This is a genomic window from Streptomyces fradiae (assembly GCF_041270065.1).
Lineage (GTDB): Bacteria > Actinomycetota > Actinomycetes > Streptomycetales > Streptomycetaceae > Streptomyces.
The window spans coordinates 3,874,997-3,930,569 of record NZ_CP065958.1 but is presented as its reverse complement, the minus strand read 5'-3'; the positions used below and the strand labels follow the sequence as shown (position 1 = coordinate 3,930,569).

The window sequence follows — 55,573 nt, the reverse complement described above, 5'->3', positions numbered from 1 at the left end:
CCCTCCGCGTGCACCGCGGCCAGACCGGACAGCAGCTGGTCGAGCAGGACGCACACGAACCGGGGCGGCAGCGCGCCGTAGTCCCCGATCACGTGCGCCAGCGAGCCGCCCGCCACCAGGTCCATCGTGAAGAGGACCTTGTCGTCGTCCGCGGCCCAGCTGGCCGGGGCGAGGACGTGCGGGTGGTCGATGCGCAGCGCCTGCTCGCGCACGAAGCGGAGCAGTGCGTGGGCGTCGCTCTGCTGGAGCACCTTGGCCGCCACGTAACGGCGGCGCCGGTGGTCCCAGGCACGCCAGACCGCGCCGATCCCGCCACGGCCGATCGGATCGATCAGCTCGTACCGACCCGCGAAGACCTCACCCATCGCGCTGCGCCCGCTCCCCGTACCGTCGGCGTTAGTTCTGGTGCGACTCGTAGTGGGCGACCGCGTCGGAGGTGCGCCCCGCGCCGTACACCCGGAGGAACTCTGCCAGCTCGGGGTGGACCGGCGCGAGCGAGTCGGCCGCCTCGATGATGTCGCCGGCCGCGGCCACGGAGCGCAGCAGGGACTGGATCTCGCGCACCACCCGGCGCACGGTGGGCGCGCCGCTGCTGGAGGTGGTCTGGCTGCCGGCGGTGAGCACGGAGCCGCCCTGGGACTTCTTGATCTCGTCCATCCGGTCGGTGGCCTCGGCGGCGCTGACGCTGCCGTCGGCGACCTGGCCGGCAAGCTCCTGCAGGGCCTGGACACGCTGGACGACCGCGGGATTGCCGATCTTGGCCCGCTGGCCGCTCATCAGCTGGGACAGCATGGGCGCCGAGAGCCCGAGCACGGCGGCGAGCCTGGCCTGGTTCAGCCCGAGGTCGTCGATCAGCCGACGGAAGAGCGCCCCCAACGGCTCCCCGTACCAACTGCGCTGAAGCTCCCTGGCTCTGGCCGTGGCTTCCTGCTGCGCTGTATCCATTACTACTTCTCCCCATCCCTTGGGTTCGCCACTGCGAACCCCGGTCAGCATCTTACGGAGCGTGGTCGCCCACGGGGAGTCCCAATCCTTTTGCGGGATACGGGGGGTCACCCGGTACTCTGGTCTCGTTCCGGGGCCTTAGCTCAGTTGGTAGAGCGCTGTCTTTGCATGGCAGATGTCAGGGGTTCGACTCCCCTAGGCTCCACCGGAAGAAAGCCCCTCCGACCTGCGAAAACGCGGGCCCGGAGGGGCTTTCTGGCATGCCTCCGCGCCCCGAGGGCGGGCCCGTCGCCCCGGCCGTGACCGGACCCGACCGGACGGGCGCCTCCGCGAGCCCGGTGAGGCCCGCCCCGTCCGCCTGCTCGGGACGCTCGGGTACGCGAGCCGGCTCGAGCGCCCGGTCGAAGCCGCCATTGTCGGGCCCCCATCCCTGACTTAACCTGTGGGCCTGATCACAACAGAAGGCGGTCGTCGATGTCCGGCACGGAATCCTCCGACTACACCCAGCGGCTCGCGCGGCTGGAGAGCTCGGGGATCAAACGTCTGCTGCCCACTCAGGCGCCGTACCGGTGGAATCTGAAGCGGCTGGGTCTGGGGCGGGTGCTCGACGTCGGGTGTGGGATCGGGCGGAATCTGCTGAACTGCGGGCCGGACAGTGTGGGGGTCGACCACAACGCGACCTCGGTCGAGGCGTGTCGTGAGCGGGGGCTGAAGGCGTTCACGCCGGACGAGCTGGCCGCGGCTCCGGACTGTGGTCCGGGCTCCTTCGACAGTCTGCTGTGCGCGCATGTTCTGGAGCACATGGACGAGACGCTGGGGAACTCGGTCCTGGAGCAGTATCTGCCGCTGGTGAAGCCGGGTGGGTCGGTGGTGCTGATCTGTCCGCAGGAGGCGGGCTACAAGACGGACGCCACGCATGTGCGTTTCGTCGACTTCGACGGGCTGCGCGCGCACGCCGAGAAGGCGGGTCTGGTCGTCGAGCGCAGCTACTCCTTCCCGTTCGCCCGGTCGATCGGCAAGGCCTTCCCCTACAACGAGTTCGTGCTTGTGGGGAAGAAGGCTTCCTGACGGGGGAAGTGGCCCAGTCGTACTGCCACGCAATGGACCGGGATCTCTGGGCCACCCGGCCCTAGATTCAGGGGCATGACGACGACGGAGCGCACGGAGAACACCGAGGGCGGGGAGAGCACGGCCCGTCCTGAGGGGCGGACGCGGCGGGCGCTGTTGGTCGCGCAGTTCGGCAACTCCGTGGGGGACGGGGCCTTTTATGTGACCTCGGCGCTGTACTTCTCCCGGATCGTCGGGCTGTCCGCGGCGCAGATCGGCGCCGGGCTCGCCCTCGCCTGGGGCATCGGGTCGCTGGCCGGAGTGCCGCTCGGGCACCTCGCCGACCGGCGCGGGGCGCGCGGCAGCGCCGTACTGCTCGCCCTCGCCACCTCGGTGGCCGTCGCCTCCTTCCTGCTCATCCGCGACTTCGTGCCCTTCCTGCTCGCCGCGACCCTGTACGCCACGGCGCAGAGCGGTCTCGCCGCCGCCCGGCAGGCGCTGCTCGCCGGGCTGGTCGGGCCGGCGGCCCGGGTCGGCATGCTGGCCCGGCTGCAGGCCACGCTCAACGCCGGGCTCGCCGTCGGCGCCGCGCTCGGCGGCCTCGCCATCGCCGACGGCACCCGCACCGCCTACCTCGCCGTCTTCGCCCTCGACGCGCTCGGCTTCCTCTTCTGCGCCCTGGTGCTCCGCAGCCTCCCCGCTGTCCCCGCCAGCCCGGCCGGCGCCGCCGGCGAGCCCCGGCTCGTGGTGCTGCGGGACCGCCCGTACGCGCTGCTCGCCCTGCTCAACGCCGTACTGCTGCTCCGCATGCCGCTGCTGAGCCTGGCCCTTCCGCTGTGGATCGTGGAGCGCACCACGGCCCCCGGCTGGACGGTCTCGGCCCTCTTCGTCCTCAACACCGGTGCGGTGATGTTGTTTCAGGTGCGGGCCGCGCGCTCGGTGACCGGGCTGCCGGAGGCCACCCGCGCGGTGGGCCGGTCCAGCGCCGTGATGCTCGGCTCCTGCGCGGTGTTCGCGGTGACCGCCGCCGGATTCGGCGCCTGGCCCACGGTCGCCGTCCTGGTGCTCGGCGCGGTGCTCCAGGTCGTCGCCGAGATGCGGCACTCCGCCGGCTCGTGGCAGATCGGCTTCGCGCTCGCCCCGGCCGACCGGATCGGCCAGTACCAGGGCTTCTACGGCACGGGCGTGCCGGTCGCGCGGACCCTCGGGCCGCTGCTCGTCACCACGCTGCTGATCGGCTGGGGCGTGGCCGGCTGGCTGCTCCTGGGCGCGATCTTCCTGGTCGCGGGCCTGGCCACGGGCCCCGCGGTGCGCTGGGCGGAGCGCTCCCGGAGCGCCGCCCACTGACCCGTACGAGTGGTGTTCATCGGAAGAACTGCGCGGCGGCTGCGTGCCTCCGGACATCCCGGAGTCGCGTCCCCATCATGAGCAATGTACGAAAAGCGCGCAATCCGAAATGAACCATCCGAGAACGGCCCAGAACCCCGCGAGGCACGCGAACCGCGCGGAACCCTCGGGCCCTCGGGACTCGACACCACGAAAGTGAGGGGTCATGGCCACCGCCAAGGTCAAGCAGTTCTGGACCGCCTTCGTCTCCGTCCTCGTCGCCCTGCTCGCCTCCCTCGGCCTGGCGACTCCCGCCACCGCCGCCACCGCCCAGCCGGTCCTCGCCCAGGGCGACGAGCCCGCCCCGGCCGGCGGCGCCGAGAACCGCGCGGACCGCGCGGCCGTGCCGCTGCCCGCCCAGCGAACGGCACCCCACTGGCACCTCGCGCAGGGCCGCGCCGTGCCGCCCACCATCAAGCAGCGCATCGGCGCCGAGGCGCACGGTTCCTCCCCGGCCGTCCGTCACCTGCCGGTCGACGGCGACGCGGCCGACGGCCACGGTGCGGCGTACGGCTCCGGTTCCGGCTCGGCGTACGGCTCCGGCTCGGCCGAGCTGTCCGGCCTGGCGCTGACCGGCCGGACCGCGACCGCGTAGGGCGCGGCGGGAACCTCCGCCGCGCCCCGCTCGCTCGTACGACCGCCCGTACGTCGTTCGTGCCGCAGTCCGAACGACCGCAGTCCGTACCGCAGTCCGCAGAATGCAGTCCGCAGAACGCAGCCCGTACCGGCCGGCGATCAGCGACGTTCCTCGTCGCGCTTCGCGGCCTCCTCCTCGGCCTCCTTGGCCGCCACCCCGGGATCGAGTGACGCACCGCCGTCGTCGACGGACGACAGCCCGGTCTCCTCGTCCACCTCGGTGGGAGCGGGAGGTTCGACCAGCCAGTCGGGGTTGGCCTGCTTGTCCCACCACTTCCAGGCGGCGATCGCGCCGCCGACCAGAAGGCTGAGGACCACGAGGCCCTTGGCGAGACGTCCGGCCTTCGCCTGACGCTCATGCTTCTTCATGATCTTCTCGACGTCCCTCGGCGTCACCTGACCGCGCAGCGCGGCCCAGGCGGCGGTCGAGCGCGACCCGGCCTCCTCCAGGACCGGACCGGTCGCGGCAACCGCGTGCTCGACACGCGGAACGGTGTAGTCGGCCGCCTGACGGGCGGCCTTGCGGGTCACGGCCGCACAGCGCTGCGCGGCCTCGTCGACCCGCGGCGGCACGTGCGGTGCGACCAGGGTGTCGTACTGCGTACGCGCCTGAACACGGGCCTGCGACGCGGCCTTGGAGACTTTCGGGGCGAGCCTGACGCGCGCCTCGTGTGCGTACTGAACGGCCTGGTCCCTGGCTGTCTCGGCGTACGGCGCCACCACTTCCGCGGCGTGCACGACGCTCTCCTTCGCCGAACCTGTCGCGGCGCGCACGCTGTCCATGCGGGTCACGGGATTCCTCCTCCTCGGTGGCGATGTCGGTTTTTCACCTTTCCATCCTTTTTGGAATCATGCCTGCCGTACTGCGCTCCGGCATGCGGGGCGGGCATCCGGGGCATGCGGCCATGCGAGGATGCGCACGAAACGTGTGTGGTGTGGTGTGGAGGAAGGCAGAACGTGGCCGAGCAGCTGTACGCGACTCTGAAGACCGATCTGGGCGACATCGAGATTCGGCTGCTGCCGTTCCACGCCCCGAAGACGGTCCGGAACTTCGTCGAGCTGGCGCGCGGCGAGCGCGAGTGGACGCACCCGGCGACCGGTGCGGTCTCCACGGATCCGCTCTACGACGGCACGGTCTTCCACCGGGTGATCAAGGGCTTCATGATCCAGGGCGGCGACCCGCTGGGCAACGGCACGGGCGGCCCCGGCTACGAGTTCGCCGACGAGTTCCACCCGGAGCTGTTCTTCGACAAGCCGTATCTGCTCGCGATGGCCAACGCCGGCCCCGGCACCAACGGCTCGCAGTTCTTCATCACGCTCGGCGCGACGACCTGGCTCAACCGCAAGCACACGATCTTCGGCGAGGTCGTCGGCAAGGACAGCAAGGCGGTCGTGGACGCGATCGCCGCCGTGGACACCAACCCGCGCACCGATCGGCCGGTCGCCGACGTCGTGATCGAGACGGTCGTCATCGAGAGCCGCTGAACCGGTTCCCGGTTCCCGGTTATCCGGCACCCGGGTACCCGGTCAGGAACCTTTGCGCCCCGCCCGTCCGTATGGAGGGCGGGGCGATGTGCTTGCCCCGCCGACCCGTCCTCGGAGGACCTTCATGCACTGCTATCGCCATCCGGACGTCGAGACCGGCATCCGCTGCACGCGCTGCGAGAAGCCGATCTGCCCGGAGTGCATGGTGTCCGCGTCCGTCGGCTTCCAGTGCCCCGACTGCGTGCGCAACGGCTCCGGCACGGGTCACGCGCCGCACGCCAACACGCCGCGGACGGTCGCGGGCGGCCGGGTGGTGGCGGACGGCCGGCTGGTCACCAAGATCCTGATCGCGATCAACCTGGCCCTCTTCATCGCGGTCCAGGCGGCCGGCACCCAGCTGGTCGACCAGCTGGACATGATCGGGCACGCCTACAACCCGGCGCTCGACGAGGTCGTCGGCGTCGCGGACGGCGAGTGGTACCGGCTGATCACCTCGGCGTTCCTGCACCAGGAGGCCGCGCACTTCGTCTTCAACATGCTCGGCCTGTGGGTGATCGGCGGGATCGTCGAACCCGAGCTGGGCCGGATCCGCTACATCGCGCTGTGCCTGCTGTCCGGGCTCTCCGGATCGGCCCTGGTCTATCTCCTCGCCCCGGAGAACCAGGGCGCGCTCGGCGCGTCCGGCATCGTCTTCGGACTGATCGGCGCCTGGGTGGTGCTGGCCCGGCGGCACCGCTACGACATGCGGCCGGTGCTGATCTTCGTGGCGATCTCGCTGGTCTTCACCTTCGCCCGCCCCGGGGTCTCCTGGGAGGCGCACGTCGGCGGTCTGGTCGCGGGCGCGCTGCTCACGTACGCCTTCGTGCACGCGCCGAAGGTCCGGCGGGAGTTCGTGCAGTACGGGGCCTGCGGACTGCTGCTGCTGATCGACCTGGGGATCGTGCTGGCCCGCACCGCCGCGCTCACCTGAGCGCGAAGGGCTGTGGACGAGCTCTTCGGGAAGCTTTCCCCAGAGTTATCCACAGTGGGTGGCAGCGTGGCCACAGACACCCGGGTACGACCGCGCCCCCTGGCTCTGACCTGGGCTTACGGCACAGAGGCAGGGGGCGGAGCGTTTCCGCACAGGCGTTCTCGCGGTCGTACCGGCGTCAACACCGTGAGGGTTATCCACAGATCTTCGTAAGTTATCCAGTGCTGTGCACAACACTGTGGATAACTCAGGGCAGAGCTTGACGGGCTACTTCCACTGCGTGGACACACCGAAGCCGGCGGCGATGAAGCCGAAGCCGACGACGATGTTCCAGTTGCTGATGGACTCCAGCGGCAGCCGGCCGTCGGTGACGTAGAAGACCACGATCCACACCAGACCGATCGCGAACAGCGCGAGCATCACCGGCGCGACCCAGCTGCGGTTGGTCAGCTTGATCGACGCGGCCTGCTTCGACGCGGGCGGCGGCGTGTAGTCGGCCTTCTTGCGGATCCGTGACTTCGGCACGAGGGACTCTCCTGTCGATGCGCTGCGTGACCGCGCAGTGATCAGTGGCGGGGCGGGGTGCCGGGACCGGACGGAGCGGACCGTGACCACGGATGTGTCACAGCGCACCGCAGCCGCCGCCGGGCGTCCGTTAGCGTAGTGCTTCCGCGGCACCGAAGGGGATCAGGGTACGTTGAGCAATTCCGCCGACACTCCCACGGGACCGGGCCGAAGCCTCAGGTGGCGGCCGGTCCGGGTGCTCACCGCTGCCGTCTTCGCCCTCGCCGGACTGATCTTCGTCACCAGCTTCAACACCGCCAAGGGCACCAATCTGCGCACCGACGCCTCCCTCCTCAGGCTCTCCGACCTGATCGAGGAGCGCAGCCACAAGAACGCCGGCCTCGACGAGTCCGCCGCCGCGCTGCGCCGGCGGGTCGACGCCCTCGCCGCCCGCGACGACGGCTCCACCAAGGCCCAGGACGCGAAGTTCAAGGCCCTGGAGACCGCCGCCGGCACCACCGAGACCTCCGGCCCCGGCCTCACCGTCACCCTCAACGACGCCCCGCCGAACGCCCAGGCCGCCCCCGGCTACCCCGAGCCGCAGGCCAACGACCTGGTCATCCACCAGCAGGACCTGCAGGCCGTCGTCAACGCCCTGTGGCAGGGCGGGGCCAAGGGCATCAAGGTCATGGACCAGCGGCTGATCTCCACCAGCGCCGTGCGCTGCGTCGGCAACACCCTGATCCTCCAGGGCCGCGTCTACTCGCCGCCCTACAAGATCACCGCTGTCGGTGACCGCGACAAGCTGAACAAGTCACTCGCCGACTCCCCGGCGCTGCAGAACTACCAGCTCTACGTGAAGGCCTACGGTCTCGGCTGGAAAGTCGACGAGCACAAGGCGGTGACTCTGCCCGGCTACTCGGGCACAGTGGACCTCCACTACGCGAAGCCGGTGAGCTGAAGCCCGTGAGCCGAGGCCGGTGAGCTGAGGCCGACTGCTCGGGGAGGGCCGGTGGCACTGCGCCTGGTCGTACGGACCCTCAGCGAACTGTGCATCACCGCCGGCGCCCTGATCGTGCTCTTCGTCGCCTACCTCCTGTACTGGACGGGAGTGCAGGCCGACAGTGCCACCGCGGGTCAGCTCGACACCCTCCAGCAGGAGTGGGTGGACCACCCGGTCGAACCGGCCCCCGGGCCCGCCGCGCCCGGCGCGAAGCCCGCCCCCGCCCCGTACACCGCGGGCAAGGGCTTCGCCGTCATGTACGTGCCCCGGCTCGGCCGGGACTGGGAGTGGCCGGTCCTGGAGGGCACCGCCGTCGGCACCCTCAAGAAGGGCCTCGGCCACTACGCCGGCACCGCCCGGCTCGGCGAGACCGGCAACTTCTCCGTGGCCGGCCACCGCCGCACGTACGGAGATCCGTTCAAGGACTTCCCCCGGCTGCGCAAGGGCGACGCCGTGGTCCTCACCGACGGGACGACCTGGTTCACGTACCGGATCGACCGCGAGCCCTACCGGACCGTGCCCACCGACACCGGCGTCATCGACCCCGTGCCGCGCAAGTCCGGGTTCTCCGGGCCCGGCCGCTACCTCACCCTCACCACCTGCGATCCCGAGTGGGGCAGCAGCCACCGGCTGATCGCCTGGGCCCACCTGGACGCCACCCAGCCGGTGACGGCAGGTCGTCCACAGGCTTTGGACAGCTGACCCGCGAGCGCCCCTCCGACCCGTACTCTGGTCCCCGTAACGAACGGAAAGGGGCGGCGGACGTCATGTACGGATGGATCTGGCGGCATCTGCCGGGCAACGCCTGGGTGAAGGCGCTGATCTCGGTCGTGCTGGTGCTCGCGGTCGTCTACGCCCTCTTCCAGTACGTGTTCCCCTGGGCGGAGCCGCTGCTTCCGTTCAACGATGTGACGGTGGACGGCCAGTGAGCGCGCGAATTCTCGTCGTCGACAACTACGACAGCTTCGTCTTCAACCTCGTGCAGTACCTCTACCAGCTCGGCGCCGAGTGCGAAGTGCTCCGCAACGACGAGGTGGAGCTGAGCCACGCCCAGGACGGCTTCGACGGCGTGCTGCTCTCGCCCGGGCCGGGCGCGCCCGAACAGGCCGGGGTGTGCATCGACATGGTGCGCCACTGCGCCGCGACCGGGGTGCCCGTCTTCGGCGTCTGCCTCGGCATGCAGTCCATGGCCGTGGCGTACGGCGGAGTCGTCGACCGGGCGCCCGAGCTGCTGCACGGCAAGACCTCGCCGGTCGTCCACGGCGGCAAGGGCGTCTTCGCCGGACTGCCCTCGCCGTTCACCGCGACCCGCTACCACTCGCTGGCCGCCGAGCCCGCCGCCCTGCCGGCCGAGCTCGAGGTCACCGCGCAGACCGAGGACGGCATCATCATGGGGCTGCGCCACCGTGAACTGCCCGTCGAAGGCGTGCAGTTCCACCCCGAGTCGGTGCTCACCGAGCACGGGCACCTGATGCTCGCCAACTGGCTGGAGCAGTGCGGCGACACGGGCGCGGTCGCGCGGTCGGAAGGACTCGCGCCGGTGGTGGGCAAGGCCGTCGCGTGACGGCCGGGTCGCCGTGGTTCCGGGCGGCGAACCTGCCGGAGGAACCGGAGCACGGGCCCGAGCACGGGCCGGGGCAGGCACCGGGGCAGTTGCCCCCCGACGGGTCGATACCCGGCTCCGGTCCGGTCCCGCAGCAGGCGTACGGGCCGGAGGCGTCCGGCTACGAGCCCTACGAGGCCTACGAGCAGCCCTACGAGCGGCCCTACGAGCCGATACCGGGCCCGGAGGCCTACGAGGACCACGGGGGCGCCTACGGGGCCGAGGAGCCGCTTCAGGAGCCTCAGGCGCCTCATCAGCCGCAGGCGCCCCAGCAGCCTCAGGAGACCTACTACGCGGAGCAGGGGGCGTACACCGCCACGCCCGCGTACGAGCCCGCCGACTACGCCGCTCCGGTCGCCGGGGACCCGGTCGCGGTCGACGTACCGGACGACGACCTGACCGGCCATCCGGACGACTCCGGGACGATGGCGCTGCGCACCGTCGAGGAGCCCTCGCAGGGCCCCGGGCCCGCCGCCCCCGGGCCGGGGCGCGCCGAGCGCCGCAAGGCCGCCCGGCGCAAGGGCGGACGCGGTGGCGCCGCCGCCGCGGCCGGGCCGGAGCCGGCCGCCACGGACGAGCCCGCCCGCCCGCTCTCCCGGGTCGAGGCCCGCAGGGCCGCCCGCGCCGCCAAGGAGAGCCCCGGCGTCGTCCTCAGCCGCGCGGTCGGCGAACTCTTCATCACCTTCGGCGTGGTGATGCTGCTCTTCGTCACCTACCAGCTGTGGTGGACCAACGTCCGCGCCGGCCAGGAGACCGACCAGGCCAAGCAGGACATCGAGAACTCGTTCAACCAGGGCGACAAGGACCCGGGCGCCTTCGAGCCCGGCAAGGGCTTCGCCATCATGTACATCCCGAAGCTCGACGTCGTCGTCCCCGTCGCCGAGGGCATCAGCAAGACCAAGGTCCTCGACAAGGGCATGGTCGGCCACTACGGCGAGGGCGAGCTGAAGACCGCGATGCCCGCCGACAAGCAGGGCAATTTCGCCGTCGCCGGCCACCGCAACACCCATGGCGAGCCGTTCCGTTACATCAACCAGCTGGAGCCCGGCGACCCGATCGTCGTGGAGACCCGCGACGCCTACTACACGTACGAGATGGCGAGCATCCTCCCGCAGACCTCGCCGTCCAACGTCTCGGTCATCGACCCGGTGCCGCGGGGCTCCGGCTTCAAGGGACCCGGCCGCTACATCACGCTCACCACCTGCACGCCCGAGTTCACCAGTACGTACCGCATGATCGTGTGGGGCAAGCTCGTCGAGGAACGCCCGCGCGACAAGGGAAAGCCGGACGCGCTCGTAGGCTGAACCCCACCATCGACACCACCACTTCGGAACGGGACGGCCCTGTGGCACGAGCGCGCAACCGGATCGCCGGGATCATCAGCGTCTTCGGTGAACTCCTCATCACCGCGGGCCTCGTCCTCGGTCTCTTCGTCGTCTACTCGCTGTGGTGGACCAACGTGCTCGCCGACCGGGCCGCCGGCAAGGAGGGCGACCAGGTCCGCGACCACTGGGCCGCCGACCCCGGCCCCGGCGCCCTCGACACCAAGGACGGCATCGGCTTCCTGCACGTGCCGGCCATGGGCGACGGCGAGGTCCTGGTGAAGAAGGGCACCGACAGCGACATCCTCAACGGCGGCGTCGCCGGCTACTACACCGAGCCGGTCAAGTCCGCGCTGCCGCAGGACAAGCAGGGCAACTTCACGCTCGCCGCGCACCGCGACGGCCACGGCGCCAAGTTCCACAACATCCACAAGCTCAAGGCGGGCGACGCGATCGTCTTCGAGTCCAAGGACACCTGGTACGTCTACAAGGTCTACAAGACCCTCCCGGAGACCACGAAGTACAACGTGGACGTCCTCATGCCGGTCCCCAAGGAGTCCGGCAAGGCGAAGCCGGGCCGCTACATCACCCTCACCACGTGCACCCCGATGTACACCTCGGACTTCCGCTACATCGTGTGGGGCGAGCTGACCCGCACCGAGAAGGTCGACGCCCGGCGCACGCCGCCCGCCGAACTGCGCTGAGCACCTGCGCTCGGCACAACGAAAGTGGACCCGCCCAGAAGGGCGGGTCCACTTTCGTATGTCCTGCGGTAGCGGCTACCGACGACCGGCTAGCCGAAGAAGCCGCCGTTCCCGTCGTCGTTGTTGCCGCCCACCGTGAACACGGTGACGGTGTCACCCGCGTTCACCATCGAACCGGCCGGCGGGTTGGTGCCCATGACGGTCGCGTTGCCCTTGTCCGAGCCCTGCTGGACCACGCTCAGGCCGAGGGCCTCCAGCTGCGCCTTCACCTCGCTGAACTTCTTGCCGCCGACGTCGGTCGGGATCTGGACCTGAGCCGGCTGCTGCGGGCCCTTGGAGACCTTCAGCGTGATCTGGACGTCCTTCGGCTGGTTGGTGTCGCCGTTCGGGGTCTGGCCGACGACCGTGCCCGCGGGCTGGTCGGAGTCCACGTCCTGGCGGGCGACATTGGTGAAGCCGAGCCCGGAGAGCTGCTGCACGGCCTGGTCGTAGCTGCGGTTGGTGACGTTGGGCAGCTGCGACTGCTGCTTCTTGGAGACGGTGATGGTGACCGTGGAGTTCTTCTCCGCCTTCGAGTTGCCGGTCGGGTCCTGGCTCAGGACCTTGCCCGGATCCTCGTCGGACTCCTTCTGCTCGACGACGACCTTGAAGCCCTTGGCGCGCAGGGTCTCCTCGGCGCGTGCCTGGGACTGCTCGACGACGTCCGGGACCTCGACCTGCGGCGCGCCCTCGGAGACGATCACGTTGATGGTCGCGCCGGTGTCGATCTTCGCCACGCCGTCGGCCGCCGGGTCCTGCGAGCAGATCAGGCCCTTCGGCTGGTCGCAGCGCTCGGTCCCGGCCTGGGCGACCTTCACCTGCGAGTTCGTCGCGAGGCCCTCGGCCTCCTTCAGGGACTTCCCGACGAAGGACGGGACCGGCACCTGCTGCGGCTTGTCGTTGCCCTTCATCAGCGAGTTGCCGATGAGGATCGCGCCGACCAGGACCAGGACGCCGGCGAGGACCAGCAGGATGGTCGAGGTGTTCGACTTCTTCTGGCGGTTCTGGCGGCGCCCGCCCTGGCGGTCGTCGTAGCCGTAGCCGCCGTCGTCCGGGTTCATCGGCGGCAGCATCGTGGTCTGCCCGCCCGGGTCGGCCTGGCGCAGTGCCGTCGTCGGCTGGTCGTCCGGGGCGTATCCGCCGCCGTAGCCCCCGCCGTACGCGGCGGCGCCCATCGCGGCGGTCGCGGCGACCGGCTGGCCGTCGAGGCACGCCTCGATGTCCGCGCGCATCTCGTCGGCGGACTGGTAGCGGTAGTCGGGGTCCTTGACCAGCGCCTTCAGGACGATGGCGTCCATCTCGGGCGTGATCTCGGGGTCGTAGACGCTCGGCGGCTGCGGCTCCTCGCGCACGTGCTGGTACGCGACGGCGACCGGCGAGTCGCCGATGAACGGCGGCCGCACGGTCAGCAGCTCGTAGAGCAGACATCCGGTGGAGTACAGGTCGGAGCGGGCGTCGACCTGCTCGCCCTTGGCCTGCTCCGGGGAGAGGTACTGCGCCGTGCCGATCACCGCGGCGGTCTGCGTCATGGTCATGCCCGCGTCGCCCATGGCGCGCGCGATGCCGAAGTCCATGACCTTGACCTGGCCGGTGCGGGTCAGCATGACGTTCGCCGGCTTGATGTCACGGTGCACGATGCCGGCGCGGTGCGAGTACTCCAGCGCCTGCAGGATGCCGACGGTCATCTCCAGCGTGCGCTCGGGCAGCAGCTTGCGCCCGGAGTGCAGCAGCTCACGCAGGGTCGACCCGTCGACGTACTCCATCACGATGTACGGGATGGACACGCCGTCGACGTAGTCCTCGCCGGTGTCGTAGACCGCGACGATCGCCGGATGGTTCAGCGAGGCGGCAGACTGGGCTTCGCGGCGGAACCGGGCCTGGAAGGACGGATCACGGGCGAGATCGGCCCGCAGCGTCTTCACGGCCACGGTGCGGCCGAGCCGGGTGTCGTGCGCGAGGTACACCTCGGCCATGCCACCACGGCCGAGCACCGAGCCCAGCTCGTACCGGCCGCCGAGGCGACGCGGCTCTTCCATAGCTTCTCCAGCCCTCTCCGTCTGTCCCGACCGCACCCGTGTGTGGTCCGGCGGTGTGTGCTGTTCGCGCATACGCTACCGGCCGCGGGGAACCGCTTCGTCCGCCGACCGCCACCTGATACCCGACCGGTACACGGCCGGGGCCCGGGCGTGGCGCCGGTCACCGAGCCCGGCGACCGGCCCGGCGCCGTACGTCCGGAAGATCAGCTTCTGCCCTTCAGCCCCGGCCGCCGTTCAGCTCCTGCCCTTCAGCACGGCCTTCATGACGGCCTTGGCGATCGGGGCCGCCAGGCCGCCGCCCGTGATGTCCTCGCGGTTCGTGCCCGCCGAGTCCTCGACGACCACGGCGACCGCGACCGGCGAGCCGTCCGCCGTCTTCGCGTAGGAGATGAACCAGGCGTACGGCCGCTTGGCGTTCTTCTCGCCGTGCTGCGCCGTACCGGTCTTGCCGCCGACCTTCACGCCGTCCATGTTCACGTCGGCGTTGCCGCCGGTGCCGTTGGAGACGACGTTCTCCATCATCTGCTGGAGCTTCTGGGCGGTCTCCGGGGAGACCGGGCGGCTGAGCTCCGACGGCTCGGTCTTCTCCAGGACGTCCAGGTTCGGCGCGCGCAGCTCGTCGATCATGTACGGCTTCATCAGCTTGCCGTCGTTGGCGATCGCGGCCGTGACCATCGCCATCTGCAGCGGGGTGGTCGCGGTGTTGAACTGGCCGATCGACGACAGGGCGTTTCCACCGCGGTCGGCGTTCTTGTCGAAGACCGAGGAGACGGCGCGAACCGGAACGAACTGCTCGGCGTTGAAACCGAACTTCTCGGCCGTCTCGACCATCTTGTCCTGGCCGACGTCGTCACCGAGCTTCGCGAACACCGAGTTGCAGGAGACCTCGAGCGCCTTGTTCAGGCTCGCGTTCGCGCAGCCGCTGGCGTGGTTCACCATCTCCTTGGTGGAGAGGGGGATCTTCCAGCCCTCGGGGGTGTCGGTGGGCGCGTTGATGTCGGTGACCTTGCCGCTCTCGAGCGCCGCGGCGGCGGTGACCACCTTGAACACGGAGCCGGGCGGGTAGATCTCGCGCAGCGCGCGGTTCAGCTTCGGCTTGTTCTTGTCCTTCTCCAGGGCGTTCCACGCCTCGGAGTCCTTGTTGTGGTAGCCGGCGAAGGACGCGGGGTCGTACGACGGGGTGGACGCGAGCGCCAGGATCTTGCCGGTCGACGGCTCGATCGCCACGACCGCGCCCGTCTTGGAGCCGAGGCCCTTGAACGCGGCCTTCTGCGCGGCCCCGTTCAGGGTGGTGACGACGTCGCCGCCCTTCTTCTTCTCGCCCGTGAACATCGACAGCGTGCGGTCGAAGAACAGCCGGTCGTCGTTGCCGGTGAGGATGCCGTCCTCGATCTTCTCGATCTGGCTGGCGTCGAAGGCCTGCGAGGCGTACCCCGTCACCGGCGCCCACATGGGGCCGTCGACATAGGTCCGCTTGTACGCGTAGAACTCGTCGCCCGAATCGACGGAGCCGGTGATCGGCTTGCCGTCGACGATGATGTTGCCGCGCTCGCTGGCGTAGCGCTCGATCGTCACCCGCCGGTTCTTCGGGTGGGCGTTGAGCTCGTCGGCGCGCACGTACTGGAGCCAGTTGTCGCGCACCAGCAGGGCGAGGATCAGCAGACCGCAGAAGATCGCGACCCGGCGCAGCGGCTTGTTCACGGACGGACCACCTGCGTCATCTCGGCGTCGGGGTTCGGGGCGGGGGAGGGCGCGGGGCGGCGCGCGGTGTCGCTGATCCGGATCAGCACGCCGATCAGCGCCCAGTTGGCGATCACGGACGAACCACCGTAGGCGAGGAACGGCATCGTCATACCGGTCAGCGGGATGAGGCCCATCACACCGCCGGCGACGACGAAGACCTGCAGCGCGAAGGCGCCGGACAGGCCCATCGCGAGGAGCTTGCCGAACGGGTCGCGGGCCGCCAGCGCGGTGCGCACACCGCGCTCGACGATCAGACCGTAGAACAGCAGGAAGACCATGACGCCGGCCAGACCGAGCTCCTCGCCGACGGTGGCGAAGATGAAGTCGGAGTTGGCGGCGAAGCCGATCAGGTCCGAGTTGCCCTGGCCCATGCCGGTGCCGAGGATGCCGCCGGAGCCGAACGACATCAGCACCTGCGTCATCTGGTCACAGGCCGCGGCCATGTTGGAGCCCTCGGGTGCCGTCTTCAGGCACTCGAAGGGGTCGATCCAGGCGGCCACACGGGACTTCACGTGCGAGGCGGTCGAGCCGACCACCACGGCGCCCGCGGTGGACATCAGCAGACCCATGACGACCCAGCTGGTCCGCTCCGTCGCCACGTACAGCATGATCACGAACATGCCGAAGAACAGCAGCGAGGTTCCGAGGTCGTTCTCGAAGACCAGGATGAGCAGGCTGATCGCCCAGATCGTCAGGATCGGGCCCAGGTCACGGCCACGCGGCAGGTACAGCCCCATGAAACGGCGGCTGGCCAGCGCCAGCGCGTCCCGCTTCACCATCAGATAGCCGGAGAAGAACACGGCCAGGACCAGCTTGGCGAACTCACCGGGCTGGATGGAGAAACCACCGACGTTGATCCAGATCTTGGCGCCGAACACGTCGGAACCCAGACCGGGCACGAGCGGCAGCAGCAGCAGGACGAGCGCGGCGGCCATCGAGATGTACGTGTAGCGCTGCAGGACCCGGTGGTCCTTCAGGATCAGCAGCACGCCCACGAACATCGCGATGCCGATCGCCGAGTACATCATCTGCTTCGGCGCGTCCGGGCTGAAGCTGTTGAACTGCGCCATCGACCGGGCGATCAGCCGCGGCGACTGGTCCAGGCGCCAGATCAGCACCAGACCCATGCCGTTGAGCAGCGTCGCCAGCGGCAGCAGCAGCGGGTCCGCGTACGGCGCCCACTTGCGCACCACGAGGTGCGCGACGCCCGCGAGGAGGGTGAGCCCCGCCCCGTACCCGAGCATGCCCGCCGGCACCTTCCCGTCGATCGCCAGACCGACGTTCAGGTACGCGAACACCGGGATGGCGACGGCGATCGCGAGCAGCACCAGCTCGGTGTTGCGGCGGCTCGGCGCCTCGATCGCGCCGATGGTGGTCGTGTTGGTGACAACGCTCATGGTGGTGAAAGGCCCCCTACGGGTCTGCTTACTGCTTGCCGCAGTTCGAGGCCAGCTTCTGCTCCTCAGCGGACAGGGTCGGTCCGGGGGACGGCGCGGGCGCGGTCGGCTTGGTGTTCGGCGCGGCGGTGCCCTCGGCCGTCGGCGGCTTGGCGCTCGCCTTGTCCGCGGCGTCCGCGGCGGCCTTCTGGCGCTCCTCGGTCTTCTTGCAGGCCGAGGCCTGCAGCGCCAGCTCGGAGATCTTCGTCTGCGCCTTGCCGAGGCTGCCGCCCGCGATCGTGTCCTCGACCTGCTTGCGCTGGTACGCCGGCAGGTACTTGAGTTCGATCTCGGGGTGGTCCTTCTCGACCTCCGACAGCTTCACCCAGGCCAGGTCCTGGCTGATGCCCCGGTACAGCGCCACGTGCTCCTCGTTCGAGCCCACGTAGTACTGGGTCTGCGTCCAGCGCCATCCGCCGTACAGACCGCCGCCGACCACGGCCAGCGCCAGGATCAGGAAGAAGGACCGCTTCAGCCACTTGCGGCCGGTGCGCGGCTTCACGAAGTCGTCCTCGGCGTACGAGCCGAAGGAGCCCTGCGGCGGCATCCCGCCGTAACCGTGGTCGTCGCCACTGCCGGGCGGGCCGAAACCACCGGCCGGCGGCTGCTGGTGCGGCGCGGGCCGGCCGAGACCGGCGGCGCGGCCGGCCGGCGTGTGCATGGCACCGCCGTCGTGCAGCTGCGCCTGGTTCTCGGCGACCGCGCCGACGATCACCGGGGTGTCGCTGAGATGGCCGGCGAGGGTGTCGCCGCCGTCGACGTCCAGGACGTCGGCGATGATCACCGTGATGTTGTCGGGGCCGCCGCCGCGCAGCGCGAGCTGGATCAGCTCCTGCACGGTCTCCTGCGGGCCCTGGTAGCTGGCGAGGGTCTCCTCGAGCGTCTGGTGCGACACCACGCCGGACAGTCCGTCGGAGCACACCAGATAGCGGTCGCCGGCCCGGACCTCACGGATCGACAGGTCGGGCTCGACATGGTCGCCGCTGCCGAGCGCCCGCATCAGCAGCGAACGCTGCGGATGGGTGGTCGCCTCCTCCTCGGTGATCCGGCCCTCGTCGACCAGCCGCTGCACCCAGGTGTGGTCCTGCGTGATCTGCGTCAGGACGCCGTCGCGCAGCAGATACGCGCGGGAGTCGCCGACGTGCACCAGGCCGAGGCGCTGGCCCGTCCACAGCAGGGCGGTGAGCGTGGTGCCCATGCCCTCCAGCTGCGGGTCCTCCTCGACCATCATCCGGAGCTGGTCGTTGGCGCGCTGCACCGCCGTGCCCAGCGACGTGAGGATGTCCGAGCCGGGGACGTCGTCGTCGAGCGTCACCAGGGTGGAGATCACCTCGGACGAGGCGACCTCACCGGCGGCCTGGCCGCCCATGCCGTCGGCGATCGCGAGCAGCCGCGGACCGGCGTAGCCCGAGTCCTCGTTGCCCTCGCGGATCATGCCCTTGTGCGAGCCCGCGGCGAAACGCAGTGACAAGCTCATGCCCACCTGCCCTGTCGGCGCCGTGTCGGGGTGCCGCCGGTCTCGAGCCACACTGCCCACCCTCCGGTCGGGAGCCCGTGCTCGCTCCGCGCGCGCTCATTCATGATGTAGCACTACTTCCGAAGCTCGATGACGGTCTTGCCGATGCGGATCGGCGCGCCCAGCGGAATCGGCGTGGCGGTGGTGAGGCGGGTCCGGTCGAGATACGTGCCGTTGGTGGACCCGAGGTCCTCGACGATCCACTGACCGTCCCGGTCCGGGTAGATCCGCGCGTGCCGGCTGGAGGCGTAGTCGTCGTCCAGCACGATCGTCGAGTCGTGGGCCCGGCCCAGCGTGATGGTCTGCCCCTGCAGGGCGACCGTCGTGCCGGTGAGGGTGCCCTCGGAGACGACGAGCTTGGTCGGCGCGCCGCGGCGCTGCCGGCCGGCGGGCGCGGCCTGCTGGCCGCCCCGCTGCTGCGGCGGCGCGGCGGCCTGCCGCCCGGCCTGCTGCTGCGGCCGCGCGTCCTGGCGGCGCGAGCCGCGCTGGGTGACCCGCGTGCCGAACAGGTCACTGCGGATGACCTGCACGGCCACGATGACGAACAGCCACAGAACGGCCAGGAAACCCAACCGCATGACCGTCAGGGTCAGCTCTGACATTGCCCCCGCTTCACCCTTCGGCTTGCCGGTAAACGATGGTGGTGCTGCCCACGACGATCCGCGAGCCGTCGCGGAGCGTAGCGCGGGTGGTGTGCTGCCCGTCCACCACGATGCCGTTGGTGGACCCGAGATCCGTGATCGTCGAGGGCGTTCCGGTCCGGATCTCGCAGTGCCGGCGCGAGACGCCGGGATCGTCGATCCTCACGTCCGCTTCGGTGCTGCGGCCGAGAACCAGGGTCGGGCGGGAGATCTGGTGACGCGTGCCGTTGATCTCGATCCAGCGGCGCGTCTGACCGCCGCCTCCGCCCGGTACCGGCGCGGGGCCGGCGGGACGGCCCGCGGCGGGCGCCGTCGGACGGTGCCCGGGCATCGCCGGGGCGCCCGGCGGCGGGGCCGCGGGCATCGGCGGGGCGCCGGCGGGAGGGTATCCGTAGCCACCGCGGGGCGGCTGCTGGCCGCCCTGCGGGCCGGCCGGGGGGTACCCGTATCCGCCGGGGGCGGGCGGCTGCGACGGTGCCGCGGACTGTGACGAACTCGACGCGAGGGTGCGGCTGCGCACCCGGTACAGACCGGTGTCGAGGTCCTCGGCCTTCTCCAGGTGGACCTTGATCGGCCCCATGAAGGTGTACCGCTGCTGCTTGGCGTAGTCCCTGACCAGGCCGGCGAGCTCGTCGCCGAGCTGGCCCGAGTAGGGGCTGAGGCGCTCGTAGTCCGGCGCGCTCAGCTCCACGATGAAGTCGTTGGGGACGACGGTCCGCTCGCGGTTCCAGATCGTCGCGTTGTTGTCGCACTCGCGCTGGAGCGCGCCGGCGATCTCGACGGGCTGGACCTCGGACTTGAAGACCTTGGCGAAGGTGCCGTTGACGAGACCTTCGAGTCGCTGCTCGAACCGCTTCAGGACTCCCATGGGGCACCTCCTCCTTCGTTGTCGTCCTCGTACTGCTTACTGATCGTATCCACGCGTCGGGAAATCGGCTGGTTCCCCTTCTCTGCCCTGTGGACGAGTGTCACCTCTCACAGACCTTCCGCGCGTCTTCCCCCACGGATCGTAGAGGCGGCCTGTGGACAGTGTCCCGCACCCGGCCGCGGAGCAGGAGGGCCCCGTGCATCACATCCGTCCTTCCGTCCTCTCTGTTCCCGGCTCTGTTCCCGTCTCTGTTCTCGTCTCTCCTCTGTTCCCGTCTCTCTCCTCGTCCGCAGAGGAGAGGTCGAAACCGGGGCCGGGAGAACGGATGTGAATCCACGGCCTGCGACGTGCTAATCTTCAGATGTCGCCAGGCGAACGAACCGAAAAGGTGAGGGAGCCGGGAGACCACCCAATGCGCGGGTGGCGGAATAGGCAGACGCGCTGGATTCAGGTTCCAGTGCCCGCAAGGGCGTGGGGGTTCAACTCCCCCCTCGCGCACCAGTCGAATCGGTCGGCATCGTGATCACGATGCCGACCGATTTGCGTTTGTCGGACACAGTGAGGGTGGGTGTGAGGTAGCCCACGGAGGGCAGCGCGGCTCGGGGCGCGGCTCGGGGCGCGGGGGCGCGGGGGCGCGGCTTGGGGTTGCGACGTTCGTCGGTCGGAGGAGCGACGAAAGAGGACGGTGGGCGGGGCGGGGGCGCGCCTATCGTGCGGGCGTGGACGTTCCTATGAAGATCCGGACCGTCGCGGGGTGGCTCGGGACGTGGCTCGGCGCCGGGTGGCGATGGTTCGCGGTGCCGGGGCAGTGGTCGCGGCGCAGGACCGCGGGCGAGCTGGTGCTCGCCGTCGTCATGGCACTGCTGGCCGCGGGCACCGAGGACCTCACGGGCGGCGGCACATGGCGCCTGGCCGGGGTCGCCGCGGCCTCGGCCGTGCTGTCGCTGCTGCGTCGCCGGCTGCCCGCGGCCGTCCTGGTCGGCACCTCGCTGTGCACGCCGCTCGTGCCGGGGTTCCTGGCCCTGCTGATACTCGTCGGCTGGTCCGCCGGCCGCTACATCGCGGGCGCCGGGCGGGCGCTCGCCGCGTTCACCGCCGCGTACGCGCTGAACGTCGTGGGGACGCTGCTCGACGCGTGGGATCTGCACCGGATGCTGATGCTCGCGTTCATCTCCACGCTGTACTTCCTCGGTACGACGCTGGCGCCGGGCCTCGCCCATCGGTACTGGACGCAGCGGCGGACCCTGCTGCACGCGCTGCAGGAGCGGAACGTGCAGCTGCTGCGGGAGCGGGCGATGCTCGTGGGGCAGGCCAGGATGCGGGAGCGGCAGCGGATCGCGCAGGACATGCACGACAGCCTCGGCCACCAGCTGGCGCTGATCTCCGTGCACACCGGAGCCCTTGAGGTCGACCCGCACCTGACCGACCGGCAGCGGGAGGTCGTCGGGGTGCTGCGCGGTGCCTCCATGGACGCCATGCACGAGCTGCGCGAGGTCGTCGGCATCCTCCGCGACGGGGTGGAGGCGCCCGCCGCCGGCGATCCGGGTGCCCAGGTGGTGCGGCCCGGCGACGAGACGGGGCGGGCGGCCCGGGGGACCGCCGGCATCGAGGGGCTCGTCACGGCCGCCCGCGCCGCCGGGACGGCGATCGGCCTGACCCGGCACGGCGAGGCCCGGACGCTCGCGCCGGCCGTCGACCACGCCGCGTACCGGATCGTCCAGGAGGGCCTGACGAACGCCTACAAGCACGCCCCGGGTTCCAGGATCAGCGTGGAAGTGCGGTACGAGCCGGACGCGTTCGTCGTCGAGGTCCTCAACGAGCGGACGGACGGGGCACCTTCGGACGTGGTCAGCGGAGGCCAGGGCCTCACCGGGCTGCACGAGCGGGCCCGGCTCGTCGGCGGCATCGTCCACGCCGGCCCGGCGGACGGCGGCGGCTTCCGGGTCGCCGGGGTCCTGCCGTACGGGGCGGTGGAGACCACGCCGTTCGCCGACCCCTTCGCGCCGCCCGCGGCCGACGGGCCGGTCGTCCACCACCCCGTCCCGTACGCCGCTGCGTACGGCGCCCCGTACGGCGCTCCGCACGCCGCGCCTTTCGTCGATGCGGCCGACGACTTCCGACAGCAGTCGAAGCGGGCCTCGACCGGCCACCGTGGTCCCGTCGCAGTCGGACCGTCCGGCTGGACGGTGGCCGAACGGGAGCTGGCGATGGCGATGCAGGCGGGCAGGGGCAGGAGCACGGGCAGCGGGATAGCGATCGGCTGCGGGATAGCCGTCGCGGCCCTGGTGCTGCTGCTCGTGGCCGCGGGCTTCGGCATCTACTTCCTGATGGGCTCCATGTCGGAGGGGATGATCGACCCCGGGCAGTACGACGCGGTGAAGGTCGGCGACAGCGAGAAGGCGGTACGGGACAAGCTCCCTTCGGGTGACACGATCGCCACCAGCGGTCTGCACGACAAGGGACCTCAGGAGCCCGACGGTTCGAGCTGCCTCGTGCTGATGAGCTCGGAGGTCACCGACGATCTGGAGAAGGAGCCGGTGTTCCGGTTCTGCTTCAAGGACGGCAAGCTGATCGAGAAGAAGTCGTACGAGGTCGTGCGCTAGGCACGGGCGCGCGGGGGCCGTTGGGGAGTCGGAGTGGGCGGGGCAGGAACAGGGGCAGGGACGGGGTTCAGTGCGGGCGTGGGCACGGGCTTCGGAGCCGGCCGGCGGATCAGGGTCGTCATCGCCGACGACGAACCGCTGATCAGGGCCGGGATCCGGATGATCCTCACCTCGGACCCGGAGATCGAGGTGATCGCCGAGGCGACCAACGGCCGTGAGGCCGTCGACCTCGCCCGCTCCCACGCCGCGGACGTCGTCCTGCTCGACATCCAGATGCCCGTCCTCGACGGCCTGTCCGCCCTGCCGGAGCTGCGCCGCGCCGCACCCGCGACGAAAGTCGTCGTCCTGACCACCTTCGGCGAGCGGGAGAACGTGCTGCGCGCCCTGGAGCACGGCGGTGCGGGCTTCCTGCTCAAGGACACCGCGCCGGCCGAACTCATCCGGGCGGTACGGGCGGCCGCCGCGGGCGACGCCTATCTCTCGCCGGCCGCCACCCGGCATGTCGTCGAGCGGCTGGCCTCCGGCCGGGAGACGGCCCGCGCCGAGGAGGCACGGAACCGGATCGCCGCCCTCAGCGAGCGCGAGCGCGAGGTGCTCGCCCTGCTCGGAGAGGGGCTGTCCAACGCCGACGCGGGCCGCCGGCTGCACATGAGCGAGGCCACCGTGAAGACGTATGTGAGCCGCATCCTCGCCAAGCTGGACTGCGAGAACCGGGTGCAGGCGGCGCTGCTGGCCCGCGACGCCGGCCTGTAGCGGGCGTCAGGGGCGCGCCTCGGGGGCGGGGGCGGCCGGGCGGCCCGCGTCGCCCGCCGCGTTGTAGCGGAGCAGATAGCCCGCGAAGGCGGCCAGGTCCTCGGCCGACCAGTCCTTGAGGCGCTCCTCATAGGCGGCGAGCCGACTGGCCTGCGTCGAGGCCAGGAGCCGGGTGCCCGCGTCGGTCGGGTGCAGCACCTGGACCCGGTGGTCGTCCGGGTCCGGCCGCCGCTCGACCAGACCGAGCTTCTCCAGGGCCGCGATCTGCCGGCTCACCGTCGACTTGTCCAGCAGATAGTGCGCCGCGAGGTCCGTCGCCCGGCAGCCCTGCTGGTCGTCGATGTGGGCCAGCAGCGTGTACGAGACCAGCGGCAGCTCCGGATGGAGCCGCGCCGCCGCCGCCCGGGCCCGGCGGGCGAAGGCCGTCAGCTCCCGCTGGATGGTGTCGAGGGACGTCTCCCGCGCGCCGTCGCTCATGGTGCGCTCCCTGTGCCGCGGGTGGCCCGCTGGTCGGGCCTTCCCCTTCGGTTGTATAGTACAACGGTTCTTTGGTTGTAAAAGCCAACCGTCACCCATGGAGGATTCAGGTGTCCACAGGACAGACCACCAAGGGAGCACTGCGCCACGTCCTCGGGCATCTCCTCACCCCCCTGCTGATGTGCATCGGCATGGGACTCGCCTACCTCGGCGCCTTCCACGCCCCCGAACCCCACGACCTCCGCGTCGACATCGTCGGCACCGGCCCCCAGACCCAGGTCCTCGCCCAGACCCTCCACGACAAGGGCGCCGGCGCCCTCGACGTCCGCACCGTCCCCGACCGCGCCGCCGCCACCGCAGCCCTCCGCGACCGGTCCAGCTTCGGCGCCTACCTCCCCGGCACCCCCGGCCACGCCCCCGAACTCCTCGTCGCCTCCGCCGCCTCCGACACCAGCGCCATGGCCGTCGAGAAGGTGTTCACCAAGGTCGCCGCCACCCACGACCAGCCCCTCAAGGTCACCGACGTCGCCCCCGTCGCCTCCGGCGACCCCACCGGCCAGGGCGTCTTCTTCCTCCTCGTCGCCCTCAGCATCGGCTCCTACGCCTCCGTCGCCGTCATCGGCGGCGCCGGAGCCGTCCTCCCCATGCGCATCCGGGCCCTGCTCGCCGCCGGCATGTCCCTCGTCGTCAGCCTCGTCGGCGCCGTCTTCGCCGGACCCCTCTTCCACCTCGTCGACCACGGCCTCGGCGGCGTCTGGGCCCTGTCCTGGCTGTACAGCGCGGGCATCCTGCTGACCGGCGTCGAACTGCACACCTTCCTCAAGCGCTGGACCACCCTCGGCGTGATGGTCCTCTTCGTGATGCTCAACTTCACCAGCTCCGGCGGCATCTACCGGCCCGAACTCCAGCCCGGCTTCTTCGGCTCCCTGCACGCCTTCTGGAACGGCGCCGGATTCGTCGAAGGCGTCCGCGCCCACGTCTACTTCGACGGCCACGCCCTCGGCCGCAACGTCCTCGTCCTCGCCCTCTGGTTCCTCGCCGGCGCCGCCCTCGTCGCCCTCGCCGGCCGCACCGAGAACCGCCGCCGCACCGTCGCCGCACCGGCCGCCGTGGCTGTCCCGGCGCAGATGAAGGCAGAAGCGGAAGAGGAGATGGAGGAGGGGATCGAAGAGGAGATGGAAGAGGCCGTCGGCGTCTGATCCGGCACCGCCGGAGTTGTCCACAGGCGGTTGTCCACAGGGGGAGACGGCCTCACGGCCCCGGCTGTACGGTCTTGCCCAGTCGCCCGAGCCGATGTCGACGACACGACACGGCGAGGGCTCCGCACAGCACGCGAGACACACGCGACACCTGCGACACACGCACGACGGGGGAGGACGTCCCAATGGACGACACGATGACAGCGGTACCGGTACCGCGCGAACACACCGCGGACACCCAGCCGCCCACCCGCCTCCCCCGCGTGCCCGGCTTCGCCCCGCACACCACGGCCGGAGCCGCCGCCACCGCCCGCCAGCGCGGCAAGGCCCTCCGCGACGACGTCCCCCGCTCCGCCCACGCCACCCTCACCCCCGTGCCCGGCCGCCCCGACGCCGTCCGCGCCGTCGAGGAGTCCAACCAGGGCCGCGTTCCCGAACTCGCCCCCATCCGCGTCGGCCGCATGTCCGCCAGCCCCTTCGCCTTCCTCCGCGGCTCCGCCGGCCTCATGGCCCACGACCTCACCGGCTCCCCCGTCACCGGCATCGCCGCCCAGCTCTGCGGCGACGCCCACGCCGCAAACTTCGGCCTCTACGGAGACGCCCGCGGCCGCCTCGTCATCGACCTCAACGACTTCGACGAAACCGTCGTCGGCCCCTGGGAATGGGACCTCAAGCGGCTCGCCACCTCCCTCGTCCTCGCCGGCCGCGAAGCCGGCGCCGACGAGGACACCTGCCGCGCCGCCGCCTTCGACACCGCAGGCGCCTACCGCCGCACCATGCGCCTCCTCGCCCGGCTCTCCGCCCTCGACGCCTGGAACGCCATCGCCGACGAGGAACTCGTCTCCCACACCGACGCCCGCGACCTCATAGGCACCCTCGAACGCGTCTCGGCGAAGGCCCGCAACAACACCAGCGCCCGCTTCGCCGCCCGCTCCACCGAAGCCGTGCCCGACATCGAAGGCGGCGGCCGGCGCTTCGTCGACGCCCCACCGGTGCTCCGCCGCGTCGGCGACCGCGAAGCCGCGGCCGTCGCCGCCTCCCTCGGCCCCTACCTGGCCACCGTCTCCGAGGACCGGCTCCCGCTCCTCGCCCGCTACGCGATACACGACGTCGCCTTCCGCGTCGTCGGCACCGGCAGCGTCGGCACCCGCTCCTACGTGGTGCTGCTGCTCGACCACCGCGGCGAGCCCCTCGTCCTCCAGGTCAAGGAAGCCCGCCCCTCCGCCCTGCTCCCGCACCTCCCCGCCGTCGGCTTCACCATCCCCGACACCGGACACGAAGGACGGCGCGTGGTGCTCGGACAGAAGCGGATGCAGGTCGTCAGCGACATCCTGCTCGGCTGGACCACCGTCGACGGGCGCCCCTTCCAGGTGCGCCAGTTCCGCAACCGCAAGGGCAGCGTCGACCCCGCCGCCCTCACCGCCGACCAGTTCGACGACTACGGCCGCATGACCGGCGCCCTGCTCGCCCGCGCCCACGCCCACAGCGCCGACCCGCGCCTGATAGCCGGCTACTGCGGCAAGAACGAGGAGCTCGACGAGGCCATAGCCGCCTTCGCCGTCGCCTACGCCGACCGCACCACCGCGGACCACGCCGACCTCGTCACGGCCATCCGCACCGGCCGCATGGCCGCGGAAGCGGGCGTCTGAGCCGAGGCGGCCATCGGCCGGCGCCTGCGCGGCGGCCTGCGCCGACGTGAGCCGCGGGCTGCGCGGGCTGGGGGGCTGCCCATGAGCGGGGCCACAAACGAACAACGAGGGGGGAGGGGAGGGGGAGGGAGGGGGGAGGGGCCCCAAGGAGGACCGTAGGCTGGATGGGACGAGCCGGAACGAGGACGTGGACGGGCGTGGACGGCGTGGACGTGAGCGTGGACCAGGGCAGGGCCGGCGGGTCCGAGGAGCCGGGCGAGGACGGGCGTCCCGTCAAGGAGCCGTCGGCGGACGGGCGGCCCGCGGCCGGTGCCGCGAGCGAAGCCGGGGCCGGGCACGCTGCCGCCGCCGAGACCGGCGCCGGAGCCGGCACCGGTACCGGCGCTGATGCGAGTGCCGGTGGTGCCGACGAGCGGCCCGAGGCGCGGTTGGATCGGGCGGTACGGGTGGCCGAGCAGGCGCTGATCGAGTTCGAGATCGCCGTGGAGACGTTCCGGGTCGAGGTGGAGAACTTCTCGCGGCTGCATCACCAGCGGCTCGGGCCGATGTACGCACGCCTTGACGAGCTGGACGCGCGGGTCGCGGAGGCGCGGGCGGCGCGCAGTGGGGATCCGGAGGATCTGCGGCGGGCGCAGGAGGCGCGGGCCGCGGTCATGCCGATGCCCGGGGTGGAGGAGCTGTTCCACGACTGGGTGGATTCCGACGGGCTGTCGCCGGAGGCGGCGGCGATGCTGACGGACCGGCCGGTGCAGCCGCCGAAGCGGGTGCGGCCGTCGGACGAGGTGCGCAAGCTGTACCGGGATCTGGCGCGGCAGGCGCATCCGGATCTGGCGCGGGACGAGGACGAGCGGAAGCGCCGCGAGGAGTTCATCACCCGCGTGAACGCGGCCTATGCCCGTGGTGACGAGGCGCTGCTGCGGGAGCTGTCGGCGGAGTGGGCGGCCGGTCCGGTGCCGGTGGTGCGGCTGAGCGAGAGCGAGGAGCTCTACGCGCGGCTCGAGTGGCTGGCGCAGCGCAAGGAGATGCTGTCGCTGGTGGCGCGGGAGCTGGAGGAGAGCGCGATCGGGGCGATGCTGCGGTTGGCGCCGGACGATCCGGACCGTCTCCTGGAGGAGATCGCGGAGCAGCTGTTGGCGCAGGTCGCCGAGCGTGAGGCGGAGCTTGCCTCGCTGGTGCAGTAGTTTCGGTCGTGTGCGCCCGTGGGGGCGCGGTGTCGCAGAGAGAAGGCCAGGTCCATGAATTTCGCCCCGCTGCCGTCGGTCGACGCGGCTTCCGTGCCGGCCGGTGCTCTGGTGCTCGATGTCCGTGAGGACGACGAGTGGGCGGCCGGTCATGTCGAGGGTGCGCTGCACGTGCCGATGAGTGCGTTCGTGGCGCGGTTCGGTGAGGTGACGGAGGCCGTGGAGGACGGGCGGCAGGCGTTTGTGATGTGCCGGGTGGGTGGCCGGTCGGCGCAGGTCACGCAGTATCTGGTGGGTCAAGGCATCGACGCGGTGAATGTCGACGGCGGCATGCTGGCGTGGGAGGGCGCGGGGCGTCCGATGGTGACGGACGACGGAAGCCCCGCCTACGTCCTGTAGTTTCCCGGCCGCTCCTTCGGCCGGTTCTTCCGCTCAGCCGAGGAGGTGGGTGGCGAGGAGGTCGCCGAGTTCCTCTTCGTGCTGTGCGGCGGGGCCGAGGGCGAGTTCGAGGTGTTTGGCCCAGGCGTGGTAGCGGTGCAGGGGGTAGTCGGTGTCGGCGCCGAAGCCGCCGTGGAGGTGCTGGGCGGTCTGGACGACGCGGCGGACGCCTTCCGATGCCCAGATCTTGGCGACGGCGATGTCTCCGGCGGCCGGGAGTGAGCCGGCGGTGCCCGTGGTGTCCGTGGTGTCGATGGTGAGGCGCCAGGCGGCCTGCCAGAGGGTGGCTTCCATGGCGCGCAGGTCGATGTAGCGGTCGGCGGCCTGGACGGCGACGGCCTGGAAGGTGGCCACGGGGTGGCCGAACTGTTCGCGCTTGCCGGTGTATCGGCTGGTCATGGCGAGGACTTGTTCGCCGAGGCCGAGGGCGAGGGCGCAGGTTCCGGTGGTGAGGAGGCCGTGGAGCTCTTCCCAGGCGCCTTCGGTGTCGATGACGTCGGCGGGGTCGAGGCGGACGTCGTCGAGGCGGAGTGCGGCCAGGCGTTCGCCGTGGGTGCCGTACTGGTCGGTGAGGGTGAGTCCGGGCCGGCTGCGGGGCAGCAGGGCGAGGACGGTGTGTCCGTCGGGGGTGTGGGCGGGTACGGCGATGTGGTCGGCGTGGTGGGCCCAGGGGACGTTGCCGGTGTGGCCGTCGAGGGTCCAGCCGGTGTGGTCGCGGCGTGCGGTGACGGCGAGCGGGGCCGGGTCGTGGCCGGTGCGTCCGTGGGCGGCGGCGGTGAGGACGAGTTCGCCGCGGGTGACGCGGGGGAGCAGGGCGGCCCTGGTGGCTTCGGGGGCGTGGTGCTGGAGGGTGCGGGCGACGGCGCTGGTCTCCAGGAGGGGGACGCGGGCGAGGGCGCGGGCGGATTCGCGGAGGACCAGGCAGAGGGCGATGGGGTCGAGTCCGGAGCCGCCGTGGGCGGGGTCGAGGACGAGGCCGAGGAGGTCGGTGTCGGCGAGCCGGGCCCAGAGGGGGCGGTCGAAGTCGTCGGCGACGGCGCCCGGGGTGAGGGCGGGGCTGGGGACGCTGTCGGGTGCGACGTCGGCGAAGACGGCCTTGGCCGTTTCGGCGGCGGCCTGTTGTTCTTCGGTGAAGGTGAAGTCCACGGTCCTGTCCCTTCCGGCCTTGCCCCGGGGCGGATCTGACGGACCGTCAAGATAGAACAGGTTCTACCGGAAGGGAATGGCCGGGTGTGCCCCGGTCGTGACCGGGGCACACACCCATGTGTTTCAGCGGTCGAAGTCGAGCTCGACCTCGGGGGTGGCCGGGTGGGACTGGCAGGCCAGGACATACCCGGCGTCGGTCTCCTCGGGTTCGAGGGCGAAGTTGCGGTCCATCCGCACCTCGCCGGTGACGAGGAAGGCGCGGCAGGTGCCGCAGACGCCGCCCTTGCAGGCGTACGGGGCGTCCGCCCGGGCGCGCAGCACCGTGTCGAGGAGCGTCTCGCCCTGCTGGACGGGCCAGTTGCCGGAGCGACCGTGGAGGGTGGCGGTCAGCGTGGCGTGGGCGGGGGCGTCGGCCGCGGGCGCCGGGGCGGGGGCGGAGCCGTCGTCGACGTGGAAGATCTCCTGGTGGATGCGGGTGCGGCTGACGCCGAGGCCGTGCAGGGCGCGCTCGGCGTTCTGCACCAGGCCGAAGGGGCCGCACAGGAACCAGCCGTCGATCGCGGTGACCGGCAGGAGCGCGGGCAGCAGGGCGGTGAGCCGGTCCTCGTCGAGGCGTCCGGAGGGGAGGCCGGCCTGCTGCTCCTCGCGGGAGAGCACGGTGATGAGCTGGAACCGGTCGGGGAAGCGGTCCTTGAGGTCGGCCACCTCGTCGAGGAACATCGTGGTGGACGCGGTGCGGTCGCTGCGGACCAGGCAGAACCGGGCCTCGGGTTCGCGGGCGAGCAGGGTCGCGGCCATGGAGAGGACCGGGGTGATGCCGCTGCCGCCGACGACGGCCGCGAAGTGTCCGGGGCGCGGTTCGAGGACGAAGCGGCCCATGGGTTCCATGACCTCGACGATGTCGCCGACGGCGAGTTCCTTGAGGGCGTAGGTGGAGAATTCGCCGCCGTCGACGAGGCGGATGCCGACGCGCAGCACGGGGGTCTCCCCCTGGGCGGCGGCCGGGGCGCAGATCGAGTAGGTGCGGCGGATCTCCTCGCCGGCGGGGCCGGTGCGGCGCAGCGCGAGGTGCTGGCCGGGGGCGTGGCGGTAGGCGTCGTGCAGCTCCGCCGGGACGGCGAAGGTGACGGCGACGGAGTCGTCGGTGAGCCGCTCGACCTCGCTCACGCGGAGCGGATGGAACCCGGCCCGTCCGGCGGCGCCGGTGGAGGCGGAGGTGGCCATCTACAACTCCTTGAAGTGGTCGAACGGTTCGCGGCAGGCGGTGCAGCGGCGCAGTGCCTTGCACGCGGTGGAGGAGAAGCGGCTGAGGAGTTCGGTGTCGGTGGAGCCGCAGTGGGGGCAGCGGATCGCGAGGGTGAGCGGTATCGGTCCGCCGGCCGGGCCCTGGGGGCGGGGCGGGGCGATGCCGAACTCGGCGAGTTTGCGGCGTCCTTCGTCGGTGATGTCGTCGGTCGACCAGGCGGGGCTGAGGACGGTGACGACGCTGACGTCGGGCACGCCGTGTTCGTGGAGGGCGTGTTCGATGTCGGCGGACATGGCCTCGATGGCGGGGCAGCCGGTGTAGGTCGGGGTGAGTTCGACCTCGACGCGGCCGGGGCCGTGCACGTGGACGCCGCGCAGGACGCCGAGTTCGGCGAGGCTGAGGACGGGCAGCTCGGGGTCGGGGACGGCGCCGGCGATCCGGGCCAGTTCCGCTTCGAGGGCGGTCGGGGCCGTGCCCGGTGCGGTGGTCACCATGACGCCCCCGGGTGGCTGCGGTGCAGGTGCTGCATCTCGGCGAGCATGCGGCCGAAGGACTCGGTGTGCAGGCCCTGGCGGCCGGCGCCGGCGCTCCAGGCGCCGGTGCGCGGCCCGGCGGGGACGGTGAGGCCGGCCTTGTCGAGGACGGCGGTCACGGAGTCGAGCCAGGCGCTGTCCATGGCGGCGGTGTCGGTGTCGAGGCCGTCGAGGGGCTGGAACAGTTCGCCGGTGTAGCGCCACAGCGCGTCGCAGGCGGTCTGCATGCGCCGGTGGCTCTCCTCGGTGCCGTCGCCGAGGCGCAGCGTCCAGTGCTCGGCGTGGTCCTGGTGGTAGGCGACTTCCTTGACGGCCTTGGCGGCGAGCCCGGCGAAGGGGCCGTCGCCGGCGGCCAGCTGCCCGTACAGGAGGCGCTGGTAGGTGGAGAAGTACAGCTGGCGGGCGATGGTGTGGGCGAAGTCGCCGTTGGGCTGTTCGACGAGCTGGCAGTTGCGGAAGGCGCGTTCCTCGCGGAGGTAGGCCAGTTCGTCCTCGTCGCCGACGAGGGAGAGCAGGACGCGGGCCTGGCCGAGGAGGTCGAGCGCGATGTTGGCGAGGGCGACCTCCTCTTCGAGGACGGGGGCGCCGCCCGCCCACTCCCCCAGCCGCTGGGCGAGGACGAGGGCGTCGTCGCCGAGGGCGAGGGCGGCGGCGGGCACCGACCCGGTGGGGACGGCAGCGGCGGCGGTGGGGGTGGTCGGGCCGGTCACAGGTGCTTCACCCCGTCCGGGATCTCGTAGAAGGTGGGGTGCCGGTAGGGCTTGTCCGCGGCCGGTTCGAAGAAGGGGTCCTTCTCGTCGGGCGAGGAGGCGGTGACGGCGGCGGAGGGCACGACCCAGATCGACACGCCTTCCATGCGGCGGGTGTAGAGGTCGCGCGCGTTGCGCAGGGCCATCTCGGCGTCGGGTGCGTGGAGGCTGCCGGCGTGGGTGTGGGACAGTCCGCGGCGCGAGCGCACGAACACCTCCCACAGCGGCCATCCGTCGGTGGTCATGCCCGTGCCTCCCCGTCCGTGTGCGGTCCGGCGTCGGTGCCGGTGTGGTGCGTGTCGTCCCGGCCGGTGGCCGGGCGGTGCTTCGCGGCGTAGGCCGCGGCGGCGTCCCTGACCCAGGCGCCGTCCTCGTGGGCCTGGCGGCGCTTGGTCAGCCGCTGCTCGTTGCAGGGGCCGTTGCCCTTCAGGACGTTCCAGAACTCGTCCCAGTCGATGGGGCCGAAGTCGTAGTGCCCGCGCTCCTCGTTCCACTTCAGGTCGGGGTCGGGGAGGGTGAGGCCGAGGGACTCGGCCTGCGGGGCGGCGATGTCGACGAAGCGCTGGCGCAGCTCGTCGTTGGAGTGGCGCTTGATCTTCCAGGCCATCGCCTGCGCCGAGTGGGTGGACTCGTCGTCCGGCGGGCCGAACATCATCAGCGACGGCCACCACCAGCGGTCCACCGCGTCCTGGGCCATGGCGTGCTGGGCCTCGGTGCCGCGGGAGAGGGCGAGCAGCGCCTCGTACCCCTGGCGCTGGTGGAAGGACTCCTCCTTGCACACGCGGACCATGGCCCGCGCGTACGGCCCGTAGGAGCAGCGGCACAGGGGGACCTGGTTGGTGATGGCGGCGCCGTCCACGAGCCAGCCGATGGCGCCGACGTCGGCCCAGGTCAGCGTCGGGTAGTTGAAGATCGACGAGTACTTCTGGCGGCCGCTGTGGAGCTTGTCGAGGAGCTCGTCGCGGCTGGTGCCGAGGGTCTCGGCCGCGCTGTACAGGTACAGGCCGTGGCCGGCCTCGTCCTGGACCTTGGCCATGAGGATCGCCTTGCGGCGCAGCGAGGGCGCGCGGGTGATCCAGTTGGCCTCGGGCTGCATGCCGATGATCTCGGAGTGGGCGTGCTGGGCGATCTGGCGCACCAGGCCGGCCCGGTAGGCGTCGGGCATCCAGTCGCGCGGCTCGATGCGCTCGTCGGCGGCCACGGCGGCGTCGAACACCGCTTCGAGGGCGGCCTGGCTCGCCGTCGCACCTTCCGGCGCTGTCGTCTCTGCCGTACCTGTGGTCATCGGAACCCCTACCGACCGATCGTTCGGTTGAATGACTTCAATGGTCGTTCGGCGGCCCGTATGGTGTCAACCCTGTGGATAACTGCTGAGGCCGAGCGGGAGCGGGGCGCGATGGACTCGTACGACGTCGGGGGCGGGAACGGGCCCGGGCCGGAGGGCTCGCCCGAACGGGTGGTCGAACGGGTGGCCGAACCGTTGGCCGAGGCGGACCGGAACCCCGCGCCGGGGGCGCCGCAGCCCGGGATCGCGGGGCTCTCGACGCCGTACCAGGTGGTCGCGGCCGTCGCCCTCGCCGTCGTCGGCGTCTTCGCCTGCGTCCACCTCGCCATGGTGTTCCTGCACGTCGCGCCGTCGAACACGCTGACCAAGCAGCACGGCGAGGCGGTCGACGACTGGGTCTACCCCGAGTTCGAGCAGAACTGGAAGCTGTTCGCTCCCAACCCGCTCCAGCAGAACATGTCCGTGCAGGTCAGGGCCGAGGTCGTGGGCGCCGGCGGCAAGCGCACCACCACCGGCTGGACCGACCTCACCGCGTACGACATCGACGGGGTCCGCGGCACTGTGCTGCCCAGCCACACCCGGCAGAACGAGCTGCGCCGGGCCTGGGACTTCTACCTCAACTCGCACACCGACGACCACCGCCCCAACGGCATGCGCGGCCGGCTCTCCGAGCAGTACGTCCGCCGCATCGTCATGCAGCGCCTCGACGAGCGGGCGCTCGGCGGCACCGTCGACCGGATCCAGCTGCGCACCGTGACCCGGCCCGTCCCAGCCGCCGCCTGGAGCACCGAGAAGATCGACACCCGGCCCGTCGACCGCAGCTACCCCTGGTGGTCCGTCACCGCCGCCGACCGCCCCGGGACGGAGGCGACCCGATGACCGAGACCTCCCGCCCCACCTCCGGGACCCCCACCTCCGGGACCCCCACCCCTGAGGTCCCGACCTCCGAGGCCCCCGCCACCCGGCGCCGGATCCCCTTCGAGCGGCGGCTCGCGGCCGCCGCGCAGAAGGTCACCAGCCAGGCGCTCGGCCCCTACCAGAGCGCGATCGTCCGCATCGGCTTCTCCTTCACCTGGCTGCTCTTCCTGCTCCGCGAATGGCCCCACCGGCTGGAGCTGTACGGCCCCGACGGCCCCTGGTCGTGGGAGATGGGCCGGCAGATGATCGCCGACAACCGCTCCTTCACCGTCCTCATGTGGTCCGACGGGCGCCTCTGGTTCGAGATCGTCTACGGGCTCGCCGTGCTCTCCGCCGTCCTGCTGCTCCTCGGCTGGCGCACCCGGGCCGTGTCCGTGGTCTTCATGGCCGGTGTGCTGTCCCTGCAGAACCGGTCCATCTTCATGGGCGACGGCGGCGACAACGTCGTCCACCTCATGGCGATCTACCTCGTCCTCACCCGCTGCGCGCAGGTCTGGTCCCTGGACGCCCGCCGCGCCGCCCGCGGCCGCGCCCCCGGCGACGGGCCCGTCGGACCGCTGCTGTGGACGGTCCTCGGCGGCTTCCTGCTCGCCGCGACCTGGTTCTCCGACGTCACCGGCGAGTGGTGGCTCCTGGTGCTGCTGTGGGTGCTGTGGCTCGGCAACGCCCTGTGGTGGCTGGTCTGCCGCTTCGCCCCCGGCGAGCCGCGCACCCTGCTCGACGTCCTCGCCAACCTGGCGCACAACGCCACCCTCGCCGTGATGATGGCGGAGGTCTGCCTCGTCTACGCCACGGCCGGCTGGTACAAGGTGCAGGGCTCGCGCTGGCAGGACGGCACCGCGCTCTACTTCCCGCTCCAGCTCGACTACTTCTCCCCCTGGCCCGCCCTCTCCCACCTCCTGGGCGCGAGCGGGGTGATGGTGCTGCTGCTCACTTACGGCACCGTGATCGTGCAGGTCGCGTTCCCGTTCACGCTCTTCAACCGCAAGGTCAAGAACGTGCTCCTGGTCGCGATGATGCTGGAGCACGCGGGCATCGCCCTGCTCCTCGGACTGCCGTTCTTCTCGCTGGCGATGATCGCCGCGGACTCCGTGTTCCTGCCCACCGCCTTCCTGCTGTGGCTGGGCGCGCGGGCCGCCCGGGGCCGGGACCGGCTGACCGGCGGGCGGCAGGCCGGGGCCGCGCTGCCCGGACAGAGCCGTTCGGGTGACGAGGCCGGCACCCGTACCCTCGTCGGGTGAGCACCACCGAAGAACAGCCCGCGCCTGTCCCGGGCGCCGAGCCCCTCCAGTACGACGAGGGGTACGGCACCGAGATCGGCGTCGGCCCGCACCCGCGGCCGTGGCCGGACGACCCGCGCTACGACCGCGAGCTGCTGGCCGGCGGCGACCGGCGCAACGTCGTCGACCCCTACCGCTACTGGACGCGCGAGGCGATCGTCGCGGACCTCGACACCCGCCGCCACGACTTCCACGTGGCGGTGGAGAACTGGGGCCACGACTTCAACATCGGATCGGTGGTGCGGACCGCCAACGCCTTCCTGGCCAAGGAGATCCACATCGTCGGGCGGCGCCGCTGGAACCGGCGCGGCGCCATGGTCACCGACCGCTACCAGCACGTCCGGCACCACCCGGACACCCAGTCGCTGACCGCCTGGGCCGCGGCCGAGGACCTGCCGATCATCGGCATCGACAACCTGCCGGGCGCGGTGCCGCTGGAGCGGACCGAGCTGCCGCGCCGCTGTGTGCTGCTGTTCGGGCAGGAGGGCCCGGGCCTCACCGAGGAGGCCCGTGCCCACGCCGCCATGGTCTGCTCGATCGCCCAGTTCGGCTCGACCCGGTCGATCAACGCCGGGGCCGCCGCGGCCATCGCCATGCACGCCTGGATCCAGCGCTACGCCGACGTGCCGGCCCCCGAATAGGGACCGGCACGGCACGGCCGGGCGCCGGACCGGGCGCCAGGTCAGGCCGAGCGCCGGGGCAGGCCGAGCGCCGGGGCAGGCCGGGCGCCCGGCTCGGGCTCAGGCCTGGCGGCGGACCTCCACCACCCGGAAGCGGTTGGAGACGAAGGCGCCGTCGCACAGCGCCGCGTTCGCCGCCGGGTTGCCCCCCGAGCCGTGGAAGTCGGAGAACGCGGCCGTCTGGTTCACATAGACCCCGCCCGTCAGGTTCAGCGACAGCTGCGCCGACTCCTCCAGGCAGACCTCCTCCACGGCCCGCTCGGTGTCCGCCGAGGTCGTGTACGCGCCGACCGTCATCGCGCCCTTCTCGCGCACCGTGCGCCGCAGCAGCTCCAGCGCGTCGGCCGTCGAGTCCACCGACACCGCGAACGAGACCGGGCCGAAGCACTCCGAGAAATACGCCGCCTCCGCGTCCGGCTTCGAGCCGTCCAGCTTCACGATCACCGGGGTGCGCACCACGGCGTCGGGGAACTCCGGGTTCGCCACCTCGCGGGAGGGCAGCGCCACCTCGCCCAGACCGGCCGCCGCCTCGAGGCGCGCCTTCACGTCCGGGTTGACGAGGGCGCCGAGCAGCGCGTTCGCCCGGGCGTCGTCGCCGAGCAGACCGCCGACCGCGCCCGCGAGGTCGGCGACCACCTCGTCGTACGACTTCGGGCCCTGGTCGGTGGTGATGCCGTCGCGGGGGATCAGCAGGTTCTGCGGGGTGGTGCACATCTGGCCGCTGTACAGGGACAGCGAGAAGGCCAGGTTGGAGAGCATTCCCTTGTAGTCGTCGGTGGAGTCGACGACGACGGTGTTGACGCCGGCCTTCTCCGTGTAGACCTGCGCCTGGCGGGCGTTGGTCTCCAGCCAGTCGCCGAAGGCGGTCGAGCCGGTGTAGTCGATGATCCGGATCTCGGGGCGGACGGCCAGCGTCTTGGCGATGCCCTCGCCGGGGGCCTCGACGGCCAGCGCCACCAGGTTCGGGTCGAAACCGGCTTCGGCGAGGACCTCGCGGGCGACCTTGACGGTCAGCGCCAGCGGCAGCACCGCGCGCGGGTGCGGCTTGACCAGGACCGGGTTGCCGGTGGCCAGGGAGGCGAACAGGCCCGGATACCCGTTCCACGTCGGGAAGGTGTTGCAGCCGATGACCAGGGCGATGCCGCGGCCGACCGGGGTGAACTCCTTGCTGAGCTCCAGCGGGTCCCGCTTGCCCTGCGGCTTGGACCAGGCGGCGCGGCCGGCCGGGGTGCGGGTCTGCTCCTCGAACGCGTACGCCACGGCCTCCAGGCCGCGGTCCTGCGCGTGCGGGCCGCCGGCCTGGAACGCCATCATGAAGGCCTGGCCGCTGGTGTGCATGACCGCGTGGGCGAACTCGTGGGTGCGGGCGGAGATCCGGGCGAGGATCTCCAGGCACACCAGGGCGCGGGTCTCGGCGCCCGCGTCGCGCCAGGCGCCCATCCCGGCGCGCATCGCCGGAAGCAGCACATCGATGTCGGCGTGCGGATACTCGATGCCGAGCGCCGGACCGTACGGCGAGGTCTCGGCGCCGGTCCAGCCGTCGGTGCCGGGCTGGTCGAGCTCGAAGCGCTTGCCGAGCAGCTCCTGGTGGGCCGCGAGGCCCGCGGCGGCGTCCAGCGAGCCGTTTTCCCCGTAGGCCTTCGGGTGCTCCGGGTACGGGGACCAGTAGGCGCGGGTGCTGATGGTGGCGAGGGCCTGATCGAGCGTGGACCGGTGCTTCTCGGCCAGACGGTCGGTGGTCAGCTGAGCGGTGGCCATGGGTGGACCAACTCCTCGTCGAGCTGGGCAGGGAGACGCGTACGGAGTTAGAGTAACCGAACGATCGGTCGGGACAAGGGGGTCCGGCGATCCTGTGGAAAACCCATCGGGGAGGATCACTCCTATGAGCGCCAATACGCCCGTCCAGGGGAGCGACGCGGTGTCGGCCGACGAGGCCGGAGCCGGTGGCATCGGCCCGGGCGGGGTCGTCGCCGTCGTCGGCACCGGCACCATGGGCCAGGGGATCGCCCAGGTCGCCCTGGTCGCGGGCCATCCCGTACGGCTCTACGACAGCGCCCCCGGCCGGGCCGAACAGGCCGTGGCCGGTGTCGCCGGACGCCTGGACCGGCTGGTCGAGAAGGGCCGGCTCGGCAAGGACGAGCGGGACGCGGCCGTCGCCCGGCTGCACGCGGCGGGTGCGCTCGACGAGCTCGCCGACGCCGCCCTGGTCGTCGAGGCGATCGTCGAGCAGCTGCCGGTCAAGCAGCGGCTCTTTGCCGACCTGGAGCAGGTCGTCGCGGCCGACGCCCTGCTCGCCACCAACACCTCCTCGCTGTCGGTGACCGCCATCGCCGGCGGCCTCGCGCACCCCGGCCGCTTCGTCGGCCTGCACTTCTTCAACCCCGCCCCGTTGCTGCCGCTGGTCGAGGTTGTCAGCGGCTTCGCCACCGACCCGGCCGCCGCCACGCGCGCGTACGAGACAGCGAAGAGCTGGGGCAAGACGCCGGTGCGCTGCACCGACACCCCCGGCTTCATCGTCAACCGGGTCGCCCGCCCCTTCTACGCGGAGGCGCTGCGGATCTACGAGGAGGGCGCCGCCGACCCCGCCACGATCGACGCGGCCCTGCGCGAGTCCGGCGGCTTCCGGATGGGCCCCTTCGAGCTCACCGACCTCATCGGCCAGGACGTCAACGAGGCCGTGACCCGCTCGGTGTGGGAGTCCTTCTACCAGGACCCCAAGTTCACCCCGTCGCTCGCGCAGCGGCGGCTCGTCGAGTCCGGCCGCCTCGGCCGCAAGAGCGGGCACGGCTGGTTCTCGTACGCGGACGGCGCGGAGCGGCCGGAGCCGCACACGGCACCGCCGGCGGAGGCGCCCGCGAGCATCGTCGTGCGCGGCGACCTCGGGCCCGCGAAGCCGCTGCTGGAGCTCTTCGAGCAGGCCGGGATCACCGTGCGGCGGCGCAGCGGCTCCGGGTACGTCGCGCTGCCCGGCGGCGGCCGGCTGCACCTCGCGGACGGCGAGACCGGCTTCGAGTTCCCCGATGACGACGTCGTCTACTTCGACCTCGCCCTCGACTACGCCCAGGCGGGCCGGATCGTGCTGTCCGCCGGGACGCGGACCTCGCGGGAGACCCTGGAGGAGGCCGTCGGCCTGTTCCAGGCGCTCGGTAAGCAGGTGTCGGTGATCGGCGACGTGCCCGGCATGATCGTGGCCCGTACGGTCGCGATGCTCGCCGACCTCGCCGCCGACGCCGTCGAGCGGGGCGTCGCCTCGGCCGAGGACGTCGACACGGCGATGCGGCTCGGCGTCAACTACCCGCTGGGGCCGCTGGAGTGGGCCGGGCGGATCGGGCACGCGCGTGTGCGGAACCTCCTGTCCAACTTGCACGAGCGCTACCCCACCGGCCGCTACGCGCCCTCCCTCGCCCTCGCCCGCCGCGGGTACGACGAAGAGGCCGCGGACGGGGCCGCCGACGCGGAGGAGACCGCATGACCACCGCGAGACGCGACACCTACACCCCCGAGACGCTGCTCTCGGTCGCCGTCCAGGTCTTCAACGAGCGCGGCTACGACGGCACGTCGATGGAGCACCTGTCCAAGGCGGCGGGCATCTCCAAGTCGTCGATCTACCACCACGTGGCCGGCAAGGAGGAGCTGCTGCGGCGGGCCGTCAGCCGCGCCCTCGACGGGCTCTTCGGCATCCTCGACGAGCCGGCGGCGAACCGCGGCCGGGCCGTCGAGCGGGTCGAGTACGTGACCCGGCGCACCGTCGAGGTGCTGATCGCCGAGCTGCCGTACGTGACGCTGCTGCTGCGGGTACGCGGCAACACCGCGACCGAGCGGTGGGCCATGGAGCGGCGCCGCGAGTTCGACCACCGGGTGGCCGAGCTCCTGAAGGCGGCGGCCGCCGACGGCGACCTGCGGCCCGACCTGGACATCCGGCTGGCGACCCGGCTGCTCTTCGGCATGATCAACTCGCTGGTGGAGTGGTACCGGCCGCACCACGACGCCGCGCCCGAGCGCGCGCAGCTGGTGGACACCGTCGTGCACCTCGCCTTCGACGGGCTGCGCACCGCCCGCTGAGAGACATCTGGACGAGGGCCCGGCCGGGGTGATCCCGGTCGGGCCCTCGTGCATGTAACCGTCAGTCCCGCTGCTCCGGGTACGGGTCGAGGTCGGTCTCCTCGAAGACAAGCAGGGTGCGGGTGGAGAGCACCTCGGGGATCGACTGGAGACGGGTGAGCACCAGCTCGCGCAGGGTCCGGTTGTCCGGGGTGTGGACGAGCAGCAGGACGTCGAAGTCTCCGCTGACCAGGGCGATGTGCGCGGCGCCCGGCAGCGCCTGGAGCTGTTCGCGCACGGTGCGCCAGGAGTTCTGGACGATCTTCAGGGTGATGTAGGCGGAGGCGCCGTGGCCGGCCCGCTCGTGGTTGACGCGGGCGCCGAAGCCGCGGATCACGCCGTCGTCGATGAGCCGGTTGATCCGTGCGTACGCGTTGGCGCGGGAGACGTGCACCCGCTCGGCCACCGAGCGGACCGAGGCCCGCCCGTCGGTCTGCAGCAGCCGCAGGATGTCCCGGTCGACCGCGTCCAGCGGGCGGGCCGGGGCCGTCGGGGGGACCATGGCAGGGCCGGGCTGCGGGCCCGGCGGCGGGCCCGCCCGCTCTCCCCACGGCCCCAGGGGCGTGGGCGCCGCCCCGGCCGCCGGGGCGGCGCCGGGGGGCGTGTTCAGGGGCTCGCCGTCCGTGTGCTCGTCGACGTCGGCCATTTGTTCATCCGCCATGTCCCCCCGCCTCTCTCCCGTGGACGTCCTGTATCCATCCCAGGCTGTGGAGAACCGTTTGTCCACAGGCTGGAGGTGCCTGTAGCCAAAATGCCTCCACGACCGAACAATCGGTAGGTGAGGCGCGCCACATTCCGCGCCACCCGCCTTCGGGTCTTATGCCCGCTCCCACGAGGAGGTGGACTCGTTGCAACAGCGCAGTTCGACAGTCCAAGAGCCCCCCGGTGCCGCCCGCGCCTACCGGCCCACGCCCCCGCCGGCCTGGCGGCCGCGCACCGACCCCGCCCCGCTGCTGCCGGACGCCGAGCCGCTGCGCGTCCTCGGCACGGACGCGGTGGCCGACGCGGACCCCGAGCTGCTGCGCCGTCTCTACCGGGAGCTCGTCCGCGGCCGCCGGTACAACGCGCAGGCGACCGCCCTCACCAAGCAGGGCCGGCTCGCCGTCTACCCCTCCACCACCGGCCAGGAGGCCAGTGAGGTCGCGGCCGCGCTGGCCCTGGAGGAGCGGGACTGGCTCTTCCCCTCGTACCGCGACACCCTCGCCGCCGTCGCCCGCGGCCTCGACCCCGTGCAGGCCCTCACCCTGCTGCGCGGCGACTGGCACACCGGCTACGACCCGCGCGAGCACCGCATAGCGCCGCTCAGCACCCCGCTCGCCACCCAGCTCCCGCACGCGGTGGGCCTCGCCCACGCCGCCCGGCTCAAGGGCGACGACGTGGTCGCGCTCGCCATGGTCGGCGACGGCGGCACCAGCGAGGGCGACTTCCACGAGGCGCTGAACTTCGCCGCCGTGTGGCAGGCCCCCGTGGTCTTCCTCGTGCAGAACAACGGCTTCGCGATCTCCGTGCCGCTCGCCAAGCAGACCGCCGCCCCGTCCCTGGCCCACAAGGCCGTCGGATACGGGATGCCCGGCCGGCTCGTCGACGGCAACGACGCGGTCGCCGTCCACCAGGTGCTCGGCGAGGCCGTGGCCCGCGCCCGGCGCGGCGGCGGACCCACCCTGGTCGAGGCCGTCACCTACCGGATCGACGCCCACACCAACGCCGACGACGCCACCCGCTACCGCGGCGACACCGAGGTCGAGGCCTGGCGGGCGCACGACCCGATCCTGATCCTGGAGCGGGAGCTCACCGAGCGCGGCATCCTCGACGAGGACGGCCGCCGCGCCGCCGCCGAGGAGGCCGAGACCATGGCCGCGCGCCTGCGCGAGCGCATGAACGCCGATCCGGTGCTCGACCCGATGGACCTGTTCGCCCACGTGTACGCCGAGAAGACCGCGCAGCTGCGCGAGCAGGCGGCGCAGCTGCGGGCGGAGCTCGACGCCGAGAGCGAGGCGGGATGACCACCCACGCGACAGCGCGGCCAGCCGCGAAGACCGCGGCCAAGCCCGCCACCATGGCGCAGGCGCTCCAGCGCGCCATGCGCGACGCGATGGCCGAGGACCCGTCCGTCCACGTCATGGGCGAGGACGTCGGCACGCTCGGCGGCGTCTTCCGGATCACCGACGGGCTCGCCAAGGAGTTCGGCGAGGACCGCTGCACCGACACGCCGCTGGCCGAGGCGGGCATCCTCGGCACGGCCGTCGGCATGGCGATGTACGGGCTGCGCCCGGTCGTCGAGATGCAGTTCGACGCCTTCGCCTACCCGGCGTTCGAGCAGCTGATCAGCCATGTCTCCCGGATGCGCAACCGCACCCGGGGCGCCATGCCGATGCCGATCGTGGTCCGCGTGCCGTACGGCGGCGGGATCGGCGGCGTCGAGCACCACAGCGACTCCTCCGAGGCGTACTACATGGCGACGCCCGGCCTCCACGTCGTCACCCCGGCGACCGTCGAGGACGCCTACGGGCTGCTGCGGGCCGCCATCGCCTCCGACGACCCGGTCGTCTTCCTGGAGCCCAAGCGGCTCTACTGGTCGAAGGCCGACTGGTCGCCCGAGGCTCCGGCCGCGGTCGAGCCGATCGGCAAGGCCGTCGTCCGCCGCCGCGGCACCAGCGCCACCCTGATCACCTACGGCCCCTCCCTGCCGGTCTGCCTGGAGGCCGCCGAGGCCGCCCAGGCCGAGGGCTGGGACCTGGAGGTCGTCGACCTGCGCTCGCTCGTCCCCTTCGACGACGAGACCGTGGCCGCCTCCGTGAAGCGCACCGGCCGGGCCGTTGTCGTCCACGAGTCGACCGGCTTCGCCGGCCCCGGCGCGGAGATCGCCGCCCGGGTCACCGAGCGCTGCTTCCACCACCTGGAGGCGCCGGTGCTGCGGGTCGCGGGCTTCGACATCCCCTACCCGCCGCCGATGCTGGAGCGGCACCACCTGCCGGGCGTCGACCGGGTCCTCGACGCGGTCGCCCGGCTCCAGTGGGAGGCGGGGCGCTGATGGCCCAGGTGCTCGAATTCAAGCTGCCCGACCTCGGCGAGGGCCTCACCGAGGCCGAGATCGTGCGCTGGCTGGTGAACGTCGGCGACGTCGTCGCCATCGACCAGCCGGTCGTCGAGGTCGAGACCGCCAAGGCGATGGTCGAGGTGCCCTGCCCGTACGGGGGCGTGGTCACCGCCCGCTTCGGCGAGGAGGGCACCGAGCTTCCGGTCGGCGCCCCGCTGATCACCGTCGCCGTCGGCGGCACGCCCGGCGCGGACACCGCCCCGGCGGCGCCCGCCAAGGCCGCCGCCGACGCCGAGTCCGCCGTCTCCTCGGAGTACTCGGGCAACGTGCTCGTCGGCTACGGCACCTCCGGGCCCGCCGCCCGGCGGCGCCGGGTGCGCCACGCGACTCCCGCCGCCGCGGCCCCCGCCGCCGTGGCCGCCCCGCCTGCGGCCCCGGCCACGCCCGCCGCACCTGCCGGGCCCGTGCCGGTCATCTCGCCGCTGGTGCGCAAGCTGGCCCGCGACGGCGGACTCGACCTGCGGGAGGTGCGCGGCTCGGGCCCCGAGGGGCTGATCCTGCGCGCCGACGTGGAGGGCGCCCTCGCCGTCCGCGACCGCACCGCCGCCGCTCCGGCGGCCGCCCCCGCACCGGCCCCCGTGGCCGCCGCCGCACCGGCTGCCGCGGCGCTCGCCGGGGAGCGGATACCGCTGCGGGGCGTGCGCGGAGCCGTCGCCGACAAGCTGTCGCGCAGCCGCACCGAGATACCCGACGCGACCTGCTGGGTCGACGCCGACGCGACCGAGCTCATGGCCGCGCGGGCGGCGATGAACGCGGCGGGCGGGCCGAAGATCTCCGTGCTCGCGCTGCTCGCCCGGATCTGCGCCCACGCCCTGAGCCGGTTCCCGGAGCTCAACTCCACGGTCGACACGGCCGCGCGGGAGATCGTCCGGCTGCCCGGCGTGCACCTCGGCTTCGCGGCGCAGACGCCGCGCGGCCTCGTCGTCCCCGTGGTCAAGGACGCCGGCGGGCGCACCGCCGAGTCGCTGACCGCCGAGTTCGCCCGGCTCACCGAGGCGGCCCGGCAGGGCACGCTGACCCCGGCCGACCTGACCGGCGGCACCTTCACCCTGAACAACTACGGGGTGTTCGGGGTCGACGGCTCCACGCCGATCATCAACCACCCCGAGGCGGCCATGCTCGGCGTCGGCCGGATCGTGCCCAAGCCATGGGTGCACCAGGGCGAGCTGGCGGTGCGTCAGGTGGTGCAGCTGTCGCTCACCTTCGACCACCGGGTGTGCGACGGCGGTACGGCCGGCGGCTTCCTGCGCTATGTCGCCGACTGCGTCGAGAACCCGGCGGTGCTGCTCCGCACCCTCTGACCGCCGCTCGACCGACAGGACTCCGCCGGGAGCGACACCGGCCGGGGCACGGGGCCCCGGACGGCGCCCGGCGGCTTCGTCCGGGACCCAACCCCACGCCGGGTCCCGGACGCGTTCCACGATCCGGGCCGGTCACCCCGCCGGCCCGGGCACGGACCATACTTGCCGGTATGACGCCCGCGTACGACGCCCTCGTGCTCGCCGGCGGCGCCGCCCGGCGCCTCGGCGGTGCCGACAAGCCCGGAGTACGGGTCGGCGGCCGGCCTCTGCTCGACCGGGTCCTCGCCGGCTGCCGCGCTGCCCGCCGCACCGTGGTCGTCGCCGCGCCGCGCGCCACCGCCCGCCCCGTCGAATGGACCCGCGAGGAACCGCCCGGCGGCGGCCCCGTCGCCGCCCTCGACGCCGGCCTGCGCCGCCTCGCCGAACCGGCCGGAGGCTCGGGGTCCGACGCCCCGCTCGTCCTGGTCCTCTCCGCCGACCTGCCGTTCTTCGACGCCGCCGTCGCACGGCTGCTCGTGACCGCGCTGGCGGCCGCGCCCGACGCCGAGGGCGCCGTCACCGTCGACGCCGACGGGCGGGAGCAGCCGCTGGTGGCGGTGTACCGGGCCGGGGCGCTGCGCGGCGCGCTGGCGAGGGCCGTGGACGCGCACGGGGGCCCGGGCGGGCTGCCGTTGCGCCGGGTCACCGGGGAACTGCGAACCGTTTCGGTGCCTGCCGGGGGTGCGGCCTCCTTCGACTGCGACACCTGGGAGGACATCGTCACGGCCCGGGCGCGGATCAGGGAGCATGGGACCGTGCTGGATGAATGGATCACCGCAGTCAAGGACGAACTGGGCATCGACCTGGACGTCGACACCGGCCTGCTGCTCGACCTGGCCCGCGATGCCGCGCACGGCGTCGCCCGCCCGGCCGCGCCGCTGACCACCTTCCTGGTCGGGTACGCGGCGGCGCGCGCCGCCGGGGCCGGCGGCGGCCGGGAGGCCGTCGCGGAGGCCGCGGCCAAGGCCGCCGCGCTCGCCCAGCGCTGGGCGGCCGAGCAGGACGAGGCCGGATGACGATGCAGGAGCGGGTGCCCGACGACGGCATGGACGACGCCCTCGCCCTCGTCGGCCGCCACCGAATCGATTCCGCGCCGAAGGCGCCTCCGGGCCCAGCCGCGCCCGGCAAAGCCGCCGTCGACCCCGCCGAGCCTGGCGATTCCGTGCCGCCCGCGTCGCAGGCGCCCGGCAAGGCCGTTGGTCTTGCCGAGGCTGGCGACTCTGCCGGCCCTGTGCCCCCGGCACCTTCCGACGCACGTATGACGGGCGAGGCTCCCGGCCCAGCCGAGGCTGTGGGCCCTGGCGATGGCGTGGCCCCCGCGCCGCAGGCACCCGGCGTGCCCGCGCGCGGTGAGGGCGCTGAGCCTGTCGGCCCTGCCCGCCCCGTGCCTCCGGAGCTCTCCGGCGCTCCCGCGCCTGGCACGGCCGACGAGCCGGTCGGCCCCTCCGGCCCTGGCCGCCCCGCCGCTTCCGCGGGTCCGGGGCCTCGCGTGCCGCAGGCGCCCACCGGCACCCCGGCCGCCGTCGGCGCCAAGGCCGACCCGGCCACCCCCGCGCCGCAGGCGCCGCAGGCGCCCACCGACACCACGGCTGCCGTCGGCGCCCCGGTGCCCCCCGCCGCGCAGGCGCCGTCCGGCGCACGCGCCTCTGGCTCGGCTGATGAGCCGTTGGGCCCCTCCGGCCCCGGCCGCCCTGCCGCTTCCGCGGGTCCGGAGCCTCGCGCGCCGAAGGCGCCGCCTGGTGCCCCGGTGCCTGGCAAGGCCCCCGACCCGGCGAACCCCGTGCCGAAGGCGCCCACCGGCACCCCGACCGCCGTCGGCGCCAAGGCCGACCCGGCCACCCCCGCGCCGCAGCCGCCCCCGGCGCCTCCCGGTGCCCCCGTGCCCGGCAAGGCAGCCGATCCGGCGCCCCCCGCCACCCCCGCGCCCCACACCGAGCGCCACCAAGCCACCCCCTGGCCCGAGGCGCGTGCCGTTGCCGCGCGGGCCGGGGCAGAGGCCGCGCGGGCGGAGACGGCGAGGCAGCCCGCGCCAGTGCCGTTGGAGCGGGCGCTGGGGCGGGTGTTGGCGGAGCCGTTGCGGGCGCTGACGGATCTGCCGTCGTTCGATACGTCCGCGATGGACGGTTGGGCGGTCGCGGGGCCGGGGCCGTGGTGGGTCGATGCCGAGGGCGCGGTGCTTGCCGGGCATGCCGGGGCGGGCGAGCTCGCGGACGGGGACGCCGTGCGGATCGCCACGGGGGCCCGGGTGCCGGCCGGGGCGACCGCTGTGGTGCGCAGTGAGCACGCGCGCGCCGGGACCGATGGACGGCTGCACGCGCTGCGCACGGTGACGCATGGTCAGGACATCCGGCCGCGCGGTCAGGAGTGCCGCACCGGTGACCGGCTGCTGCCCGCGGGCGGCACCGTGACGCCCGCCGTGCTCGGCCTGGCCGCCGCGGCGGGTTACGACGAGCTGACCGTGCATCCGCGCCCCCGGGTGGAGGTGCTGGTCCTCGGCGATGAGCTGCTCACCGCCGGACTGCCGCACGAGGGCCTGATCCGGGACGCACTGGGGCCGCTGCTGGGGCCCTGGCTGGGCGGGCTCGGTGCCGAGGTCCTTGGCACCCGGCGGATCGGTGACGACGCCGAGGCCCTGTACGCGGCCGTCACCGGCTCCGCCGCCGACGTCGTGGTCACCACCGGCGGGACCGCCGCCGGGCCCGTCGACCATGTGCACCCGGTGCTCGCCAAGGCCGGCGCGACCCTGCTGGTCGACGGCGTGAAGGTGCGCCCCGGCCACCCCATGCTGCTCGCCGCGCTCCCCGGCGCCCGCCATCTGGTGGGCCTGCCCGGCAATCCGCTGGCCGCCGTGTCCGGGCTGCTGACGCTGGCCGAGCCGCTGCTGCGCGCGCTCGCCGGGCGGCCGGCCCCCGCCCCGTACCGCGTCGAGGTACGCGAGGAGATCCAGGGGCACCCGTACGACACCCGGCTCGTTCCGGTCGTCCGCGACGGCGGCGAGGCCGTGCCGCTGCGTTACCACGGGCCCGCGATGCTGCGGGGGATCGCCGCCGCCGACGGCATGGCCGTCGTGCCGCCCGGGGGCGCCGCCGCCGGGCAGACGCTGCAGGTGCTCGACCTGCCCTGGCCCGCCGGACCTCTCGGGTCGGCGGACGAAGGAGCATGTTTCACGTGAAACTTCCCAGCCGGGACGCGATGGCGCGCCAGGCCGACGAGCGCGTGTCGGGCCCCCGGGTCCAGTTGCCCCGGAGGGTGGTTCAGAAGCCGCTCCGCCAGGTCGGCAAGCGCCTCCTCATGGCGCTCGGCGTGCTGGTCGTCACCGTCCTCATCGTCTACGCCGACCGGGGCGGCTACCACGACAACGCCAACGGCACGCTCGACTTCCTCGACTGCGCCTACTACGCGACCGTCACCCTCTCCACCACGGGCTACGGCGACATCGTCCCGTACAGCGACTCGGCGCGGCTCGCGAACATCCTGCTGGTCACGCCACTGCGCGTGCTGTTTCTGATCATCCTGGTCGGCACCACCCTCGAGGTCCTCACGGAGCGGACCCGGGAGGAGTTCCGGCTGAACCGCTGGAGGGCCACCTTGCGCGAGCACACCGTCATCGTCGGTTTCGGCACCAAGGGGCGCTCGGCGATCCAGACGCTGTGCGCGACCGGACTGCGCAAGGACCAGATCGTCATCGTCGACCCCTCGACGAAGGTGATCGAGGCGGCCAACGCCGACGGGTTCGTCGGCGTCCTCGGCGACGCCACCCGCAGCGATGTGCTGCTCCGCGCCGAGGTGCAGAAGGCCCGTCAGATCGTCATCGCCACCCAGCGCGACGACACCGCCGTCCTGGTCACCCTGACGGCCCGCCAGCTCAACCGGGGCGCGAAGATCGTCGCCGCGGTCCGCGAGGAGGAGAACGCGCCGCTGCTGCGCCAGTCCGGCGCGGACGCCGTGATCACCAGCGCCAGCGCCGCCGGCCGGCTGCTCGGTCTGTCGGTGCTCAGCCCCAGCGCGGGCACGGTGATGGAGGACCTGATCCAGCAGGGCTCCGGGCTCGACCTGGTCGAACGCCCGGTGACCAAGGCCGAGGCAGGCCGCAGCGTCCGGGAGACCGAGGACCTGGTGGTGAGCGTGCTGCGCGGCCACCGGCTGCTCGGTTACGACGACCCCGCCGCCAGCCCGCTCCAGCTCACCGACCGGGTGATCACCATCGTGCGGGCCACGTCCGTCACCCCGCTCACCACGCCCGACGAGGACTGACCCCGAGCCTCACGGCCCCGCTCGCCCTGCCTCGCCTCGCCCGCCTCGCCCCGCCCCGCCGCCGGGTCCCGGAGTAGCCTCGCCGGCATGCATGCGATCACGATTCCGGAACCCGGCGGGCCCGAGGCGCTGGTCTGGGCCGAGGTGCCCGATCCCGTCCCCGCCGAGGGCGAAGTGCTCGTCGAGGTGGTGGCGAGCGCCGTCAACCGTGCCGATCTGCTCCAGCGCCAGGGCTTCTACGACCCGCCGCCCGGCAGCTCCCCGTACCCCGGTCTCGAGTGCGCGGGCCGGATCGCCGCGCTCGGCCCCGGCGTCTCCGGCTGGGCCGTCGGCGACGAGGTGTGCGCGCTGCTCGTCGGCGGCGGTTACGCCGAGAAGGTGGCCGTGCCCGTCGGGCAGTTGCTGCCCCGGCCGGAGGGCGTGGACCTGGTGACGGCCGCCGCGCTGCCCGAAGTGGCCTGCACGGTCTGGTCGAACGTCTTCATGCTCGCCCATCTGCGGCCCGGCGAGACACTTCTGGTGCACGGCGGCGCGAGCGGCATCGGCACCATGGCGATCCAGCTGGCCAAGGCGGTCGGCGCGCGGGTCGCCGTCACCGCCGGCGGACCCGAGAAGCTGGCCCGCTGCGCCGAGTTGGGCGCCGACATCCTCATCGACTACCGCGAGCAGGACTTCGTCGAGGAGCTGCACAAGGCGACCGACGGGGCAGGGGCGGACGTCATCCTGGACATCGTCGGCGCCAAGTACCTGGACCGGAACATCAAGGCCCTCGCGGTCAACGGCCGCCTGGTCGTCATCGGTCTGCAGGGCGGCGTCAAGGGCGAGCTCAACCTGGCCGCCCTGATGGCCAAGCGCGCCGCGGTCCTCGCGACCACCCTGCGCGCCCGCCCGGCGGCGGAGAAGGCGGCCGTGGTCGCCGCCGTCCGCGAGCACGTCTGGCCCCTGATCACCGCGGGCACCGTCACCCCGGTCGTGGACCGCACCCTGCCGCTGACGGACGCCGCCGAGGCCCACCGGGTCGTCGAGGCGAGCGGCCACGTCGGCAAGGTGCTGCTGCTCGCCCCGAAGGCCTGAACGCCCTCGCGCCCGACGAAGGCCTGACCAGGGCCGGATGCATATCCGAGGGGCCCGGTACGAGCGGCTTCCACCGCCCGTACCGGGCCCCTCGGGCATGACGTAGGAGACCTACAGGTACGGCCCCGAGCCGACCGCGCGCCCGCGCTGCGGGCCGTCGTCGTCATCGTCGTGCGGCGCGCCGGGCGGCAGCGCGCGGCGCATCTGCTCCAACTGGGCGCGGGCCGCCATCTGCTGGGCGAACAGCGCCGTCTGGATGCCGTGGAAGAGGCCTTCGAGCCAGCCGACCAACTGGGCCTGCGCGATGCGCAGTTCCGAGTCGGAGGGGATGGCCTCGTCGGTGAACGGCAGGGAGAGCCGCTCCAGTTCCTCCACGAGCTCCGGAGCGAGTCCGTCCTCCAGCTCCTTCACCGAGCTGGCGTGGATCTCCTTGAGCCGTACGCGGCTGGCCTCGTCGAGAGGTGCCGCTCTGACCTCCTCCAGAAGCTGCTTGATCATGCTGCCGATCCGCATGACCTTCGCAGGCTGCTCGACCATTTCCGTCACCGGGACCTCGCGGGATTCGTCGTCACCCTGAGGGCCGCCGAGCGCCATCCCGTCCTGGCCCACGATGAGGACCTGGGGGCTCTCCTGCGACCTGTCATTCCTCGGCATCTCCATGCCGCCATTCTCTCGCACATACGCCTCATCACACGGTGTGCCCCCGGAGGAGGGTGATCCACCCTCCTCCGGGGGCACAACATCGCGAAGGAACCCGCGAAGGAACCCGCGAAGGAACCCGCGAACGAACCCGCGATTGAACCCGCGAACGAACCTCAGTGCGCGGCGCGGCGGGCCAGCGCCCCGCGGGAGCGGGTCACCAGGGCCGCGAGGAGCGCGGCGCCGAGCGGGACGGCCACCAGGAGCGCGGCGAGCGTCTCCCAGGGCACGACGATCGGCATGACCGGCGGCCCGTCGGAGCTGCCCCAGCCCTCGGCAAGGCTCTGCTCGTAGAAGCGCACCGCCTCCCGCTCCTCCGTGAGCCGGAGTCCGATGGCGGGCAGCACACCGGCGGCGGAGCCGAGGACGACGCCCATCGCGGCGACGACTCCGCACTGGAAGCCGCTGAGGGTGCGGCGCACCCGGGGCGGGGCGCCGACCGCGGACAGGGTCTTCAGATCGGCCTCGGCGTCGGCCTGGGCGAGGCCGGTGGCGATGCCGGCCGCGCCGATGGTGACCAGGCCGGCGAAGACGGTCAGCGCGAGCAGCACCAGGCTGTTCTTGCTGACGTAGCCCTCCTCCAGGGTGAGGTCGACCTCGCTGCCCAGCTTGGCGATCTCGCCGTCGAGCTTCTGCCGCTGCTCGGTGCTCGGCAGCCGGTCGGTGGTGAAGTACGCGCCCATGGGGACGGTCGTCAGTCCGGCGGCCTTGGCGGCGGCGGGGGTGAGGATGCTCTGCACGCCGTACGAGAGCGGCTCGCCGGGCACCTGGTAGGCGGGCAGCGACCGGATCTCGCCGGGCAGCGGCTTGTGCTCCTGGCCGGCCTTGTCGTAGGCCTCCAGGTCGGTGATCAGGCGGATGCCGACGGTGTCGTTCTTCTTGTCGACCTGCGGGGCGCTGAAGCTGACCAGCTTCCCGTCGGCGAGGGCCTTGGCGGCGCCCGGGTCGGTGATGCCGAGGACCTTCAGGATCGGGGCGTCCGCGATGAGCATGTTGCCCTCGACGTACACGCCGTCGCCCCGCATGCCCTTGCAGCGCCAGTCGTCCTGGAGCAGCTTGGTCCGCTGCGCGGGGGTGAAGCGCTCGGAGGGGTCGGACCCGTCCGGCGTCTCCACCCAGAGCGGGCACTCGTTGGCCTTGGGGATGACGATCTCGAAGCGGCCGCAGCCCTTGCCGCCGCCCCAGGGGGCGCAGCCCGGCTTGCCGACGGCGATCCGGGACACGTCGACCCGGCTGTCGACGGGGAAGAAGCGCTGCACCGCCTCGCGGACGGCCGGCGCGTCCCGCCCGCCCTCCTCGGTGACGATCGCGGCGACCGCCCCGAACGGCAGCTTCGGCTGGTACTCGTTCAGCCCCTGGGCGTCGCGGCTCGCGGCGTACGTGGAGACGGCGACGGTGCCCGCGACGGCCGCCAGGACGGCGGCGACGGCGGGAGCCGTGCGGCCCCGGTTGCGCACCGCGTCGCGCAGCGCGAGCCGCGGCGACAGCGGCAGCCAGCGCCCGCCGCGCCCGAACAGGCCGACCAGGGCCGGGGTCAGGGCGACCACGCCCAGCTCGGCGAGGGCCGAGCCGGCCGCGACGATGAGGACCTGGTCGGTGACGACCGAGCCGTACAGGGCGATCGAGGCGCCGAGGGCGACGGCGATCAGACCGAGGACGGGCAGCACCCGGCTGGAGCGGCGGACGCCGCGGCGGCCGGTGAGGGAGGCGAGGACGGTCTGCCGGGAGGCGGTGACCGCCGGGACGATCGCGGAGAGCAGACCGGTCAGGACGGCGAGCGCGGCGATGCCGAGCAGTTCGAGCGGCCGGATGGTGAAGCCGCCGAACCGCTGCCCCATGTACTCCTCCAGGAGCGGCCGGAGCGCGAAGGTGAGGAGCAGCGCGAGGACCGTGCCGACGAGGGCCGCGGCGACACCGATGACCAGGCCGCCGCTGAGCACGATGGCCCGGATGTGGCTGCGGTTGCCGCCGTTGGCGCCGACCAGACCGAGCTGGCGGCGGGAGCGGCGGGCACCGACGGCGAAGGCGGGGCCGGCCAGGAGGCAGATCTCCAGCATCGCGAGGCCGACCACGGTGGCGACGGCGGCCAGTGCGGCGGCGGTGCCCGCGGCGCTGTCCTCGTAGCGGTGGAAGTCGTCACGCTGGTAGAGCGGGACCTCGGAGTCGGCGGGCGGGTCGAGGACGACCGCCCGCGACACGACCATGACGCCCTTCTTGTTGATCTCCTGGACCATGTTCCACGTGAAACCACCGGACCTCGTCACCAGATAGGTGGTGGTGACATCGGGCCTCGGACTGCCGGCCTTCTCGACGGCGGCCGCGTACGGCGCGAGGAACGCTCCCGGCAGGGCGTTGACCTGCTCGGTCTTGAGGTCGCTGGGCAGCTCGTAGGCGCCGGTGATCCGGTACTCGCGGTCGAAACCGCGGGCGGTGAGGGTCGAGCCGACGGTGAGGCCGCTGCTCTTCAGGAACGCGGTGCTCGCGGCCAGTTCGTCGTTCTTCTCCGGGAAGCTGCCCTCGGTGAGGGTCATGATGCCGCGCGCCATCGGGTCGGCGGCCTTCAGCTCACGGATCTGGGTCTGCAGCAGACCGTGCGTGGTGGTCAGCTTGGCAGTGCCGTCGGTGTCGGTGAGGACCGTCGAACCGGCCGGAATGGCCTTGGCGACATCGGTCGGACCGCTGGGCCAGGGCTTGTCGGTCTTGGCGAAGTCCTCGACGGGGGTGTTCTGCTCGCCCTTGGGGTCCTGGAGGATCGGCACCCCGGCCATCTGGGCGTCCGTCAGCTGTGCGTCGGCGGCGCCTATGGAGCGCTCCAGGCTTTGCTCGGCGCTGAGTTCGGAGCTGCGCATGGTCAGCTGGAAGGCGCTCACTCCGAGGATCGGCAGGGCGATCATGGCGAGGACGAGGAAGCTGCGGCCCTTGGAGCGCCAGGCGTCACGGCGGGCGATGCGGACCGCGGCCCGCCAGGAGTGGAACCAGGTCGTCACTGCTGCGCCGCCTGGCCGGTCAGGAGCGAGTCGGCCTCGCTGCGTACGGTCTGGTCGACGACGGAGCCGTCCCGCAGGAACACCACGCGGTCGGCCCAGGCGGCGAACCGCGGCTCGTGGGTGACCAGGATGCCCGCGGCACCCGCGTCGCAGCGGGAGCGGAGCAGCGCGAGCACCGACTCGCCGGTCTCGGAGTCGAGGGCGCCGGTGGGCTCGTCGGCGAGGACGAGCCGGCGGTCGCCGACCAGGGCGCGGGCGATGGCCACCCGCTGCTGCTGGCCGCCGGACATCTCGTCGGGGAAGCGGTCGGCGAGATGGCCGAGGTCCATCTCGGCGAGGGCGGCGAGGGCCTCGGTGCGGGCCTTGCGGGCGGAGATCCCGTCCAGCTCGCGGGGCAGGGCCACGTTCTCGGCGGCGGTGAGGGCCGGGATGAGGTTGTAGTCCTGGAAGACGTAGCCGATGCTGCGGCGGCGCAGCGCGGCGAGCTCCTTGCGGCCGACGGTGGTGATGTCGGTGCCCTCGACGACGACCTGGCCGGAGCTCGGGGTGTCGAGGCCGCCGGCGATGGTCAGCAGCGTCGACTTGCCGGAGCCCGACGGGCCCATGACGGCGACGAGTTCGCCGGGGTAGACGTCGAGGTCGACGCCGCGCAGGGCGTGCACCTCCGTGGCGCCCGAGCCGTGGACTCGGGTGAGGTTCTGCAGGCGCAGCACGGGCTGCTGCTGGGCGGTGGTCATGGAATCCCCCTCGGGCGTACGCCGGCGAACAGCCGTCTGCGGAGCGGCCGCTGACGGCGCCGGACGTACGTACGGTCTGGGTCTCGATCGAAATCGGACGATCTGGATGGGACGGTCGGACTGGGTGGGTCGGACTGGCTGGGGCGGACTGAAGCTCGGTGGGTACGGCGCCGGGTCAGCGGCGCCGCGCGGTGCCGGTGCGCTGTGCGGCGGCGGCCCCCGTGGCGGGCCCGGCGGCGGCGTCGGCCGCTCCCCCTGCCGGGCCCGGGGACCCCGCCGCGTCACCCCTGGCCGCGGCGGCCGCGGCCGCCGCCGAGAGGCGGATCAGCCGCGCCTCGCAGTGGTCGAGCCAGCGCGCCTCGGCCTCGGTCTGGAAGATCAGCTGCTCCAGGACCAGGAGCCAGGCGACGTCGTCGCGCTCCTGGGCCCCACCCCGCTCCACGGCGGTGATCGCCTGCGCCTTGAGCCGGGTGTAGTCCTGCATGGCCTTCACCGTGTGGCGGCGCTGCGACTGGATGACGTCGCGGATGTCGACCCCGGACGCCCCGACGGCCATGGCGAGCTTGATGGCCAGCTCGTCACGGGCCGGACTGGTGCGGTCCACCGGGTTCTCGAACCAGCTGCGCAGCTCGCCGCGACCGTGGTCGGTGATCGCGTAGAGCGCGTGGCCGGCCTCGTCCTCCCCGTCCTGGACGACCATCCCGTCCCGTTCGAGCCGGTTGAGGGTCGTGTAGACCTGGCCCACGTTGAGCGGCCAGGTGGAACCGGTGCGGGACTCGAACTCGGTGCGGAGCTGCGAGCCGTAGCGCGGACCGCGTTCGAGGAGGGCGAGAAGCCCGTGGCGGATCGACATACCGAGTATGTATACCGAGTAAGTCGACGGGGACAAGCGCCGGGAGACGGATCCGGAAGGTCCGACTCAAGGGGGACCCGGCGGTCCTGGCCGGCCCCGGCGGGGGCTCAGCGGCGCCGCATCCGGATCCCGAGGAACCCGATGCCGAGACCGACCAGGGCGAGCCCGACGCCCAGGGTGAGCACGGGAATCCGCCGGTCGGAGAGGTGTGCGGCGGTCTCCGTGCCGATCCCCGCGCCGGCCGCCGGAAGCTGCTCGGGCGGAGTCGGCACGGCTGGTGCGTCCGTCTCCGGTACGACGCCGTCGGTGCCGTCGGCGCTCGATTCCGGCTCCTCTTCTGTTGCCGTTTTGGTACGAGCGGGGTCGGCCGGGCTCGCCGGCGTGGCCTCCGCGGGGGCGGCGGGCCGCCC

Annotated in this window: 54 protein-coding genes and 2 tRNA genes (2 of these 56 cut by a window edge); 32 read left to right on the top strand and 24 right to left on the bottom strand. The window is 72.5% G+C overall.

The features are described from left to right. Positions 1 to 365 carry the 5' end (the start) of a serine/threonine-protein kinase gene (locus JAO84_RS17835; protein ID WP_370413778.1) on the bottom strand. It extends 853 nt beyond the left edge of the window, so only the first 365 of its 1,218 coding nucleotides appear in the window; its start codon is at positions 363 to 365; its stop codon lies off the left edge, out of view. A 31-nt stretch (positions 366 to 396) separates the two neighbouring features. Continuing rightward, complete coding sequence (locus JAO84_RS17830) at positions 397 to 945, bottom strand: helix-turn-helix domain-containing protein (RefSeq protein WP_370413777.1); 549 nt, start codon at positions 943 to 945, stop codon at positions 397 to 399. Between the two features lie 132 nt (positions 946 to 1,077). On the opposite strand from JAO84_RS17830, the gene JAO84_RS17825 reads away from it, so the two are divergent. The 4 genes from JAO84_RS17825 to JAO84_RS17810 all read left to right on the top strand — a co-directional run bounded on the left by JAO84_RS17825 (position 1,078) and on the right by JAO84_RS17810 (position 3,973). Then, a tRNA-Ala gene (locus tag JAO84_RS17825) sits at positions 1,078 to 1,150 on the top strand. Positions 1,151 to 1,419: 269 nt separating this feature from the next. Next, positions 1,420 to 2,013: a class I SAM-dependent methyltransferase gene (locus JAO84_RS17820; protein ID WP_370413776.1), complete on the top strand. Its 594-nt coding sequence runs from the start codon at positions 1,420 to 1,422 to the stop codon at positions 2,011 to 2,013. Between the two features lie 75 nt (positions 2,014 to 2,088). Then, positions 2,089 to 3,339, top strand: coding sequence for an MFS transporter (locus tag JAO84_RS17815; protein WP_370413775.1), 1,251 nt, complete (start codon positions 2,089 to 2,091; stop codon positions 3,337 to 3,339). A 205-nt stretch (positions 3,340 to 3,544) separates the two neighbouring features. Beyond that, complete coding sequence (locus JAO84_RS17810; protein WP_370413774.1) at positions 3,545 to 3,973, top strand: DUF6344 domain-containing protein; 429 nt, start codon at positions 3,545 to 3,547, stop codon at positions 3,971 to 3,973. Between the two features lie 140 nt (positions 3,974 to 4,113). Here JAO84_RS17810 and JAO84_RS17805 read toward each other — a convergent pair whose 3' ends face one another. Further along, positions 4,114 to 4,806, bottom strand: a complete 693-nt coding sequence (locus JAO84_RS17805; RefSeq protein WP_370413773.1) for a DUF5324 family protein — start codon at positions 4,804 to 4,806, stop codon at positions 4,114 to 4,116. 165 nt (positions 4,807 to 4,971) lie between these two features. Here JAO84_RS17805 and JAO84_RS17800 point away from each other — a divergent pair, with 165 nt between their 5' ends. Next, positions 4,972 to 5,499, top strand: a complete 528-nt coding sequence (locus JAO84_RS17800; RefSeq protein ID WP_370413772.1) for a peptidylprolyl isomerase — start codon at positions 4,972 to 4,974, stop codon at positions 5,497 to 5,499. Positions 5,500 to 5,623: 124 nt separating this feature from the next. Continuing rightward, positions 5,624 to 6,469 carry a rhomboid family intramembrane serine protease gene (locus JAO84_RS17795; RefSeq protein WP_370413771.1) on the top strand — a complete coding sequence of 282 codons (846 nt, stop codon included), beginning with the start codon at positions 5,624 to 5,626 and terminating at the stop codon, positions 6,467 to 6,469. Between the two features lie 267 nt (positions 6,470 to 6,736). On the opposite strand, the gene crgA is transcribed toward JAO84_RS17795, so the two are convergent. Next, complete coding sequence (gene crgA / locus JAO84_RS17790; protein WP_265861455.1) at positions 6,737 to 6,994, bottom strand: cell division protein CrgA; 258 nt, start codon at positions 6,992 to 6,994, stop codon at positions 6,737 to 6,739. Positions 6,995 to 7,166: 172 nt separating this feature from the next. Between crgA and JAO84_RS17785 the strand changes: the two genes are divergently transcribed. The 6 genes from JAO84_RS17785 (at position 7,167) to JAO84_RS17760 (ending at position 11,605) form a co-directional block, all read left to right on the top strand. Beyond that, a complete protein-coding gene (locus JAO84_RS17785; RefSeq protein WP_370413770.1) occupies positions 7,167 to 7,934 on the top strand; it encodes a DUF881 domain-containing protein in 768 nt (255 codons plus the stop codon). Positions 7,935 to 7,985: 51 nt separating this feature from the next. Next, complete coding sequence (locus JAO84_RS17780; protein ID WP_370413769.1) at positions 7,986 to 8,678, top strand: class E sortase; 693 nt, start codon at positions 7,986 to 7,988, stop codon at positions 8,676 to 8,678. A 65-nt stretch (positions 8,679 to 8,743) separates the two neighbouring features. Continuing rightward, the gene (locus JAO84_RS17775) at positions 8,744 to 8,905 is read left to right on the top strand and encodes a hypothetical protein (protein ID WP_169092881.1); all 162 of its coding nucleotides are present in this window, start codon (positions 8,744 to 8,746) and stop codon (positions 8,903 to 8,905) included. Next, positions 8,902 to 9,540 (top strand): aminodeoxychorismate/anthranilate synthase component II, encoded by a 639-nt coding sequence (locus JAO84_RS17770; protein WP_370413768.1) that lies wholly within the window; start codon positions 8,902 to 8,904, stop codon positions 9,538 to 9,540. The genes JAO84_RS17775 and JAO84_RS17770 overlap by 4 nt, the downstream gene beginning before the upstream one ends. Then, complete coding sequence (locus JAO84_RS17765) at positions 9,537 to 10,883, top strand: class E sortase (protein ID WP_370413767.1); 1,347 nt, start codon at positions 9,537 to 9,539, stop codon at positions 10,881 to 10,883. Before JAO84_RS17770 ends, JAO84_RS17765 begins: the two co-directional genes overlap by 4 nt. Positions 10,884 to 10,924: 41 nt before the next feature. After that, entirely contained in the window at positions 10,925 to 11,605 is a 681-nt protein-coding gene (locus tag JAO84_RS17760; protein ID WP_370413766.1) for a class E sortase, read from the top strand. 89 nt (positions 11,606 to 11,694) lie between these two features. On the opposite strand, the gene pknB is transcribed toward JAO84_RS17760, so the two are convergent. The 6 genes from pknB to JAO84_RS17730 all read right to left on the bottom strand — a co-directional run bounded on the left by pknB (position 11,695) and on the right by JAO84_RS17730 (position 19,884). Further along, positions 11,695 to 13,680, bottom strand: a complete 1,986-nt coding sequence (pknB, locus tag JAO84_RS17755; RefSeq protein WP_370413765.1) for a Stk1 family PASTA domain-containing Ser/Thr kinase — start codon at positions 13,678 to 13,680, stop codon at positions 11,695 to 11,697. Between the two features lie 234 nt (positions 13,681 to 13,914). Continuing rightward, positions 13,915 to 15,381: a peptidoglycan D,D-transpeptidase FtsI family protein gene (locus JAO84_RS17750; protein WP_370413764.1), complete on the bottom strand. Its 1,467-nt coding sequence runs from the start codon at positions 15,379 to 15,381 to the stop codon at positions 13,915 to 13,917. Beyond that, entirely contained in the window at positions 15,378 to 16,820 is a 1,443-nt protein-coding gene (locus JAO84_RS17745; protein ID WP_370413763.1) for an FtsW/RodA/SpoVE family cell cycle protein, read from the bottom strand. Before JAO84_RS17745 ends, JAO84_RS17750 begins: the two co-directional genes overlap by 4 nt. Positions 16,821 to 16,848: 28 nt before the next feature. After that, entirely contained in the window at positions 16,849 to 18,336 is a 1,488-nt protein-coding gene (locus JAO84_RS17740; RefSeq protein WP_370413762.1) for a Stp1/IreP family PP2C-type Ser/Thr phosphatase, read from the bottom strand. A gap of 113 nt (positions 18,337 to 18,449) precedes the next feature. Continuing rightward, positions 18,450 to 18,977, bottom strand: coding sequence for an FHA domain-containing protein (locus JAO84_RS17735; protein WP_265861470.1), 528 nt, complete (start codon positions 18,975 to 18,977; stop codon positions 18,450 to 18,452). Positions 18,978 to 18,987: 10 nt separating this feature from the next. Further along, positions 18,988 to 19,884: a DUF3662 and FHA domain-containing protein gene (locus tag JAO84_RS17730; protein WP_265861471.1), complete on the bottom strand. Its 897-nt coding sequence runs from the start codon at positions 19,882 to 19,884 to the stop codon at positions 18,988 to 18,990. A 414-nt stretch (positions 19,885 to 20,298) separates the two neighbouring features. On the opposite strand from JAO84_RS17730, the gene JAO84_RS17725 reads away from it, so the two are divergent. From JAO84_RS17725 to JAO84_RS17715, 3 genes are all read left to right on the top strand, one after another. After that, positions 20,299 to 20,385 (top strand) — tRNA-Leu (locus tag JAO84_RS17725). A 230-nt stretch (positions 20,386 to 20,615) separates the two neighbouring features. Next, entirely contained in the window at positions 20,616 to 22,487 is a 1,872-nt protein-coding gene (locus tag JAO84_RS17720) for a sensor histidine kinase (RefSeq protein WP_370416797.1), read from the top strand. A 78-nt stretch (positions 22,488 to 22,565) separates the two neighbouring features. Continuing rightward, positions 22,566 to 23,240 (top strand): response regulator, encoded by a 675-nt coding sequence (locus JAO84_RS17715; protein WP_370413761.1) that lies wholly within the window; start codon positions 22,566 to 22,568, stop codon positions 23,238 to 23,240. 6 nt (positions 23,241 to 23,246) lie between these two features. Here JAO84_RS17715 and JAO84_RS17710 read toward each other — a convergent pair whose 3' ends face one another. Beyond that, positions 23,247 to 23,717 (bottom strand): MarR family winged helix-turn-helix transcriptional regulator, encoded by a 471-nt coding sequence (locus tag JAO84_RS17710; protein WP_370413760.1) that lies wholly within the window; start codon positions 23,715 to 23,717, stop codon positions 23,247 to 23,249. Positions 23,718 to 23,896: 179 nt separating this feature from the next. Here JAO84_RS17710 and JAO84_RS17705 point away from each other — a divergent pair, with 179 nt between their 5' ends. From JAO84_RS17705 to JAO84_RS17690, 4 genes are all read left to right on the top strand, one after another. Further along, on the top strand, positions 23,897 to 24,916 hold the full coding sequence (locus JAO84_RS17705) for a hypothetical protein (RefSeq protein ID WP_370416795.1): 1,020 nt from the start codon (positions 23,897 to 23,899) through the stop codon (positions 24,914 to 24,916). A gap of 197 nt (positions 24,917 to 25,113) precedes the next feature. Beyond that, positions 25,114 to 26,565, top strand: coding sequence for a DUF2252 domain-containing protein (locus tag JAO84_RS17700; RefSeq protein ID WP_370413759.1), 1,452 nt, complete (start codon positions 25,114 to 25,116; stop codon positions 26,563 to 26,565). Between the two features lie 164 nt (positions 26,566 to 26,729). After that, entirely contained in the window at positions 26,730 to 27,746 is a 1,017-nt protein-coding gene (locus tag JAO84_RS17695) for a J domain-containing protein (RefSeq protein ID WP_370413758.1), read from the top strand. 54 nt (positions 27,747 to 27,800) lie between these two features. Continuing rightward, positions 27,801 to 28,145 (top strand): rhodanese-like domain-containing protein, encoded by a 345-nt coding sequence (locus tag JAO84_RS17690; protein ID WP_265861479.1) that lies wholly within the window; start codon positions 27,801 to 27,803, stop codon positions 28,143 to 28,145. A 33-nt stretch (positions 28,146 to 28,178) separates the two neighbouring features. Here the strand turns inward: JAO84_RS17690 and JAO84_RS17685 are convergent, their stop codons facing one another. From JAO84_RS17685 to paaA, 6 genes are all read right to left on the bottom strand, one after another. After that, a complete protein-coding gene (locus JAO84_RS17685; protein WP_370413757.1) occupies positions 28,179 to 29,330 on the bottom strand; it encodes an acyl-CoA dehydrogenase family protein in 1,152 nt (383 codons plus the stop codon). A 123-nt stretch (positions 29,331 to 29,453) separates the two neighbouring features. After that, entirely contained in the window at positions 29,454 to 30,554 is a 1,101-nt protein-coding gene (locus JAO84_RS17680; protein WP_370413756.1) for a 2Fe-2S iron-sulfur cluster-binding protein, read from the bottom strand. After that, positions 30,555 to 31,070: a 1,2-phenylacetyl-CoA epoxidase subunit PaaD gene (paaD, locus tag JAO84_RS17675; protein ID WP_370413755.1), complete on the bottom strand. Its 516-nt coding sequence runs from the start codon at positions 31,068 to 31,070 to the stop codon at positions 30,555 to 30,557. Then, positions 31,064 to 31,819, bottom strand: a complete 756-nt coding sequence (paaC, locus tag JAO84_RS17670) for a 1,2-phenylacetyl-CoA epoxidase subunit PaaC (protein ID WP_370413754.1) — start codon at positions 31,817 to 31,819, stop codon at positions 31,064 to 31,066. Before paaC ends, paaD begins: the two co-directional genes overlap by 7 nt. Beyond that, entirely contained in the window at positions 31,816 to 32,103 is a 288-nt protein-coding gene (gene paaB / locus JAO84_RS17665; RefSeq protein WP_265861486.1) for a 1,2-phenylacetyl-CoA epoxidase subunit PaaB, read from the bottom strand. Before paaB ends, paaC begins: the two co-directional genes overlap by 4 nt. After that, a complete protein-coding gene (paaA, locus tag JAO84_RS17660; protein WP_265861488.1) occupies positions 32,100 to 33,143 on the bottom strand; it encodes a 1,2-phenylacetyl-CoA epoxidase subunit PaaA in 1,044 nt (347 codons plus the stop codon). The genes paaB and paaA overlap by 4 nt, the downstream gene beginning before the upstream one ends. Positions 33,144 to 33,254: 111 nt before the next feature. On the opposite strand from paaA, the gene JAO84_RS17655 reads away from it, so the two are divergent. From JAO84_RS17655 to JAO84_RS17645, 3 genes are read left to right on the top strand one after another with little or no spacing between them, the layout of a single operon-like run. Continuing rightward, positions 33,255 to 34,022, top strand: a complete 768-nt coding sequence (locus tag JAO84_RS17655; protein WP_370413753.1) for a DUF5819 family protein — start codon at positions 33,255 to 33,257, stop codon at positions 34,020 to 34,022. Further along, entirely contained in the window at positions 34,019 to 35,302 is a 1,284-nt protein-coding gene (locus JAO84_RS17650) for an HTTM domain-containing protein (protein ID WP_370413752.1), read from the top strand. Before JAO84_RS17655 ends, JAO84_RS17650 begins: the two co-directional genes overlap by 4 nt. Further along, positions 35,299 to 35,982, top strand: a complete 684-nt coding sequence (locus JAO84_RS17645) for a TrmH family RNA methyltransferase (RefSeq protein ID WP_370413751.1) — start codon at positions 35,299 to 35,301, stop codon at positions 35,980 to 35,982. The genes JAO84_RS17650 and JAO84_RS17645 overlap by 4 nt, the downstream gene beginning before the upstream one ends. Before the next feature lie 99 nt (positions 35,983 to 36,081). Here JAO84_RS17645 and paaN read toward each other — a convergent pair whose 3' ends face one another. Next, the gene (paaN, locus tag JAO84_RS17640) at positions 36,082 to 37,779 is read right to left on the bottom strand and encodes a phenylacetic acid degradation protein PaaN (protein WP_370413750.1); all 1,698 of its coding nucleotides are present in this window, start codon (positions 37,777 to 37,779) and stop codon (positions 36,082 to 36,084) included. Positions 37,780 to 37,903: 124 nt separating this feature from the next. Here paaN and JAO84_RS17635 point away from each other — a divergent pair, with 124 nt between their 5' ends. Continuing rightward, the gene (locus JAO84_RS17635; RefSeq protein ID WP_370413749.1) at positions 37,904 to 39,493 is read left to right on the top strand and encodes a 3-hydroxyacyl-CoA dehydrogenase; all 1,590 of its coding nucleotides are present in this window, start codon (positions 37,904 to 37,906) and stop codon (positions 39,491 to 39,493) included. After that, positions 39,490 to 40,083 carry a TetR/AcrR family transcriptional regulator gene (locus tag JAO84_RS17630; protein ID WP_370413748.1) on the top strand — a complete coding sequence of 198 codons (594 nt, stop codon included), beginning with the start codon at positions 39,490 to 39,492 and terminating at the stop codon, positions 40,081 to 40,083. Before JAO84_RS17635 ends, JAO84_RS17630 begins: the two co-directional genes overlap by 4 nt. A 61-nt stretch (positions 40,084 to 40,144) precedes the next feature. Here JAO84_RS17630 and JAO84_RS17625 read toward each other — a convergent pair whose 3' ends face one another. Continuing rightward, positions 40,145 to 40,783, bottom strand: coding sequence for an Lrp/AsnC family transcriptional regulator (locus JAO84_RS17625; protein ID WP_370413747.1), 639 nt, complete (start codon positions 40,781 to 40,783; stop codon positions 40,145 to 40,147). 178 nt (positions 40,784 to 40,961) lie between these two features. Here JAO84_RS17625 and pdhA point away from each other — a divergent pair, with 178 nt between their 5' ends. The 7 genes from pdhA to JAO84_RS17590 all read left to right on the top strand — a co-directional run bounded on the left by pdhA (position 40,962) and on the right by JAO84_RS17590 (position 49,887). Then, complete coding sequence (pdhA, locus tag JAO84_RS17620) at positions 40,962 to 42,125, top strand: pyruvate dehydrogenase (acetyl-transferring) E1 component subunit alpha (protein WP_370413746.1); 1,164 nt, start codon at positions 40,962 to 40,964, stop codon at positions 42,123 to 42,125. Further along, entirely contained in the window at positions 42,122 to 43,153 is a 1,032-nt protein-coding gene (locus tag JAO84_RS17615) for an alpha-ketoacid dehydrogenase subunit beta (protein ID WP_265861501.1), read from the top strand. The genes pdhA and JAO84_RS17615 overlap by 4 nt, the downstream gene beginning before the upstream one ends. After that, positions 43,153 to 44,520 carry a dihydrolipoamide acetyltransferase family protein gene (locus JAO84_RS17610; RefSeq protein ID WP_370413745.1) on the top strand — a complete coding sequence of 456 codons (1,368 nt, stop codon included), beginning with the start codon at positions 43,153 to 43,155 and terminating at the stop codon, positions 44,518 to 44,520. The genes JAO84_RS17615 and JAO84_RS17610 overlap by 1 nt, the downstream gene beginning before the upstream one ends. A 170-nt stretch (positions 44,521 to 44,690) precedes the next feature. Continuing rightward, positions 44,691 to 45,575, top strand: coding sequence for a DUF6457 domain-containing protein (locus JAO84_RS17605; protein ID WP_370413744.1), 885 nt, complete (start codon positions 44,691 to 44,693; stop codon positions 45,573 to 45,575). Positions 45,576 to 46,048: 473 nt separating this feature from the next. Next, the gene (locus JAO84_RS17600; protein ID WP_370413743.1) at positions 46,049 to 47,731 is read left to right on the top strand and encodes a molybdopterin-binding protein; all 1,683 of its coding nucleotides are present in this window, start codon (positions 46,049 to 46,051) and stop codon (positions 47,729 to 47,731) included. Continuing rightward, the gene (locus JAO84_RS17595) at positions 47,719 to 48,813 is read left to right on the top strand and encodes a TrkA family potassium uptake protein (RefSeq protein ID WP_370413742.1); all 1,095 of its coding nucleotides are present in this window, start codon (positions 47,719 to 47,721) and stop codon (positions 48,811 to 48,813) included. The genes JAO84_RS17600 and JAO84_RS17595 overlap by 13 nt, the downstream gene beginning before the upstream one ends. Before the next feature lie 87 nt (positions 48,814 to 48,900). Continuing rightward, positions 48,901 to 49,887, top strand: coding sequence for an NAD(P)H-quinone oxidoreductase (locus tag JAO84_RS17590; protein ID WP_265861507.1), 987 nt, complete (start codon positions 48,901 to 48,903; stop codon positions 49,885 to 49,887). A gap of 111 nt (positions 49,888 to 49,998) precedes the next feature. On the opposite strand, the gene JAO84_RS17585 is transcribed toward JAO84_RS17590, so the two are convergent. From JAO84_RS17585 to JAO84_RS17565, 5 genes are all read right to left on the bottom strand, one after another. Then, positions 49,999 to 50,547: a bacterial proteasome activator family protein gene (locus JAO84_RS17585; RefSeq protein ID WP_370413741.1), complete on the bottom strand. Its 549-nt coding sequence runs from the start codon at positions 50,545 to 50,547 to the stop codon at positions 49,999 to 50,001. A gap of 155 nt (positions 50,548 to 50,702) precedes the next feature. Continuing rightward, entirely contained in the window at positions 50,703 to 53,573 is a 2,871-nt protein-coding gene (locus JAO84_RS17580; RefSeq protein ID WP_370413740.1) for an FtsX-like permease family protein, read from the bottom strand. Then, positions 53,570 to 54,310 carry an ABC transporter ATP-binding protein gene (locus JAO84_RS17575; protein ID WP_370413739.1) on the bottom strand — a complete coding sequence of 247 codons (741 nt, stop codon included), beginning with the start codon at positions 54,308 to 54,310 and terminating at the stop codon, positions 53,570 to 53,572. Before JAO84_RS17575 ends, JAO84_RS17580 begins: the two co-directional genes overlap by 4 nt. 175 nt (positions 54,311 to 54,485) lie before the next feature. Beyond that, on the bottom strand, positions 54,486 to 55,163 hold the full coding sequence (locus JAO84_RS17570) for a PadR family transcriptional regulator (protein ID WP_370413738.1): 678 nt from the start codon (positions 55,161 to 55,163) through the stop codon (positions 54,486 to 54,488). A gap of 107 nt (positions 55,164 to 55,270) precedes the next feature. Continuing rightward, positions 55,271 to 55,435 (bottom strand): hypothetical protein, encoded by a 165-nt coding sequence (locus JAO84_RS17565; protein ID WP_265861511.1) that lies wholly within the window; start codon positions 55,433 to 55,435, stop codon positions 55,271 to 55,273. A 109-nt stretch (positions 55,436 to 55,544) separates the two neighbouring features. On the opposite strand from JAO84_RS17565, the gene JAO84_RS17560 reads away from it, so the two are divergent. Next, positions 55,545 to 55,573, top strand: partial view of a hypothetical protein gene (locus tag JAO84_RS17560; protein WP_370413737.1) — the beginning only. Its footprint extends 436 nt past the window's final position; 29 of the gene's 465 nt are visible here — the first part of the coding sequence; its start codon is at positions 55,545 to 55,547; its stop codon lies beyond the right edge, outside the window.

Excerpts from the sequence above, each read along its gene's own strand:
- JAO84_RS17830 (WP_370413777.1), bottom strand. The coding sequence starts at position 945 with ATGGATACAGCGCAGCAGGAAGCCACGGCCAGAGCCAGGGAGCTTCAG.
- JAO84_RS17820 (WP_370413776.1), top strand. The coding sequence starts at position 1,420 with ATGTCCGGCACGGAATCCTCCGACTACACCCAGCGGCTCGCGCGGCTG.
- JAO84_RS17815 (WP_370413775.1), top strand. The coding sequence starts at position 2,089 with ATGACGACGACGGAGCGCACGGAGAACACCGAGGGCGGGGAGAGCACG.
- JAO84_RS17810 (WP_370413774.1), top strand. The coding sequence starts at position 3,545 with ATGGCCACCGCCAAGGTCAAGCAGTTCTGGACCGCCTTCGTCTCCGTC.
- JAO84_RS17795 (WP_370413771.1), top strand. The coding sequence starts at position 5,624 with ATGCACTGCTATCGCCATCCGGACGTCGAGACCGGCATCCGCTGCACG.
- JAO84_RS17775 (WP_169092881.1), top strand. The coding sequence starts at position 8,744 with ATGTACGGATGGATCTGGCGGCATCTGCCGGGCAACGCCTGGGTGAAG.
- pknB (WP_370413765.1), bottom strand. The coding sequence starts at position 13,680 with ATGGAAGAGCCGCGTCGCCTCGGCGGCCGGTACGAGCTGGGCTCGGTG.
- JAO84_RS17745 (WP_370413763.1), bottom strand. The coding sequence starts at position 16,820 with ATGAGCGTTGTCACCAACACGACCACCATCGGCGCGATCGAGGCGCCG.
- JAO84_RS17740 (WP_370413762.1), bottom strand. The coding sequence starts at position 18,336 with ATGAGCTTGTCACTGCGTTTCGCCGCGGGCTCGCACAAGGGCATGATC.
- JAO84_RS17735 (WP_265861470.1), bottom strand. The coding sequence starts at position 18,977 with ATGTCAGAGCTGACCCTGACGGTCATGCGGTTGGGTTTCCTGGCCGTT.
- JAO84_RS17730 (WP_265861471.1), bottom strand. The coding sequence starts at position 19,884 with ATGGGAGTCCTGAAGCGGTTCGAGCAGCGACTCGAAGGTCTCGTCAAC.
- JAO84_RS17720 (WP_370416797.1), top strand. The coding sequence starts at position 20,616 with ATGAAGATCCGGACCGTCGCGGGGTGGCTCGGGACGTGGCTCGGCGCC.
- JAO84_RS17710 (WP_370413760.1), bottom strand. The coding sequence starts at position 23,717 with ATGAGCGACGGCGCGCGGGAGACGTCCCTCGACACCATCCAGCGGGAG.
- JAO84_RS17705 (WP_370416795.1), top strand. The coding sequence starts at position 23,897 with ATGTGCATCGGCATGGGACTCGCCTACCTCGGCGCCTTCCACGCCCCC.
- JAO84_RS17700 (WP_370413759.1), top strand. The coding sequence starts at position 25,114 with ATGACAGCGGTACCGGTACCGCGCGAACACACCGCGGACACCCAGCCG.
- JAO84_RS17695 (WP_370413758.1), top strand. The coding sequence starts at position 26,730 with ATGGGACGAGCCGGAACGAGGACGTGGACGGGCGTGGACGGCGTGGAC.
- JAO84_RS17690 (WP_265861479.1), top strand. The coding sequence starts at position 27,801 with ATGAATTTCGCCCCGCTGCCGTCGGTCGACGCGGCTTCCGTGCCGGCC.
- JAO84_RS17680 (WP_370413756.1), bottom strand. The coding sequence starts at position 30,554 with ATGGCCACCTCCGCCTCCACCGGCGCCGCCGGACGGGCCGGGTTCCAT.
- paaD (WP_370413755.1), bottom strand. The coding sequence starts at position 31,070 with ATGGTGACCACCGCACCGGGCACGGCCCCGACCGCCCTCGAAGCGGAA.
- paaB (WP_265861486.1), bottom strand. The coding sequence starts at position 32,103 with ATGACCACCGACGGATGGCCGCTGTGGGAGGTGTTCGTGCGCTCGCGC.
- paaA (WP_265861488.1), bottom strand. The coding sequence starts at position 33,143 with ATGACCACAGGTACGGCAGAGACGACAGCGCCGGAAGGTGCGACGGCG.
- JAO84_RS17655 (WP_370413753.1), top strand. The coding sequence starts at position 33,255 with ATGGACTCGTACGACGTCGGGGGCGGGAACGGGCCCGGGCCGGAGGGC.
- JAO84_RS17650 (WP_370413752.1), top strand. The coding sequence starts at position 34,019 with ATGACCGAGACCTCCCGCCCCACCTCCGGGACCCCCACCTCCGGGACC.
- paaN (WP_370413750.1), bottom strand. The coding sequence starts at position 37,779 with ATGGCCACCGCTCAGCTGACCACCGACCGTCTGGCCGAGAAGCACCGG.
- JAO84_RS17635 (WP_370413749.1), top strand. The coding sequence starts at position 37,904 with ATGAGCGCCAATACGCCCGTCCAGGGGAGCGACGCGGTGTCGGCCGAC.
- JAO84_RS17630 (WP_370413748.1), top strand. The coding sequence starts at position 39,490 with ATGACCACCGCGAGACGCGACACCTACACCCCCGAGACGCTGCTCTCG.
- JAO84_RS17625 (WP_370413747.1), bottom strand. The coding sequence starts at position 40,783 with ATGGCGGATGAACAAATGGCCGACGTCGACGAGCACACGGACGGCGAG.
- JAO84_RS17615 (WP_265861501.1), top strand. The coding sequence starts at position 42,122 with ATGACCACCCACGCGACAGCGCGGCCAGCCGCGAAGACCGCGGCCAAG.
- JAO84_RS17610 (WP_370413745.1), top strand. The coding sequence starts at position 43,153 with ATGGCCCAGGTGCTCGAATTCAAGCTGCCCGACCTCGGCGAGGGCCTC.
- JAO84_RS17605 (WP_370413744.1), top strand. The coding sequence starts at position 44,691 with ATGACGCCCGCGTACGACGCCCTCGTGCTCGCCGGCGGCGCCGCCCGG.
- JAO84_RS17595 (WP_370413742.1), top strand. The coding sequence starts at position 47,719 with ATGTTTCACGTGAAACTTCCCAGCCGGGACGCGATGGCGCGCCAGGCC.
- JAO84_RS17590 (WP_265861507.1), top strand. The coding sequence starts at position 48,901 with ATGCATGCGATCACGATTCCGGAACCCGGCGGGCCCGAGGCGCTGGTC.
- JAO84_RS17585 (WP_370413741.1), bottom strand. The coding sequence starts at position 50,547 with ATGGAGATGCCGAGGAATGACAGGTCGCAGGAGAGCCCCCAGGTCCTC.
- JAO84_RS17575 (WP_370413739.1), bottom strand. The coding sequence starts at position 54,310 with ATGACCACCGCCCAGCAGCAGCCCGTGCTGCGCCTGCAGAACCTCACC.
- JAO84_RS17570 (WP_370413738.1), bottom strand. The coding sequence starts at position 55,163 with ATGTCGATCCGCCACGGGCTTCTCGCCCTCCTCGAACGCGGTCCGCGC.